This window comes from Methylobacterium sp. ME121, assembly GCF_000974725.1.
Classification (GTDB): Bacteria; Pseudomonadota; Alphaproteobacteria; order Rhizobiales; family Beijerinckiaceae; genus Methylobacterium; species Methylobacterium radiotolerans.
Genome location: NZ_BBUX01000008.1, coordinates 1 through 55,334 on the forward strand (window position 1 = coordinate 1; position 55,334 = coordinate 55,334).

Here is a 55,334-nt window from a genome sequence, read left to right on the forward strand (position 1 = left end):
GATCATCGGGTGGATCTGGATCGAAGGTCGGGACATGGCGACGTCTCCCGAGAAGGCTCGGCGGGGTTGGCGTGGCCGAGCCCGCCCCGCGCGGGTGCGATGGACTCTCGGGCGCCGATTTCAGGATCTGCCCTTACCGTCGGGCCGGGACCGGAACAACCTGCGCGCATTATCCGCGCGTCGACGGGCTGGCTCCGTGCAGCGGGATGGTTATCTCTGGCCTGACATGAACGGACCCGCCCCCACCCCTCAGGCCGTCGACCCGGCGCCGTCCCCGCGCCGGATTCCCTCGGTCGAGCGCCTCGTCGGCGGCGCGCCGCCCGCCGATCTCGAGACCTACGGGCGGACGGCCTTCACGGACGCGATCCGGGCGGTGGTGGCCGGGCTCCGGGCGGGGGGCGGTCCCGTCCCGGACGCGGCGGCGATCCGGGCGGCGGCGTCGGCGCGCCTCGCCGCCGAGCGGCGCCCGTCCCTGCGGCCGGTCCTCAACCTGACCGGGACGGTTCTGCACACCAATCTCGGCCGCGCCCTGCTGCCCCGCTCGGCCGCGGAGGCGGTGGCCGCCGTGATGGTGCAGGCGAGCAACCTCGAATTCGATCTCGAGACCGGCGCCCGCGGCGAGCGGGACGATCATGTCGAGGCCCTGATCTGCCGCCTGACCGGCGCCGAGGCCGCGGTCGTCGTCAACAACAACGCGGCCGCCGTCCTGCTGGTGCTGAACGCGCTCGCCATGCGCAGGGAGGTGGTGGTCTCCCGCGGCGAGCTCGTGGAGATCGGCGGCTCGTTCCGGGTGCCGGACGTGATGGTGCGGGCCGGTTGCCGCCTGCGCGAGGTCGGCACCACGAACCGTACCCACCTGCGCGACTACGCGGAGGCCCTCGGGCCCCGCACCGGCCTCGTGATGAAGGTGCACCCGAGCAACTACGCCATCGCGGGCTTCACCGCGGCGGCGGATCCCGTCGCCCTCCACGCCCTCTGCCGGGAGCGCGGCGTGCCGCTGGCGGACGATCTCGGAAGCGGCAGCCTCGTCGACCTCGCGGCCCACGGGCTGCCCCCCGAGCCCACGGTCCGCGCCGCCCTGGAGCGGGCCGACGTCGTCACCTTCAGCGGCGACAAATTGCTCGGCGCGGTCCAGTGCGGCATCGTGGCGGGGCGGAGGGACCTGATCGCCCGCGTGCGCAAGAACCCGCTGAAGCGGGCCCTGCGCGTCGACAAGATGACCTACGCGGCGCTCGAGGCCGTGCTGCGGCTCTACCTGCACCCCGAGCGGCTGCGCGCGGAGCTGCCGACCCTGCGGCTCCTGACCCGCGCGCGCGACGCGATCGCCGCGCAGGCCGAGCGCCTCGCCCCCGCGGTGGCGGAGCGGCTCGCCGGCCGCGCCACGGTCACGGTCGCCGACTGCATCAGCCAGATCGGATCCGGCGCCCTGCCGGTGGAGACCCTGCCCAGCGCCGCCCTGGTCCTGACGCCGGTCTCCGCGGGCGGCCGCGGCGCGGGCGGGCGGTGCCGGCGGCTCGCCGAGGATCTGCGCCGGCTCCCGGTGCCGGTGATCGGCCGGATCAGCGACGAGGCCGTCCGCCTGGATCTCCGGACGCTCGAGGACGAGCCGGGCTTCCTCGACGCACTGGCGGCGCTTCCGCCCGTCGTGGACGGGAGACGAACCCCATAGGGTTGTTAAGAGAACGGGCCCGACGCTCGGAGCTTGCGCGCCGGCATCCCGTGTTATGGTATGATGACGAACCCGCGGTCGCGGTCGAGTGTGGCGGTGCGTGGACCGCGATGGGCGAACGATATGGCGTACAGTGCCGATACGGCTGAGGCGCAGCCGGAGACGGATCCGCTGCTGCTCGATAACCAGCTCTGCTACGCGCTCTATGCTGCCGCGCATCGGATGACCAAGTCGTACCGGCCGCTGCTCGAGCGGCTCGGACTGACTTATCCGCAATATCTCGTTCTGCTGGTGCTGTGGGAGCAGGACGGCGTCACGGTCTCGGAGATCGGCCGGCGCCTGCGCCTCGATTCCGGCACCCTCACGCCGGTGCTGAAGCGCCTGGAGAGCGCGGGCTTCCTGCTCCGGACCCGGCGCCAGTCCGACGAGCGCGAGGTCGAGATCGCCCTGACGCCGGAGGGCGCCGCCCTGCGCGCCGACGCGGTCTCGGTCCGCGAGAGCGTGATGTGCCAGCTCGAACTCAGCGAGCCGGAGATCCGCGCCCTGCGCAAGGATCTGAGCCTCGTGATCGACCGGCTCAGCGTGAACGACTGAGGACAGCCCGGATAGCGGGGCGCCGCTCCGGAGCTGGCGGCCTCACCGTCGCAGGCGGTTGCCCAGGACGAAGCCGTAGAGTCCCATCAGGATGATGCCGACGCCGCCCTCGATGCCGACCAGAAGGTTGGTGACGCGGCCGGTGGGCTTCAGGCCGATCTCCGGCGGGTTCGCGGTCATCATGTTGAGCGCGCTGTAGCTCAGGAGATCGAGGGGGTTGTAGGTCGGCCCGGCGTCCGGTCCCTCCAGGATGTACAGGCCGCCGGTCAGGCCGAAGAGCCCGCCGAACAGCACGATCAGCAGCGCGAAGGCGCGCGCGATGCGCGACAGGCTCTCGCCGTAATCGCACAACCACTCGACGAAGCGGTCGGCGGTCCAGCGATAGCCGTGCCGCAGGACGCCGGACCAGTCCCGGTCGGACCACGCGGCGCGGGCCTGCTGCCCGGCGTGGAAACGGCCCATCCGGCGGCCGCGCTTGTACGCCCAGCTCGCCGCGTCGTGGCTGCCGATGCTCTTCCAGTTCTGCTCCAGGGCGAGGTAGCTCGCCTGGGCGGCCTCGTAGGCGCCGGCCACCTCCTCGCCGACCGCCCCGCCGAGCTGCTCCACGCTCATCCGCGTGCCGTTGAGCCACGCGCCGGCGAAGCGGGCGTGCCGCAGCCGGCAGGTGGCGAGGTTGAGCCGCACGAGGTCGGTGTCGGAGAGATCCGCCCCGGAGAGATCGGCGCCGTCGAGCTTCGCGCCGGTGAAATGGGCGCCCCGCAGCCGCGAGCCGGCGAGGCTCGCCTTGGTCAGGCTGGCCTCGGCGAAATCCGCGTGGGTCAGGTTGGCGTCTGCGAGCTTGGCCTCGTCGAGCCGCGCCCCGCGGAAGACCGTGTCGTCCGCATCCGCACCGGAGAAATCCGCGCCCCAGAGATCGGCGCCGGCGAAGTCGGTCCCGTCGAGCAGGGCGCCGGACAGGTCGGCGAAGCGCATCGCGGCCTCGCCGAACCGGGCATCCTCCAGCATCGCCCCGGCGAACTTCACCTGCCCGGCGACGATGCCGGTGAAGTCCGCGCCGGAGAGATCGGCCTCGGACAGGTCGGCCGCCTCCAGGATCGCCCCGGTGAAGCGGGTCGAGCGCCCGACCGCGCCGGTGAGGCTCGCCCCGCGCAGGTTCGCGCCGGAGAGGTCGGCCTCCTCCATGCGGGCGCGGGACAGGTCCGCGCCGACGAGCCCCAGGCCGCCGGATTCGGCGTCGGTGACGAGGCCGGCATCCGGCACGGCCGCGAGGGCGCCCGGCGCGGCGCTCAGCTGCGACAGGTCCGCGCCCGGCTCGCGCAGGGGCGCCGCGGCGGCGATCCGGCCGACGAGCGCGCGCAGCCGCGAGTCCGCCGGGGCGTCCGGTCGCGCGTCGGGGGGAGTCGCCTGGTCCATCGTCGTTCCTTGCCGGAAGGCGCGACCGGACGCCAGACGCTCCGCTCAGGGCGCGGCGGTCGCGGCCGTCACCCGCACGGTGATCGCCTTGGCGGCGGGGGTCTTGGACTGCTCGTCGTGGTGCCAGAGCGGCAGCAGGACGTTCAGCTCCGGGTAGTACCCGGCGCAGTTGCCCTCCGGGATGTCGTAGGCGATCACCCGCAGGCCGCCCACGCGCCGCGGCACATGGTCGTCCGCCTCGGTCGCCACGTCGACGCTGATCCCGTCCCTCAGCCCCAGCCGCGCGATGTCGCGCCGGTTCATGAACAGCACGTCCCGGGTGCCCTTCACCCCGCGGAAACGGTCGTCGTAGCCGTAGACCGTGGTGTTGAACTGGTCGTTCGACCGCAGCGTGATCAGGTCGAGCACGTCCGGGCCGCGCTCGGGCAGGTCCGGGTCGGCCTCGAGTCCCTCGGGCACCGCGAAATTCGCCTTCCCGGTCTCGGTCTCCCATTTGCGGTCGCGGGCGCCGAGCGGCTTCGTCAGGCCGCCGGGCTGGAACATCCGGCCGTTCAGGTCGTGGAACACGCTCGGGTAGGTCGCCTCGATCGCGTCGCGCACCCGCCCGTAATCGGCCACCCAGGCATCCCAGTCGATCCGGGGATTGGGCGGCAGCGTCGCCTTGGCGATCTCCGCCACGATCCAGGGCTCGGAGCGCAGGTGCGGCCCGACCGGTTCGGCCACGCCCCGGGAACCGTGGAAGCGCGCGGTGGAATCCTCCATCGACACCGCCTGCCGGCCGCTCGCCTGCTGGTCGATCTCGATCCGGCCGAGGCAGGGCAGGATGTAGGCGACGGCGCCGTTGACGAGGTGCGAGCGGTTGAGCTTGGTCGAGATCTGCACGGTGAGGCGCTGCCGCCGCCAGGCCGGCTCCATCCGGGCGGTGTCGGGCACGGCGCGCAGGAAGTTGCCGCCGAGCCCGACGAAGGCCTTCACGCGCCCGTCGAGGACGCCCTCGCAGGTCTCGACGGTGTTGAGGCCCTTCTCCCGCGGCGGCTCGAAGCCGTAGAGCTCCCGCAGCTTGTCCAGCGGCGCCAGCTCGGGCTTCTCGGTGATGCCGACGGTGCGCTGGCCCTGCACGTTCGAGTGGCCCCGCACCGGGCAGATCCCGGCGCCGGGCTTCCCGATATTGCCGCGCAGGAGCAGCAGGTTCACGAGCATCCGGACGGTCTCGGTGCCCTTGCGGTGCTGGGTCAGGCCCATCCCGTAGATGCCGATCACCGCCTTCGCGCGGGCGTAGACCCCGGCTGCGGCCTCCAGCGCGGTCCGGGTGAGGCCGGAGCGCCGCTCCAGCGCGGCCCAGTCCTGCCCGTCGCAGAAGGCGACGAAGGCCTCGAACCCGTGGGTGTGCTCGGCGATGAAGGCGTGGTCGAGCACCCGGGGCCGGCCGGCGGCCTCCGCGGCCCGGTCCAGGGCGAGCAGGGCCTTGCACAGGCCGGTGAGGGCCGCGAGGTCGCCGCCGGCCTTCACCTGGTGGTACTGCGTCGAGATCTTCGTGGACGAGCGGGTGAGCATCTCCACCGGCGATTGCGGGTCGGTGAAGCGCTCCAGCCCGCGCTCGCGCAGCGGGTTGAAGGTGATGATCTGCGCGCCCCGGCGCCGCGCCTCCTGGAGCGGGTGCAGCATCCGCGGCGCGTTCGACCCGACGTTCTGGCCGAAGAAGAAGATCAGGTCGGTGGTCTCGAAATCCTCCAGGAGCACCGTGCCGACCGGCGCGCCGATGGATTGCGGCAGTGCCACCGAGGTCGGCTCGTGGCACATGTTGGAGGAATCGGGCAGGTTGTTGTTGCCGTAGAGGCGGGCGAGCAGCGCCCACATGTAGCTCGTCTCCAGCGAGGCCCGGCCCGAGGCGTAGAACACCGCCGATCGCGGATCCTGCGCGCGCAGGTCCTTCAGCTCCCGGCCGATCTCCGCGAGGGCCTCCGCCCAGGCGACGGGCCGGTAGCGGTCCGTCGCCGGGTCGTAGCGCATCGGGTGGGTCAGGCGGCCCTGCTCCTCCAGGGCGTAGTCGCTCCAGCCGAGGAGCTCCGTCACGGTGTGCGCGGCGAAGAAATCCGGCGTCGCGCGGCGGCGCGTCTGCTCCCAGGCGGTCGCCTTGGCGCCGTTCTCGCAGTACTCGAAGGCGAGCGGCTTGGCGGGCTTCGCCCAGGCGCAGGACGTGCACATGTACCCGTCCGGCTTGTTCTGCTTCAGCAGCATCGCCGAGCCGGTGACCGGCACGCCCTCCCGGGTCAGGATCTCGACGAGGGAGCGGGCCGAGCCCCAGCCGCCCGCCGGCCCGTCATAGGGCTCGATCCGGACGTCGTCGGTCTTCTGCTCGGCCATAGCGCCCTCCACCCGGCGCAGCGATCACCGGACCGGGGGAACGCGCGAGCGGGCGAATGGGATCACGGGCGCGTCACCGCGCCCGGGGAAGGGTTTTCTCGCCGCCGTCGCGGCTCTAACGTCGACAAGCGGACTGTCCCGCCGGAGGAGGAAATCATGGCCAGCGTCGACGTCGAGATGGTGAAGTGCGCCTGCCAGGACTGCGTCTGCGTGATCCCGGTCGCCAAGGCCGTGTCGCGGGACGGCAAGGCCTATTGCTGCGACGACTGCGCGGACGGCCACAAGGATCACGCCGGCTGCGAGCACGCCGGCTGCGCCTGCCACGGCTAGGGCCGCTCCCGATCGCGGCTCGACGGTCTCGCGACGCATCTGCGGTCGAGACAGCCGCAACGCGCCCCCCTCTCCCGCCCGGGAGAGGGTTGGGGTGAGGGGCACGACGTTTCCGGATCGCACGCCGTCGCGGCTCGGTCAGGGTGCGCTGTGTTCGGACAGACCTGATCCCTCACCCTGTCCCTCTCCCGCACGGGAGAGGGGACCCGCGCCTGGCTCGGGACAGGCTCCGCGATCGTCGTCGTCCCGACCTCGGTGAGATCAGGCCTACCAGAGGGTCAGGCGCTCTCGTTTCGGGGCGCCGAAGGCGGGCCCGGAATCGCGACGCTCCGTCGGTGTGAGACCTGCCGACCCCGGCACTGCATCACCGGCTCCGCGGCGCGACCCCGGGATGGCGGGCGATGGGCGCGCGGTCAGGAGACCGCGGCGAGCTTGTCGGCCATCGTCTGGTCCTTGTCCCGGCGCGTCGAGAAGATCAGCGTGAAGAAGGTCCGCTGGACGCCGAGCTCGGCGAGCCTCGCCTCGCACCGCTCCGCCAGCGCGCAGATCTCCGACAGCTCGCCCTCGATGTTCGTGCCGTTGGGATGCATCGTGGCGGTGAGCCCGCTCGACTCGATGATCCCCTTGATTTCCCGCACGTAGGGCGAGACCGACGGGCCGACGCCCATCGGCACGATGCAGAGGTCGGCCGAAACTCTCATGGTGCCTGCCTGATCCGGGAGGGGCGGCCCCGACCGGCAGCGCGACCGGAAGCGGGGCGAGCGGGCAGCCTATCGCCGGCGGCGGCGACTTTCCAGGGTGGCGCCGGCGGTCACGCCTCGCCGGTCTCCAGCGCCGCGGCCCGCACCGAGGGCAGGCACGGATTGGCGTTGTCGCTGCGCCACGCGAGCCACAGCTCCGGTCCGGTCGCGGCCGGCAGGGCGATCGGCCGGAGCCGGATGTCGGCCATGCTGTTGCCCCGGGCGCTGCCCGGCACCAGCGCGACGCCGATGCCGGCGCCGACGAGGGCCAGCATCGCGTGGACCTGGTTCACCCGCTGCACGATCCGGGGCTGCACGCCCCCGGCCTCGAACAGACGGTCGAGCAGGTCGATGAAGTAGCGGCCGCCCCGGGGCGACCACGTCACGAAGGCCTCGCCGTCGAGGTCCCTCAGGGTCGGCGCGCGCGCCGCGGCGAGGCGGTGCCCGCGCGGGACCGCGAGGAGGAGCCGCTCGCGCGCCAGCGGCGCGGTGGCGATCGCGGATTTCGGATCCTGCAGGACCGGGGCCGGCCGCAGGATCGCGAGATCCGTGCGGTTCTCGCCCAGCGCCAGGATCTGCTCGTCCGAGACCATCTCCTCCAGCACGAGGTCGACCTCGGGCAGCGTCCGGCGGACATGGGCGACGACCTGCGGCAGCGTCCGGTAGGCCGAGGCGGCGGTGAAGCTGAGGCGCAGCACCCCGCTCTCGCCCCGAGCGGCGCGGCGCGTGATGCGGGCGGCGTTCTCGGCCGCCGCCAGCACCCGGTAGGCCTCGGCCAGGAAGGTGCGGCCCGCCGGGGTCAGGCGCACCGCCCGGGTGGTCCGCTCCAGCAGCGTCACGCCCAGCGTCTGCTCCAGCATCTGGATCTGCCGCGACAGGGGCGATTGGGTCAGGTTCAGCCGCGTCGCGGCCCGGCCGAAATGCATCTCCTCGGCGACGGCGACGAAGCTGCGGGCGTGGCCGAGATCGAACATTGATGCAGGATCCGGGATAATCCAGCCAAAATCAACGTTGGACGCATTTAACGCCGGCGCCTAACCCCGGACGCGACACCGAACGGTGCGTTCCAGGGAGAGGATCGATGGCGAGCATGACCCCGGCCGAGATGGCGCGCGTGCTGGGCTCCGGCCTGCTGTCGTTCCCGGTCACGCATTTCCGCGACGACCTCAGCTTCGACGAGACCGCCTACCGGGACAATCTCGGACGTCTCGCCGACTACAAGGTGTCGGGCCTGTTCGCCGCCGGCGGCACCGGCGAGTTCTTCTCGCTGACGCCCGCCGAGATCGACCGCGTCCTGCGCGCCGCCGTCGAGGAGACCCGCGGCCGGACCCCGGTCATCGCCCCCGCCGGCCAGGGCACCGCCCTGGCGGTCGAGATGGCCCGGGCCGCCGAGGCCGCCGGCGCGGACGGGATCCTGCTGCTGCCGCCCTACCTGGTCGGCTCCGAGCAGGCCGGTCTCGCCGCCCATATCGAGGCGGTCTGCCGCGCGACCGCCCTGGGGATCATCGTCTACAACCGCGCCAACGCCCAGCTCGACGAGCGGACGCTGGCCGGCCTGTGCGAGCGCTGCCCGAACCTCGTCGGCTTCAAGGACGGCGTCGGCGACGTCGAGCTGATGACCCGGGTCTACGCGGCGCTGGGCGACCGCCTGACCTATGTCGGCGGCCTGCCCACCGCCGAGACCTTCGCGCTGCCGTACCTGGAGATGGGCGTCACCACCTACTCTTCGGCGATCTTCAACTTCCTGCCGGAATGGGCGCTGTCCTTCTACGACAGCGTCCGCCGCCGGGACCGCGACGCGGTCTACCGGGAGCTGCGCGACTTCGTCCTCCCCTACATCGCGATCCGCAACCGCAAGCGCGGCTACGCGGTCTCCATCGTCAAGGCGGGCATGAGCGCCGTCGGCCGCCACGCCGGCCCGGTCCGGCCGCCGCTGACCGAGCTCGACGCGGCCGAGCGCGCCGAGCTGACGGCCCTGATCGGCGACCGCCGCTGAGCCCCCGCCTCGACACCCAAGACGGACCCGCCGAGCCAACGGCGGCCACGACCCGCTTCCCGGATCAACCGGGTGGCGACGAGCCAGGGAGAACGTCCATGAGTGCCAGTTCGACCGGCGCGCCGAGCACCCTGCTCGCCGCCGCCGACGCGGGTCGCCGCACCCGCGTCCGCCTGCTGATCGTGGCGATGCTGTTCGCCGCCACGACGATCAACTACGCCGACCGCGCGACCATCTCGATCGCCGGGCCCGACATGGCCAAGGAACTCGGCCTCTCGCCGGTCCAGATGGGCTACGTCTTCTCGGCCTTCGCGTGGTCCTACGTCCTCGCCCAGATCCCGGGCGGCTGGCTCCTCGACCGCTACAGCGTCAAGTGGGTCTACGCCGCCGCCGTCGCCCTCTGGTCGGCCTTCACGCTGGTCCAGGGCGCCGTGGGCTTCTTCACCGGCCTGACCGCCGTGGTGCTGCTCTTCGCCCTGCGGCTCGCCGTCGGCCTCACCGAGGCGCCGGTCTTCCCCGCCAACGCCCGGATCGTCGCCGCGTGGTTCCCGACCCGGGAGCGCGGCATGGCCTCGGCGTTCTTCAACTCGGCGCAGTACTTCGCGACGGTGCTGTTCACGCCGCTGATGGCGTGGATCGTCCACAATTTCGGCTGGCACCACGTCTTCACCAGCATGGGCCTGCTCGGCATCGCCTTCGCGGTGCTGTGGCTGCGCGTCGTCGACAGCCCGAAGCACCACCCGGCGATGAACCAGGCGGAGCGGGACTACATCGAGGCCGGCGGCGCGCTGCTCGACATGGACGGCCAGAGCCGGGGCAGGCAGGGCGATGCCGGCCGGACGCTGCGCCAGCTGCTCGCCAACCGGATGCTGCTCGGCATCTATGTCGGCCAGTACTGCATCACGGTGCTGACCTACTTCTTCCTGACGTGGTTCCCGGTCTACCTCGTCAAGGAGCGCGGCCTGTCGATCCTGCAGGCCGGCTTCGCGGCGGTGCTGCCGGCGCTGTGCGGCTTCATCGGCGGCATCCTCGGGGGCGTGATCTCCGACCTGCTCCTGCGCCGCGGCTTCTCGCTGACGGCGGCCCGCAAGATCCCGATCGTCGGCGGCATGCTGCTGTCGATGAGCATCATCGGCTGCAACTACGTCCAGGCGGACGCGGTCGTGGTCGGGCTGATGGCGCTGGCCTTCTTCGGCAAGGGCATCGGCGCGCTCGGCTGGGCGGTCGTCGCCGACACCTCGCCGCGGGAGAGCGGCGGCCTCTCGGGCGGCCTGTTCAACACCTTCGGCAACACCGCCGGCATCACCACGCCGATCGCGATCGGCTACATCGTCCAGAGCACGGGCTCGTTCAACGGCGCCCTGGTCTTCGTCGGCCTGAACGCCCTCGTCGCCTGCTTCTGCTACCTCGTGGTGGTCGGGGAGATCCGCCGCGTCGAGCTCAAGGCCCACTGACCCGCCCGCCGGGCCGGCCCCGTCCGGACCGGCCCCGCATCGATCCCGCCCCGCGCCCGGCGAAGACCGGCCGGGGGCCCCCGAGGAGGACGCCATGGATCACGCCACGGATCACGCCACGGATCACGCCACGTCGAACGAGAGCCGCCACGCCGCCCGCCACACGCCGACCGTGACCGCCATGCGTGTCGTGCCGGTGGCCGGCCACGACAGCATGCTCCTCAACCTCTCGGGCGCGCACGGGCCGTACTTCACCCGCAACCTCGTGATCCTGACCGACTCCACCGGCGCCACCGGCCTCGGCGAGGTCCCCGGCGGCGAGGGCATCCGCAGGACCCTGGAGGATGCCCGGGACCTCGTGATCGGGCGGCCGCTCGGCGCCTGGAACGCGGTGCTCAACGCCATGCGGGCGCGCTTCGCCGACCGCGACGCCGGCGGCCGCGGGCTCCAGACCTTCGACCTGCGCATCACCATCCACGCGGTGACGGCGGTCGAATCCGCTTTCCTCGACCTGCTCGGCCAGTTCCTTGACGTGCCGGTGGCGGCGCTCCTGGGCGAGGGCCAGCAGCGCGACGCGGTCGAGATGCTGGGCTACCTGTTCTACGTCGGCGACCGCACCCGCACGGATCTCGGCTACCGGGCGCCGAGCGCCCGCGACGGCTGGTTCCGCCTGCGCGACGAGGAGGCGCTGACCCCCGAGGCCGTGGCCCGGCTCGCCGGGGCCGCCTACGACCAGTACGGCTTCAACGACTTCAAGCTGAAGGGCGGCGTGCTGCGCGGCGAGGACGAGATCGCCGCCGTCACCGCGATCCACGAGCGGTTCCCCAAGGCCCGCGTGACGCTCGACCCGAACGGCGCGTGGTCCCTCGACGAGGCGATCCGCCTCTGCAAGGGCCAGGGCCACGTCCTGGCCTACGCGGAGGATCCCTGCGGCGCCGAGGGCGGGTTCTCGGGCCGCGAGATCATGGCCGAGTTCCGCCGCGCCACCGGCCTGCCCACCGCGACCAACATGATCGCCACCGACTGGCGGCAGATGAACCACGCGATCCAGCTCGGCGCCGTCGACATCCCGCTGGCGGACCCGCACTTCTGGACGCTCGCCGGCTCGGTCCGGGTGGCCCAGCTGTGCCGCGACCACGGCCTGACCTGGGGCTCGCACTCGAACAACCACTTCGACGTGTCGCTCGCGATGTTCACCCACGTGGCCGCGGCGGCGCCGGGCAACGTCACCGCGATCGACACCCACTGGATCTGGCAGGACGGCGAGCGCCTGACCAAGGAGCCTCTGGCGATCCGCGGCGGCCTCGTGCGGGTGCCGGAGCGGCCGGGCCTCGGCATCGAGCTCGACATGGCGGCGGTGGAGGCGGCCCACGCCCTCTACCGCGACCACGGCCTCGGCGCCCGCGACGACGCGGCCGCCATGCAGTTCCTGATCCCCGGCTGGACCTTCGACAACAAGAAGCCCTGCCTGGTCCGCTGAGGCCCGACCCGGGCCCGCGCCGTCAGACGCGCGAGCTCGGGCGGTAGAACGGCTCGTGCCGCGACGGGTCGATGTAGTCGGCGTAGAAGCGTTTCGCGTGGGGGAGCAGCGCCTTCGAGAGCTGGCGCCGCTCGACCTCGTCGTCCGAGAGCGCCCGCGACAGGTCGTCGTGGAGCGCCTTCAGGGCGGCGTCGCGGTCGACCCGCGTGAACCGCCCGTCCGCGTAGAGCACCTCGCCCTCGCACAGCACCGCGGTGACGCCGCCGGTCTTGGCCCGCTGGATCACCGCGTCGAGGAGCGGCGTCTCCGGGTCGAGATACGGGTAGGCGATCTGGTCCCAGTCGATCAGGACGAGGTCGGCGCCCTTGCCGACCTCGATCGTGCCGAGGCCGTCGCCGTAGGGGGTGGTGCGGGCGCCGCCGACGGTCGCCATCCGCAGCACCTGCGCCATGCTCGGCACGTCGGCCTCGTCCATGCCGGGCACCCGGTGGGCGCGCAGCACGAGGCGCATCTCCTGGAGCATGTCGCGGTCGTCGTTGATGCCGGCCTCGTCGAGGCCGATCGCCGTGTTGATGCCCTTCGCCTCGAACCGGTTGAGCGCCGCCACGCCGGAGCGCAGCCGGAAGTTCGACGAGCAATTGTGGCAGATGCAGGTGCCGGTCGCCGCCACCCGCTCGATGTCGGATTCGTTGAGCCAGACGCCGTGGCCGAGCGTCAGGCGCGGACCGAGCATCCCGAACCGGTCGAGGTACTCGAGGGCGGTACCGCCGCCGCGCTTCTCCGCGTAGGCCTTCTGGTAGGCGGTCTCGACGAGGTGCATGTGCATCGGCACGTCGTAGGATTCGGACAGTCCGGCGAGCCCTTCGAGGGCCGCGTCGGAGCACCAGTGCAGGTTGGCGGGCGCCAGCTGGATCCTGGCCCGCGAGGCCCCCTCCTGGCCGGCATGCAGGCTGCGGAAGAGCGAGAAATTGTCCTCCAGGGACATCTGAAAGCGCTCGAACCAGCGCTTCATCGGGTCCTGCAGCGGCGCCGGCAGGCTCGCCACGAAGTCCATGTCGGCCTGGTAGACGAGACGGTTCTGGTCGCGGACCGCGAAGCAGTACGAGACGCGCATGCCGATGTCGCGATAGGCGCGCAGCACCTCGTTGGAGCGCGCCTCGACCTCCTCCAGGCTGCCCGGCATCCAGCCGTGGATGTGCTGGACCGTGGTGATCCCGGAGCCGACCATCTCGAAGGCCGAGTAGAGGGTGTCGAGGTAGAGGTTCAGGTTGCGCGCCACCATGCGGGTGACGAACCACAGCTCCAGGGGCATGTCGGGTGAGCCGAGCTGCACCGGCGTCAGGCCGACATGGTGGTGGCCGTTGACGAAGCCCGGCAGCAGGATCTCGCGGCCGGAGCCGATCACCGGGGCGTCGGGGTAGCGGGCGTGCAGGTCCGCGTAGGTGCCGACCGCCGCGATGACCCCGTCCTTCTGAAGGACCGCGCCGTCGGCGATCTCCTCCCAGCGATCGTGGTCGAGGGTACGGGTGATCATCCGCCGGCTGCGGATCAGCGATGTGGCCATGGTCGTGTCCGTGTTGGGGGAGGGGGTCAGACGAGCGCTTCCTGCTCGGCGAAGGCCCGGTCGACCTCGTCGCGCAGCAGCTCGGTGAGGTGACGCCGCAGCGCCTCGGCCTCGGGCGAGAACGGGTCGCGCGGGCGGGCGAGGTCGTTGCGGACGATCGTCTTGATCCGGCCGGGGCGGGCGGTGAACACCACCACGCGGTCGGCGAGCGCCACCGCCTCGTCGATGTGGTGGGTCACGAACAGCACCGAGGCGCCGCTGTCGCGCCAGACGTCGAGCAGGAAGTCCTGCATCTTCTGGCGGGTCTGGACGTCGAGCGCCGCGAAGGGCTCGTCCATCAGCAGCACCTTCGGGCGCATGGCCAGCGCCCGCGCCACGGCCACCCGCTGGCGCATGCCGCCGGACAGCTCGTCCGGCCGCTTGTCGAAGGCCTCGGCCAGGCCGACGCGCTGGAGCGCCGCCCGGGCGACGCTCCGGCGCTCGGCCTCCGGCACGCCCTTCAGCGACAGGCCGAAGCTGACGTTCTGCCAGACGCTGAGCCAGGGCAGCAGCGAGGTCTCTTGGAAGATCAGGCTGCGCTCCGGCGACGGGCCGGTGACCGGTTCGCCGAAGGCCAGGAGCTCGCCCCCGGAGGCGGGTTCGAGCCCGGCGATCAGGTAGAGCAGCGTGCTCTTCCCGCAGCCCGAGGGTCCGAGGAACACCACGAACTCGCCGGGCCGCACGGTGAGGTCGATGTCGCGCAGGGCCTCGTGGGCGCGGGCGGTGCCGGCCGCCCAGACCTTGGCGACGCCGCGGCAGGAGACGGCGTCCTGGGATGCGGGATCAGAGGCCAAGGGAGGACCCCGCGTCGCGCGGCAGCCAGTACAGCAGCCGCCGCTGGACGAGCCGGAACAGCAGGTCGAAGGCGAAGCCGAGCAGGCCGATCAGCGTGATGGTGAAGAAGACGAGCGACGGGTTGAAGGTGTTGCGCGCCAGCATGATCACCTGGCCGAGCCCGTAGCCGACGCCCGTCGCCTCGGCGACGAGCACCACCATCCAGGCGCCGAACAGGTTGAGGCGCAGCACCGCGAGCAGGCCCGGCAGGATCGCCGGCACGATCACCCGGGCGTAGATCTGGCGCTTCGTCGCCCCCATGGTCCGGGCGACGTTGATGTAGTTCCGGTTGACCCCGTCGATCTGCTGGATGGTCGAGAGCACCATCGTGAAGAACAGGGCGATGAACACCATGAAGATCGCCGGGGCGTTGCCGATCCCGAACATGAAGATCGCCACCGGCAGCCACGCGATCGGCGAGACCGGCGCCAGGAGCGTGATGGTCGGCAGGGTCAGACGCTCGAACAGCTTGAAGTAGCGGATCCCGACGCCGACCAGGATCGACAGGGAGGCCGCCAGGGCGAGGCCCGCCAGCACGCGGCCGGTAGAGGCGAGCACCGTGATCAGCACCGCCATGGCGGGGCTCGGGCCGGTATTCATCCCGGTGCCGATCTGCCAGCGCTGCGCGGTGTTGAAGAAGCGCGCCTGCTCGGCGAGGTTGCCGAGGAAGATGTGCGGCGGCGGCAGGAGCTTGGCGTCGGCGATGCCGAGCGCCCAGAGCAGCTCCCAGAGACCGGCGAAGCAGCCGACCGAGACCAGCATCCAGCCGGTCCGCTGCAGGAGCGGGACGAGCCCGTCGGGCAGCGCGAGGCGCTGACCGAACGGGAGGCGCGGCCGGACGTGCGGGACGGCGGCGCGGGCGAGATCGACGGCCATCCGCTCAGGCCGACTTCAGCTTGAGCTTGCCGTAGAGGTCCGGGTTCTCGGCGATGACCTGCTCCAGCAGGGTCCAGTCGATCGCGTCGCGGCCGGGCTTCTTCTTGATGTAGCCCATCTCGGCCACGGAATCGGTCCGGTCGAGGATGAACTGCGTCTGGTTGCGGGCGTCCACCACCGAGGGCTGCCGGCCCATGGCGAGCTGGGCGTTGCTCATCGAGGTCTTGTAGTAGGAGCCGACGAGCTTGTTCAGGGCGGCCTGGGGGTCGCCCTCGGCCATGGCCTGGGCCTTCATCATGCCCTTGATCAGGGCCTTCACGGCGGCCGGGTTCTTGGCGATCAGCTCGTTGCGCACGGCCAGCACGCAGTCGGTGTAGCCCTTGCCGTAGATGTCGGTGCCGTCGGAGAGCTTCACCGCGCCCTTCACGTCGGTGAGCAGCGCGGTGCCGTAGGGCTCGATCGTCGAGATGATGTCCAGCGCCCCGGCGCGGAACGCCTCCACGGCCTCCGGGGTCGAGCCCATGTAGCGGACCGTGATGTCCTTGAAGGCGACGCCGTTCTTCTTCAGCCAGTCGTAGGGCAGGACCTCCAGCGTATCGAGCTGGAAGGTGCCGAGCGTCTTGCCCTTGAGCTTCTCGGGGCTGTCGAGGCCCGGCTGGGCCACGAGCACGCAGCCCTCGATGCCGCCGCCCGCCACGATCTTCACCGGGGCGCCGGCGTCGTAGAGCGCCATGAAGCTCGTGTAGGGCATCACGCCGGCATCGACCTGGCCCATCCCGAGGAAGGTGACCTGATCCGAGAAGGTCGGCGTGTTGACGAAGTCGATGGTGAGCCCGTCATCCTTGGCGAGCTGCATCGCCTCGGCCAGGAAGAAGTTCAGGTTGCAGAAGCCTGTGCCGTGGGTCGCCCGGATGCCGGTGGCCGCCGCGGCCGGGCTCGTCAGTCCCGGGCCCACCGCCAGGGTCAGCGCGGCGGCGGTCCCGCCGAGGAAGCGCCTGCGGCTGGGCTTGAACCGCGTGAAATCCGGGACGCGATAATCGCCGTGACGGTCGCACATATCGACTCTCCTCAGAGGGCGGATCGCGCGATCCGCCGGACGGCGCGTGCCGGTGCTGAATCGGAGGGATCGGAGCTCGGGACAGGCTCAAGGCAGTCGCGGAGATCCGGTCGCCCGGCACCTCACCACATCGACGGCACGCCAACCTCTAGCCGCCGCCGGGGCGACGCTGCGCTGGTGAATACGAACCAAGAAGCGTGCCAGATGCGGGGATCGGCGCCGTCGAAGAGCCGCACCGCCGTCCTCGCGAGCGGCGCGAAGCGATCCAGCAGCGCCACGCCTCCGGACGTCGCGCTGCCGTGGCTCACTTCGTTGCGCTCGTGATGACGGACACCGTCGGCGCGCCGGGTCTCGACCGGTCCGCCGCCCGCGAAAGCGGCTGAGTGCCGCCGGCGTATTCAGCCGGGCTCCTCGGACAGTGCCGGACCGGCCTCAGCCGCGCGCGGAGCGCTCGGCCCATTCCCGGCGCAGGACGGCGTACTGAATCGTGTTCTCGAAGATCGGGTTGCCCCGGTCGTCGTCCACGAAGGAGATGAACTCGCGGAACAGACCCTCGGAGCGCATCCCCAGCGCCTCGCACAGGCGGCGCGAGGCGGCGTTGTCCTCCTCGACATAGGCGTAGAGCCGCCGTGCCCGCCGCTCGGAGAACAGGTGTCCGAACAGGGCGGTCGCGGCCTCGCGGGCGTAGCCCGCGCCGCCGTACGCGGCGTTGAAGTTCCAGCCGACCGAGAAGGTGTCGGGCGGTTCCGGGAGGCAGAACAGGTCGCCGATCAGCCGGTCGGACGCGGCCAGGCACACGGCCACGTGCTCGTCGTCGCGGCCGCGCCGCTCGGCCTCCGCCTGCGCGTCCGCCGGCGTGTCGAGGCGGCCGCTCAGGAAGCAGCGCGCCCGCGGCCGGTGCAGGTAGGCGAACAGGTCGGCGGCGTCGTCCGGCCTGAAGCGCCGCAGGATCAGGCGGTCGGTCCGGATGGCGATCATGGGGCTCCCGGTCGGCGCCGCGCTACGCGGCCACGAGGTTGAAGGTGCGGTCGGCCGGCGCGAGGCTCACCCGCCGCCCCCAGTCGAAGGCGACGAAATCCTGCTCGATCCCGTCCGAGAACACCACGCCGCCCTCGTTCATCCGCGACACCACGGTGAGGGGCGACCCGGCGAACTTGCCGCCGCGCAGGTCGGTGCCGGTGGCGACGCTCGGGAACGGCTCGCGCACCCAGTAGCCGAACGCCGCCTCCTCGATGCCGACCTCCACGGTGAGGTGCGTGGCCTCGCTGATCGAGCGCGCCCAGCCGGTCAGGCCGGTGCCCGAGGCCACGATCAGGCCGCTCGACGAGTGGTCCTCCGCCCGCGCCCCGTCGTCGATCCGGTAGCGCGCCGATTGGTGGCTGCGGTGGCCGACGAAGATCTCGTTCAGGGCGAGCAGCCGCTCGCCGCCGTCGAAGGTCGCCTGCACCATGGTGCGCCGCTGGAGGGGCGCGGCGCCGGCGGCGCTGGCGGGCAGGAGCGCGCGCAGGGCCTCGACCCGCGCCCGGGCCAGCACGCCGTCGTAGAGGTCGGGGGCCGGGTTGACGCCGACCACCGGCTGCCCGTCGAGGTACTTGGCGACGTTGGCCACGAGCCCGTCCTGCCCCACCGCCACGACCACGTCCTCGGGGGCGAACAGGAAGCGGTCGAGGTCGGGGCGCCGCACCAGGGCCTGCCGCCAGTCCAGGGGCACGCAGGCCCGGGCCTCGGCGAGCACGGCCTGGAACTGGGCGTGGCGCGCCTCGACCTCGGCGAGCGTCTGGTCCCGGCTCTCCAGGAAGAACCGGACCTGGCCGCGGGTCGCGTGCCGGGCGATGAGCAGCTCGTAATCCGTGTCGCGGATCACGAAGACCGCGCGGGGGGTGATGGCCGGCACGGCGGGCTTCCTCAGCGCGGCGCGAGCCGCGCGGGAAGCGCGCCCCGGAACTCGCCGAGGACCGCCGCCAGCAGGTCGGGCGTGACGTTGACGTGCTCGATGGTCTCCAGCTTGCCGGCGAGCTCCCGGGCCGCCAGCCCGAGCAGCACGGCGGGCGGCATGTCGCGGTAGACGGCGGCGCGGCGCTGCTCCGCCTCGGCCCGGGCGCCCTCGACGAGCCGGATCCGCTCGGCCTCCGCGGCCGCCTCCAGGCCCCGCGCCTCCGCGACGCCGGCGGCGCGGTCGCGGGCGTTCTCGGCTTCCTGCGCGATCAGCACGGTCTCGCGCCGGGCCAGCTCGGTCTTGGTCGCGAGCTCGTTCTCCGCGATGGCGCGCTCCTTCTCGACCGCGAGGGCGCGCCGGGCGAAGGTCGCCTCGTCGGCCTTCTGCTGCAGGGCCTCGAAGGTCGGCGTCTGCAGGGCGCGCTCCAGCTCGCTGGTCGGCGCGAGGTTGGTGAGCCGCACCGACACCGCCGCGACGCCGATCTCGGCCAGCGCCGGGGCGGCGACCAGCACCCGCTCCAGCACGGCGCGCAGCGGCTCCGGCCCGGCGTCGAGGAGGGCGCCGATCGGGCTCGCGCCGAGATACTGCAGCACCGCCTGGCCGGCGATGCCGCCGAGGCGGGCCTCGATCCGCTCGATCGGCTCGCCCTGCAGGCGCCCGGTGCGGAGGTCGATCGAGAAGTCGACCCGGCTCGCCAGCAGCTCCGGATCGACGACGTGCCAGCCGATCGTCCCCTGGACCACGACGGTCTGGAAGTCCCGGCTCCGGCCGCGGACGAACAAGGTCATCTCGCGATCGTCGACCGGCACCTCGCTGATGCTGGCGGTCTCGGGCCGGAACCAGAAGACCAGACCCCGCCCGCTCTGCCGGACCCGGCCGTTGCGGAAGCGGATGATGTGGCTGCTCGCCTCGCTGCGGAGCTGGGCGATCACACCGATGTTGCGGACCGTGGCCATGATGGTCTCCTCGAAGCGCTCTCCGCCGGAGTGGGTACCGGTTCGGCTCGAGAGAGCGCGTTGAAACAAAGCCTCAGAACTGACCCGAGCTGTCGAAGCGGAAGAGTTCGGCGGGGCGGAACGCCGTCCCGACCTCGCGGGCGCCCGTCGGCGCGATCCAGCCCCGGTCGCGCATGCGGCGGCGGAAGGCGGATTTGTTGAGGGGCGCGCCGCGGATCGCCGCGTGCACGTCCTGGAGCTGGCGGAGGGTGAAGTGCTCCGGGAGCAGCGCGAAGCCGACATCCGTGTAGTCGAGCTTGCCGCGCAGCCGCTTCACGGCGAGCGCCAGGATGTCGGCGTGGTCGAAGGCGAGGGCGAGGGGGCCGCCTGTCTCCGACTCGGCCGAGACCGGGCCACCGGCCTCGCCCGCCCAGGGCACGACCAGTGCCGCCGCCGTCAGCGCGGCGCCGCCCGCCAGGGCCTCGGTGAAGGCGGCCTCCGGCAGCAGCGCTAAATAGGCGACCGAGACGATGCGCATCCGCGGATCCCGGTCCACCGCGCCGAAGCTGTAGAGCTGCTCGAGCCGCGCCCGCCTGATCCCGGCCTTCTCGCGCAGGACGCGCCCCGCGGCGGCGTCGAGGGTCTCGGCGATGTCCACGAACCCGCCCGGCAGCGCCCAGAGGCCGGCCTGAGGCTGCCGGCTCCGCCGCAGGAGGAGGGCGGCGAGCCGCCCCGCCCGGATCCCCAGCAGGACGAGGTCGACCGCCAGGGCGGGCCGCTCGTAGGCCTCGGGGTCGTAGCCTGCCAGGAACTCGGATTCGGTCATCGGCCAATTTCTACTCAAGTTGAGCATAACTAAGACGCGGATTGCGCATATGTCAAGCCGGGAGCGGATCCGTCAGGACGCGTCGCGCGGCGCACAGCTCCGCACCGGCGCCGGACAGATCCGCCCGGGCGCGGCCGGCGGGTACGGCCCGAGCCGGGAAAAGGGCGAAGCTTCTCGTGGCGGTGGGGCGGCGGGCGCGGGAGCTTCAGCGACGAGCCGGCCCCGATCCGCCGGCGCAGGAGGTTTCCCCGATGCCGTTCCTCGCTCCACGATCCGCGCTCGAGCCCCCCCGCAACGCCGCGCTGTCACCCCTCTTCCTCGCGCTGCTGGCGCTCCTCGTCATGCTCGCCTCGGCCCACGCGGCGCCGGGGCCGGCACGGGGCGGCCTCACGCTGCGCGGGCCGTCCGGCACCGCGCCGGTCGAGGCCGTCCAGCTCGCGACCGACATCAGCGTCGACGTCAGCGGCCCGACCGCCCGGGCCACCGTCACCCAGGCCTTCCGCAACGTCACGGCGGAGTGGGTCGAGGGCACCTACCTGTACCCCCTGCCGGAGGACGCGGCCGTCGACGGGATGAAGCTCGTCGTCGGCTCCCGCGTGATCATCGCCGACATCCGCGAGCGGGCGGCGGCCAAGCGCGCCTACGAGGCCGCGAAGGCGGCCGGGCAAGCGGCGGCGCTCACCGCGCAGGAGCGGCCCAACGTGTTCACCAACGCGGTCGCCAATATCGGCCCCGGCGAGACGGTGCTGGTCCAGATCACCTATCAGCAGACGATCCCCGTCTCCGGCGAGACGCGGACGCTGCGCCTGCCCCTGGTCGTCGCGCCCCGCTACAATCCCGCCCCCACCTCGGTGGACGCGGTCTCCCTCGACGGCCCGGCCGCGGCGGCCCGCGACCCGGTTCCGGATCGCGCCCGGATCAGCCCGCCGGTGCTCGACCCGGCCCTGTCCCCGCCGACCAACCCGGTCGCCGTCACCGTGCGGCTCCGGGCGGGCTTCGCCGTCGGCGCCGTTCAGAGCGCGACCCACGCGATCCGCGTGATCGAGACCGGCCCGGAGGCGCGGACCGTCACGCTCGCCGAGGGCGTCGTGCCGGCCGACCGCGATCTCGAGCTGACCTGGGCGCCGGTCCCGAGCCGGATGCCCGGCCTCGGCCTGTTCCGCGAGACCGTGGCCGGCCGGACCTATCTGCTGGCCGCCGTGAGCCCGCCGGCGATCGAGGCCGACGCGGCCGCCCGGCCGGCGCGCGACGTCACCTTCGTCATCGACAATTCCGGCTCGATGTCGGGCGCCTCGATGCGGCAGGCCAAGGCCGGGCTGCTGGCCGGCCTCGGCCGCCTGAGCCCGCGGGACCGCTTCAACGTCATCCGCTTCGACGACACCTGGGACGCGCTGCATCCCGAGCCGGTCCCGGCGACGCGGGCGGCCCTGGCCGAGGCTGAAGCCTTCGTCGCCGCCCTGGAGGCGCGCGGCGGCACCGAGATGCTGGCGCCGCTCAAGGCGGCGCTCGCCGACCCGCACCCGGAGGACGGGCGCGTCCGCCAGGTCGTGTTCCTCACCGACGGCGCCGTCGGCGACGAGGAACGGATCTTCGCGGCGATCCACGCGGATCTCGGGCGCACGCGCCTGTTCATGGTCGGCATCGGCTCGGCGCCGAACGGCCACCTGATGCGCCACGCCGCCGAGATCGGCCGCGGCAGCTTCACCGAGATCCGCGACCTCGCGCAGGTCGGCGAGCGGACCCGGGCACTGTACGAGAAGCTGGAATCCCCCGCCGTCACCGACCTGACCGCGACCTTCTCGGTCCCGGGCGTCGCGGTCACGCCGGGCGCGCTGCCCGACCTGTACCGCGGCGAGCCGCTGGTCTTCGCCGCGCGGCTGCCGGGATCGGCCGAGGAAGCGGCCCGCGGGACCGTGACCGTTTCGGGCCGGGTGGGCGGCCGGACCTGGACCCGGACGCTGCCGCTCTCCGGAGCGGGCGAGGGCGCCGGCATCTCCAAGGTCTGGGCGCGCTCCCGGATCGGCGAGACCGAGACGGCGCGCATCACCGGGCGGCTCGGCGCGGACGCGGCCGACGCCACCATCCTGGCGCTGGCCCTGGAGCACGGCCTGACGACGCGGCTGACCAGCCTCGTGGCCATCGACGCGACCCCGCGCCGCGCGCCGGGCACGGCTCTCGTCGCCGCCGACCTGCCGCTGAACCTGCCGGCGGGCTGGGACTTCGCCAAGGTGTTCGGCACGGACCGGCCCGGCGCCGCGCCCGCCGACGACGGGGCGGCCCGGATCGTGCCGATCCGCGCCGACGGCGGGGCGGTCGACCTGCCGCAGACCGGGGCCGGGATCGTGGCGCAGCTCGGCCTGGGCCTGCTCCTCGTTCTGTTGGGCCTCCTGCTGCGCACCGGCCCGACGATCGGCGGCCGGCGGACCGGGAACGCGCGATGAGCCGCCGTCCGGGGACCAGAGCGGGGAGAACCCTCGCGGCCCTCCTCACCCTCGCGGGAATCGGGCTGGCGGCACAGGCCGCCTGGATCCCCGCCAAGGCCGCCCTGGCGCAGGTCCTGCTGGAGCGCGCCTTCGCCCGCACCCTGGCCGAGGGTAGGCCCGCCCGGCCCTGGCCCTGGGCGGACACCGAGCCGGTCGCCCGGCTCACCGTCGCGGGCCGCGGCTTCGTGGTGCTGAGGGGCGGGAGCGGGCAGGCCCTGGCCTTCGGCCCCGGCCATCTGGACGGTACCCCGGAGGCCGGCGCGCCCGGCACCGCGGTCATCGCCGCCCACCGCGACACGCAGTTCGCGGTGCTGGGGCAGCTCAGGCCCGGCGATCCGGTCACGGTGACGGGCCGCGACGGCCGGACCCTGCGCTTCCGAGTCACCGGCACGCGGGTGGCGCGCTGGGACGCCTCGGGCATCGACCCGCAGGCCCCCGGCCGGCACCTCGACCTCGTCACCTGCTGGCCCCTGGAGGCGCTGCGGGCCGGCCCGCTGCGGCTGATCGTCGAGAGCGAGCTGGCCTCGGAGGCGGGGCGCTCCTGACTCGTGGGCGTGGACGGCCAGCCCGGCCGCGCTTGCGCAAATGTGCGGTTTCGTGCGGATCTGTGCGGGCCAAGCCCGTGCGAGCCGTGCCTGTGAGCGAGATCGAACTGTCCGAGGCGCAGAGCCGCGCCATTGCCCAGACCGTGCGCGAGGCGCTGGCTCGCCGGCGCATCTCCCGGCAGACGCTGGCCGAGGAGGCCCGGATCAGCATCTCGACCCTGGAGAAGGCGCTCGCCGGCCGCCGGCCCTTCACCCTGGCGACGACGATCCGGCTGGAGGAGGCCCTGGGCCAGTCCCTCCGCCAGGAAACGGGGCGCCCGACCCCGGAGGCGGCCCGCCACGCGCCCGACGAGCTCGGCTCCTACTCGCGGGAGAGCGTGGCCTGGATCGAGGGGCGCTACCTCACCCTGCGGCCCTCGTTCGGGACGGCGGGCGCGATCTTCGCCTACCGCACCGAGATCGCCTGGGACGCGGACGCCGCCCGCCTCGTGTTCCGCGAGGCCGAGCGGCTCGACGCGCCCTTCGCGCAATCCGGCAGCGTCGCCGTGCCGAGCCAGTCGGGCATGATCTACCTGGTGACCAACTGGCACGGGCAGCACCGCCTCGCGGTGCTGTGCCGCCCGAACATCCAGGGCGAGATGTACGGGGTCCTGACCACCCTCCACGCGGGGCGCGGCACGCAGCTGACCCCGGCCGCTTCACCCCTGGCGCTGCTGCCCGAGCAGGCTGGCGCGCACGGGTACGGGCGGATCGGGCCGGACGAGCCGGGCTACGCGCCGTACCGGGCCTATCTCGCCCGGGTGCGCGACGACGGCTACGCGACCTTCTTCACGGGCGTCGCCTGACAGGGTCTGACGGGTGAGCCCGAAGGCGCGGAGCGCGGCGGGCTTGGAGCGGGTACCGGGAATCGAACCCGGGTATTCAGCTTGGAAGGCTGCTGCTCTACCATTGAGCTACACCCGCGCGGGCGGATCGTTAGCACGCCGGGTCGGCCGTGAGAAGGTGGGGCGGGATCGCCGCCGCGCGTGCGACGTCCCGAATCCGCGGCGTCGCCGGCCGGCTCACAGGCACGGGTTCATGACAGGCTCGCGCGGGATCGAGAGCAGGTCGTCGACCTGGGCGCGCAGGCCCGCGGCGCCGCCGGTCCGCAGGGCCTCGAACAGGGCCTCCGCGTCGCGGCCGCAGACCGCGCCGGGCCGCTGCTCCGGTTCCGTCGTCCCGTCGCGCGGCGGGACGGCCCTGTCCGGGGCGTTGTCGGCGATGAACCGATCGATGCGCGCGAGCGCGGCGCGCAGTTCCTGCTGGAAGTCCGGGTCGGCGCCGGCGTGGCACGCCTGTCCGACGGCGCGCATCGCCTGCAGGATGCCGCGCATGCACAGCACCGCACCCTTGCCGGTCCGGTCGACCTTCGTGACGGTGTCGCCGCGCCGGATGGTCTGGATCCCGTTCACGAGCGCCTCCGCCGGTCCCGGTCCGGCCTGCCCGGGAGCCTCCGAGGACACCGCCAGGAACGCGCAGGCCGCGGCGGCGCAGCCGACGATCAGGGATCGCGGTCGGGACGGCGTGCGTGTCGTCAGGCGCGTGGATCCGGCGCCGTCTCCACCGCGCGGCCGCGGGAACACCCGCGCGCGATCAGCCCAGGCCCAGGGCGGCGCGGGCCTCCGCGGGCGTGGCGACGCGGCGACCGTGGCGCGCCACCGCCTCGGCGGCGAGGCCGACGAGCTCGGCGTTGCCGGCCGCCAGACGGTCCTTCGTCACCCGGATGTTGTCCTCCAGGCCGGTGCGGACCGCGTCCGCCCCGCGGGCGAGCGCCCAGTCCATCACGATCGCCTGGTTGCGGCCGATCCCGGCCGCCGTCCAGGTCGCCTCCGGCAGGATCCGGCGGGTCTCGGCGAGCAGGATGTCGAGGAGGTGCTCCTCGGCCGGCATCGCGTTCTGGACGCCCATCACGAACTGCACGTGCGGGCGCGCGTCGATCAGGCCCGCCTGCACGAGGCGCTTGGCCCCGTGCAGGTGCGAGAGGTCGAAGATCTCGATCTCGGGCCGGACGCCGTACTGCTTCATCTGGCCGGCGAGGTCGGTCACAAGACTCGCCGAATTCTCGTAGACGATCGTCGGAAAGTTGACCGAGCCGGTGGACAGGGAGGCCATGTCGGGCCGGTGCCTGAGCGAGAGGCCGCGGGCGGCCGGGTCGCGCCCGCGCCCGCCGGTCGAGAACTGCACGATCATCCCCGGGCAGTGCCGGCGCAGCCCCTCCTGCACGGCGGCGAACTTGTCCGGGTCGGAGGAGGGCGACTCGTCGTCGTTGCGCACGTGGATGTGGCAGAGCGTGGCGCCCGCCTCGAACGCCTGATGGGTCGACTCGATCTGCTCGGCCACGGTGACCGGAACGGCCGGGTTGTCCTTCTTGCGCGGCACCGAGCCGGTGATCGCCACCGCGATCACCACGGGCGCGTCGCTCCGGGATCCTGCCATTCGCCTGTCCTCCCTGCCTCATCCGGGTTCCGCGACCCGGATAGCGCCGCGGAACCCGGATCTGAACCGCCCGGCGCGGGCGGCAGGTCCGTGTGCGGGACATCTCCGGCCGGATGACAGCCACGACCCGTGTCGTGCCGGACCCGTGCCGCGCCGGACTTGAGTCTTGCCGGCGGTTGTCGCACCTCTCGGCCCGCGAGGCACACGATGAACGACACCGTCCTGGTCCTGAACGGGCCGAACCTGAACCTGCTCGGCAAGCGCCAGCCGGAGATCTACGGCCGCGAGACCCTGGCCGACGTCGAGGCCCTGTGCCGCGAGACCGCCGCGGGCTTCGGCCTCGCGGTCGATTTCCGGCAGAGCAACGCCGAGCACGCGCTGATCGACGCGATCCACGAATTTCGGGTCGGCTCGGCCGGTATCGTCATCAACGCGGGCGCCTATACGCACACCTCGGTGGCGCTCCTCGACGCGCTGAACACCTGCGAGGTGCCGGTGATCGAGTGCCACATCTCGAATGTCCACCGGCGCGAGGCCTTCCGCCACCACTCCTACATCTCCCTCGCGGCCACGTCCGTGCTGGCGGGGTTCGGCACGCACGGCTACGCCCTGGCGATCCGCCACCTCGCGCATCTGCGGGCCGGCAGACCTGCTTGAGGCGCGGATAGCGCCGCGATCAGGGTTGACGCTGGCGGAGACAGGGGGGAGGAGGGCGGTCAGGCCCTTATTCAACGCGTTCTCCCCGGCCGGACCGGTCTACCGGACCGGCGGAGGACGTCTCGAGCGGAGCGCGCACGCCGCATGACCAGTCCCTTCCTGCCCCTCGACCGGACAGTGATCGCCCGCGAGGCGGCCAAGATGTTCCTCGAGATCGGGGCCGTCCTCTTCTACAAGGACGAGCCGTTCAAGTTCACCTCCGGCTGGGCGAGCCCGGTCTACACCGACAGCCGGAAGATCATCTCGTTCCCGCGCCTGCGCTCGACGCTGATGGATTTCGCCACCGCCACGATCGTGCGCGAGATCGGCTACGAGAAGCTGACCCACATCGCGGGCGGCGAGACCGCCGGCATCCCCTTCGCGGCCTGGATCGCCGACCGGATGATGCTGCCGATGCAGTACATCCGGAAGAAGCCCAAGGGCTTCGGCCGCAACGCCCAGATCGAGGGCGAGATCGTCGAGGGCGCCCGGACCCTGCTGGTCGAGGACCTCGCCACCGACGGGCGCAGCAAGGTCAATTTCTGCAAGGCCCTGCGCGATTCCGGCGCCCAGGTCGATCACTGCTTCGTGCTGTTCTACTACGACATCTTCCCCGACAGCGCCGCGCTGATGGAGGAGATCGGCATCAAGCTCCACTACCTCACCACGTGGTGGGACGTGCTGGCGGTGGCCAAGGAGATGGGCACCTTCGACCCGAAGACCCTGGCGGAGGTCGAGCGCTTCCTCAACGCCCCGGCGGAGTGGTCGGCGGCACACGGCGGCATCTCCGCCTTCGGCCAGGCCTGAGGAGAGGATCGCGATGGGCGTCGCCGAGCTGTTCCCCGCCGAGCGCCAGGAGGCGAAGCCGGTCGACCGGATCACGATCCGCCGGCCGGACGACTGGCACATCCACCTGCGCGACGGCGCCATGCTGAAGGCGGTGCTGCCCTACACGGCGGCGCAGTTCGCCCGGGGCATCATCATGCCGAACCTCGTGCCGCCGGTGACCACGGTCGCGGCCGCGCAGGCCTATCGCGAGCGCATCCTGGCGGCCCTACCCGAGGGCCAGGACTTCACGCCGCTGATGACCTGCTACCTGCGGGACGACACCGACCCGGACGAGATCGAGCGCGGCTTCAGGGAGAAGGTCTGGGTCGCCGCCAAGCTCTACCCGGCGGGCGCGACCACGAACTCGCACGCGGGCGTCACCGACCTCAACGGGATCGCGCCCGTGCTGGAGCGGATGGAACGGATCGGCATGCCGCTCCTGATCCACGGCGAGGCGACCGACCCGGAGATCGACATCTTCGACCGCGAGGCCGCCTTCATGGAGGGCAGCCTGATCCCGCTCCTCGGCCGCCATCAGGGGCTGAAGGTCACCGTGGAGCACGCCACCACCGCGGAGATCCTCGACGTGGTCCGCGAGCACCGGAGCCGGTGCGCGGCGACGATCACGCCGCACCACCTCGTGATCAACCGGACGCACATCTTCCAGGGTGGCCTGCGCCCGCACCTGTACTGCCTGCCGGTGGCCAAGCGCGAGCGGCACCGGCTCGCCCTGCGCCGGGCCGCGACCTCCGGCGAGGCCTGCTTCTATCTCGGCACCGACACGGCCCCGCATGTCCGCGGCGCCAAGGAGGCGTCCTGCGGCTGTGCCGGCGTGTTCTGCGGCCCGAGCGCGCTCCAGACCTACGTGCAGGTCTTCGACGAGGAGGGGGCGCTGGACAAGTTCGAGGCTTTCGCGTCGCTCAACGGCGCCCGCTTCCACGGTCTGGAGCCGAATGCCGGGACCGTCACCCTGGAGCGCCGGGAGAGCCGCATCGCCGAGGCCGTCGCGGTCGACGACACGGCGGTGGTGGTGTTCCGCGGCGAGGAGACGCTGCCCTGGTCGGTGGCGTGACCGCCTAGGCTGGGACCGCGCACCGTCATCGCGGGCGCGGCGAGGCGACCCCGGGCAGCGCGAGATCGGTGACCGTCGGGCGACATGGGGTTGCTTCGCCGCGCTCACCCAGACGGATACCGGCCAGCCATCTAATCGGCCGAAGCCATCTTTGCCCGGATCCAACCTCCGGTTACCGATCGTCCGTCGATCCGGAGGAGGGTAAGATGCAGGACGCGCGACAGGACGGCATCACCGCCATGGGCGCCGTGGACCTCGCCGCCGCCATCCGCGGCCGGGTCGTCTCCTGCGTCGAGGTGATGCGCGCCTATCTGGAGCGGATCCATCGGATCAACCCGCAGGTGAACGCCCTCGTGGGCCTGGCCGACGACGCCGCGCTCCTGCGGGAGGCCGAGGCCGCCGACGCCGTCCTGGCGCGCGGTGAGCCCGTCGGCCCGCTGCACGGCTTCCCGCTGGCGGTGAAGGATCTCGACCCGGTCCGCGGCCTGCGGTTCACGCAGGGCTCGCCGATCTTCGCCGACCGGGTCGCCGAGACGGACTCGATCATGGTCACCCGCCTGCGCGCCGCCGGGGCGATCTTCATCGGCAAGACCAACATCCCCGAGTTCGGCCTCGGCTCGCACAGCTTCAACCCGGTCTACGGCGCCACCGGCAACGCCTACGACCCGGCGATGACCGGGGGCGGGTCGAGCGGCGGCGCCGCCGTGGCGGTGGCGCTGCGGATGCAGCCGGTGGCCGACGGCAGCGACCATGCCGGCTCCCTGCGGAATCCGCCCGCCTTCAACAACTGCTACGGCCTGCGCCCGAGCTGGGGCCGGATCCCGGCCGAGGCCAAGGACGTGTTCAGCCCGAATCTCGGCGTGCTCGGGGCGATCGGGCGCACGCCGGGCGATATCGGCCTGATGCTCTCGGTGCTGGCGGGCTACGATCCGCGCTGCCCGAACGCCGTCCGGCAGGACCCGTCCGCCTTCGCGCGCCCGCTCGCCCGCGACTTCCGCGGGACGCGGATCGCGTGGCTCGGCGATTGCGGCGGCGAGATCCCGTTCGATCCCGGCGTGCTCGACGTCGGGCGCGCCGCCCTGGCGACCTTCGCGGAGATCGGCTGCACCGTCGAGGAGGCGATGCCGCGCTACGACATGGAGCGGCTCTGGCAGGACTGGCTGGTGCTGCGGGCCCTCACCGTCGCGGCGAACCTCCGCCCGCTCTACGACGAGCCCCGCCACCGGGCCCTGCTCAAGCCGGAGGCGGTCTGGGAGGTCGAGCGGGGACTGGCGCTCGGCGCCGACCGGATCATCGCGGCGCTGGAGGGGCGCACCCGCTGGTACGAGACCCTGCGCCGCTTCATGGAGGCCTACGACTACGTGGTCATGCCCAGCGCCCAGGTCTTCCCGTTCGACAAGAGCCTGCGCTGGCCCGAGACCGTGGGCGGCCACGCGATGGACACCTACCACCGCTGGATGCAGATCACGATTCCCGCGACGATGTCGGGCCTGCCGGCGCTGGCCGTGCCGGCCGGGTTCGGGGAGGCCGGGCTGCCCGCGGGCATCCAGATCGTCGGTCCCAACCACGGCGAGCTCGCCTGCCTGCAGCTCGGTGCCGCCTACGACGCGGCGAGCAACTGGGTCCGCCGCTACCCGCCGCCGCTGAACTGAGGGAGCGGCTCGTCGACCAAGCCGGCGCAAACAAGCGCCGGACGCGTTGACCCGCCCCGCGCTCTCCGCTAAGAGGCCCGACACTTCGCGTGCCGACCATGAGCCAGTTCCGGATCATGGGGCCGCCGCGGGGCAGGTTCGGATATCCGATGACCACGGTCCTTATTGTAGCGGTAGCGTCACCGACGGGGCGGCCCTGAGAGAGGGCCGCGATCCGGGCGGTGGCGCATGCAGGGTCCCTCGGGGCCCTTTTTTGTTGCCCGCGTCCGGGCGGGACAGGACTGGGACGGACGGAGATCCGAGGCGAGAGGCACCTTCGGGCGAGGCGGAGACCGCCCCGCGTGACGGGGGTGCCGGGAGAGAGGACGGGGCAGGGCGGCGATCACGGGATCGCGGTGGCTCCGGAGAGCGCGAGGAGACGAGCATGGGCGGCGAGGTCATGACCGGGGCCGAGATGGTCATCCGGGCCTTCCAGGATCAGGGTGTCGACACGCTGTTCGGGTACCCGGGCGGCGCCGTACTTCCGATCTACGACGCGCTCTTCCACCAGAACGCCGTCAAGCACATCCTCGTCCGCCACGAGCAGGGCGCCGTCCACGCCGCGGAGGGCTATGCCCGCTCCTCCGGCAAGGTCGGCTGCGTCCTCGTGACGTCGGGCCCCGGCGCGACCAACATCGTCACCGGACTCACCGACGCGATGCTGGACTCGATCCCGCTGGTCTGCATCACCGGGCAGGTCCCGACGCACCTGATCGGCACCGACGCGTTCCAGGAATGCGACACGGTCGGCATCACGCGCCACTGCACGAAGCACAATTACCTCGTCAAATCGATCGACGACCTGCCGCGCATCCTGCACGAGGCGTTCTACGTCGCGGCGAACGGCCGTCCCGGTCCGGTCGTGGTCGACCTGCCCAAGGACATCCAGTTCGCCTCCGGCCTCTACGAGCGCCCCGAGATCGCGAGCCACAAGACCTACCGCCCGGCCGTCAAGGGCGACGCCGACCGGATCCGCGCGGCCGTCGAGCTGATGGCGACCGCGCGCCGGCCGGTCTTCTACACCGGCGGCGGCGTCATCAACTCGGGTCCTGAGGCCTCGCGCCTGCTGCGCGAGCTCGTCCGCGAGACCGGCTTCCCGATCACCTCGACCCTGATGGGGCTCGGCGCCTATCCGGGCACGGACGAGAAGTTCCTGGGCATGCTCGGCATGCACGGGACCTACGAGGCCAACCTCGCGATGCACGAGTGCGACGTGATGATCTGCGTCGGCGCCCGCTTCGACGACCGGATCACCGGCCGGCTCGACGCGTTCTCGCCGTTCTCGAAGAAGATCCACATCGACGTCGACGCCTCCTCGATCAACAAGGTCGTCAAGGTCGATGTCGGGATCGTCGGCGACTGCGCGTCGGTGCTCGCCGACATGCTGGAGGCGTGGCGCGCCCTGCCGTCGCGGCCCGACACGTCGAACCTCGATCCGTGGTTCCAGAAGATCAACGCCTGGAAGGCGCGGGACTGCCTCGCCTACTGGCCGTCGGGCACGATCATCAAGCCGCAATACGCCGTGCAGCGCCTCTACGAGGCCTGCAAGGACCGCGAGACCTACATCACCACCGAGGTCGGCCAGCACCAGATGTGGGCAGCCCAGTACTTCAAGTACGACGAGCCGAACCGCTGGATGACCTCCGGGGGCCTCGGCACGATGGGCTACGGCCTGCCGGCGGCGATCGGCACGCAGCTCGCGCACCCGAACGGGCTCGTCATCGACATCGCCGGCGAGGCCTCGATCCTGATGAACATGCAGGAGATGTCGACGGCGGTGCAGTACCGCCTGCCGATCAAGGTGTTCATCCTGAACAACGAGTACATGGGCATGGTCCGCCAGTGGCAGGAGCTGCTGCACGGCTCGCGCTACTCGCAGAGCTACTCGGAGAGCCTGCCGGACTTCGTGAAGCTCGCGGAGGCCTACGGCGCCAAGGGCATGCGCTGCGAGAAGCCGGGCGACCTCGACGGCGCCATCGCGGAGATGCTCGCCCACGACGGCCCGGTCATCTTCGACTGCATCGTCGACAAGACCGAGAACTGCTTCCCGATGATCCCGTCGGGCAAGGCGCACAACGAGATGCTCCTGTCCGATTACCTCGGCGAGACCGGCGTCGAACTCGGCGACGTGATCTCCGAGGAAGGCAAGATGCTGGTGTGAGGGAGGGCGGCCCGGCTCCGTGCCGGGCCGCGATCCGCCGCTGCGGCGGCGTTGGGTCGAACGACGAGGACTTGCCCCGCGATGAACGCGATGAACACCCACTATCCCGAGCCCGTCCGCGTCGAGCCGGTGAACCGGCACACGCTCGCGGTGATCGTCGACAACGAGCCCGGCGTGCTCGCCCGCATCTCCGGCATGTTCTCCGGTCGCGGCTACAACATCGAGAGCCTGACGGTCTCCGAGACCGAGGAGGCGCGCCACATCTCCCGCATCACCATCGTGACCGCGGGCACGAACGCCGTGATCGAGCAGATCAAGGCGCAGCTCGACCGGCTGGTGCCGGTGCACCGGGTGGTGGACCTGACGCTCCAGGGCAACGCCATCGAGCGCGAGATCTGCCTGGTGAAGGTGAAGGGCGAGGGCGAGCACCGCAGCGAGGCGCTTCGGCTCGCCGCCGCCTTCGGCGCCAAGACGCTCGACGCCACGCTCAACTCCTTCGTGTTCGAATTGACCGGCGCCACCGAGGAGATCGACCGGTTCGTGCGCCTGATGAGCGTGATCGGGCTGGTGGAGATCTGCCGGACCGGGATCTCCGCGATGGGGCGCGGGGCGGAGCCGCTCTAAGCTTCCGACGCGCGGCTCATCGGTGCCGGGGGGAGCCGATCGAGGCCGTCGCGTCGCGCCTGAGTTCGTCGATCAAGGACCACCCATGACCGCCCGTACGCTCTACTACGCCCCCGGCGCCTGCTCGCTCGCCGCCCACATCATCCTGGAGGAATCCGGGCTCCCCTACGAGGGCATCAAGCTCGACCTCGCGGCGGGCGACCAGCGCCGGCCGGAATACCTCGCGATCAACGATCGCGGCCGCGTGCCGGCGCTGACCGAGGACGGCTGGGTGCTCACCGAGTGCGCGGCCATCCTGCGCCACGTCGCCCGTCAGGTGCCGGAGAAGGCGCTGTGGCCCACGGATCTCCGCGAGCAGGCCGCCACCGACGAGTGGCTCGGCTGGCTCGCCTGCAACCACCATGTCACTTATGCCCATGTCCGCCGGCCCGAGCGCTACACCGAGGACGAGAGCGCCTTCGCGGGCATCAAGGCTAAGGCCGCCAATACCTACGCGGATCTCGCCACCATGACCGAGGTGCGCCTCTCGCACGGCGGCTGGGCTGTGGGTGACCGGTTCAGCGTCGTCGACGCCTACCTGATGGTCTTCTGGTTCTGGGCCAACGGGCCCGTGCTCCGGTTCGACATGGCCGGCCGCTTCCCGGCCTGGACCGCCCATGCCCGCCGCGTCGCCGAGCGGCCGGCCGTGCAAGCCGTCTTCGCCCGCGAGGGACTGCCGCTCCCGCGCTGACTCGGTTCGGCCGCGGCACCCCCTTGCCGCGGCCGTCGAATCGGCCTAGAGCGCGTACCGTACGGTACGGTACGCCATTCGAGATGATGCAGGCCAGCGCCACAGCAGAGCAGGAAGCCCCGTCGGCCCGCCAGCAGGCGGTGCTGGACGCCGTGCTCGGCCTCATGGTCGAGGACGGCGAGCAGCTCACCATGGACGCCGTCGCGCGCCGGGCGAGCTGCTCGAAGGAGACGCTCTACAAGTGGTTCGGCGACCGCGACGGGTTGCTGACCGCGACGGTGCGCTGGCAGGCCTCCCGGGTCCATGCCGGGCACGACGCCGCGCAGGTGCTCGACGGCGCGACCCTGCGGGAGCGCCTGCAGGACTTCGCCGTGACGTGGCTGGAGGTCATCACCGGCCCGACCTCGGTGGCGCTGAACCGCATCGCCATCGCGCATGCGGGCTCGCGCAAGAGCAACCTCGGCGGCATCGTGCTCGCGAACGGCCGCTTCGCCATCGGCGAGCGGGTCAAGCCCGTGCTGGAGGCGGGGCGCGCCGCCGGCCTGCTGACCTTCGCCGACAGCGAGGCCGCCTTCCGCACCTTCTTCGGCCTCGTCGGCCGGGATATCCAGATCCGACTTCTGCTCGGCGAGACCCTCGACCTCGACGGGGCCGAGATCCGGCGCGATGCGGGCCGCGCCGTCGAGCAGTTCCTGGCCCTCTACGGCCGGGCCCAACCCGACCCGAAACACCAAGCTTAAGAGGAGACAGACATGCGGGTGTATTACGATCGCGACGCCGACCTGAACCTGATCAAGGGCAAGAAGGTCGCCATCGTCGGCTACGGCAGCCAGGGCCACGCCCACGCGCTCAACCTGCGCGATTCCGGCGTGAAGGACATCGTCATCGCGCTGCGCGAGGGCTCCGCCACCGCCAAGAAGGCCGAGCACGAGGGCTTCAAGGTCCTGTCGGTCGCCGAGGCCGCCAAGTGGGCCGACGTGGTGATGATGCTCACCCCCGACGAGCTGCAGGGCGACATCTACCGCGAGTCCCTCGAGGGCAACATGAAGCAGGGCGCCGCGCTGCTGTTCGCCCACGGCCTCAACGTCCACTTCAACCTGATCGAGCCGCGCAAGGATCTCGACGTCCTGATGGTCGCCCCGAAGGGCCCGGGCCACACCGTGCGCTCCGAGTACCTCCGCGGCGGCGGCGTGCCGACCCTGATCGCCATCGCGCAGGACGCCTCCGGCAACGCCCACGATCTCGGCCTGTCGTACGCCTCGGCGAACGGCGGCGGCCGCGCCGGCATCATCGAGACGACCTTCAAGGAAGAGTGCGAGACCGACCTGTTCGGCGAGCAGGCCGTGCTCTGCGGCGGCCTCGTCGAGCTGATCAAGGCCGGCTTCGAGACCCTGGTCGAGGCGGGCTACGCGCCCGAGATGGCCTATTTCGAGTGCCTCCACGAGGTGAAGCTGATCGTCGACCTCATCTACGAGGGCGGCATCGCCAACATGAACTACTCGATCTCCAACACGGCCGAGTACGGCGAGTACGTCACCGGCCCGCGCATCGTCACGCCCGAGACCAAGGCCGAGATGAAGCGCGTGCTGAACGACATCCAGTCGGGCACCTTCACGCGCAACTGGATGCTGGAGAACAAGGTCAACCAGACCTCGTTCAAGGCGACCCGCGCCAAGCTCGCCGCCCACCCGATCGAGGAGGTCGGCGCCAAGCTCCGCGGCATGATGCCGTGGATCTCCGAGAAGGCGCTCGTCGACAAGACCCGCAACTGAGCCCGAACCGTGCGGCCGGGCCTCGCTCGGCCGCGCCGCCAGGGGCCGGTCACGCGTGAGCGTGGTCGGCCCTTCGTCTTCCCGGTTGCCCTGTCCGAAGCTTCCCGGCCATAAGCCCCGCAGCGGTCCCGCCTGCACGAGGGCCGGCAAGCGGAGAGGACACCCATGGCATCGCTCTATTCCGACGCGCACCGGGCGCTCCAGGAGGAGTTCGGCACGACCAAGCTCGCCGTGCGCCTCGACGAGGACTGGGTTCACGACAGCGTCCAGCCGGACGAGGCCGCGTTCATCGGCTCCCGCGACATGTTCTTCCTGTCGACCGTCGATCCGGACGGGATGCCCACCGTCTCCTACAAGGGCGGCCCCACGGGCTTCGTGAAGGTGCTCGACGACAAGACGCTCGTCTTCCCCGGATTCGACGGCAACGGCATGTTCTACTCGATGGGCAATATCGAGGGGCAGGCCAAGGTCGGCCTGCTGTTCATCGACTTCGAGACGCCGCACCGCATCCGCGTGCAGGGGCACGCGTCGCTGCTGCGCGACGACGCCCTCATGGCCGAGTATACCGAGGCCAAGTACCTGGTGAGGGTCGCGGTCACCAAGATCTGGGTCAACTGCCCGCGCTACATCCACAAGTACAAGAAGCTCGAGCAGAACAAGTACGTGCCGCGGCCCGATCGCGAGACCCCGCTCGCCGCCTGGAAGCGGCTCGACCTCGCGGGCGACGTGATCAGCGACGCCGACAAGGCCCGCGTCGCCAAGGAGGGCAAGCTCGAGGTCTCCGAGTACGCGGCGCTGGTCGCCCGCGGCGAGGCCTGACCGTCCGTTCCGGCCGCCCCGCGGAGCAGGGCGGCCGGTGCTTGACGAGGCGGAATTCCAATTTTCATGCCGTGAGTTGATCGCAAGTATATTTAACCTACGCATCACAATGATGCGGCACTGTATTGGCCTCTACTTTCTTCGTTCTTCAAATTTTCTTGACGCCGTGAGGGTAGGTCGTTAGATTTCGTGCGAGATCTCTCGATCGTACCTTCTCACGGTTCGTACAGGCCATGTTCTCGCTCCCGCTGCGCGTCGCGGTAATCTGTAGTGTCCTGATCGCGGCCGTCTTCGCGGGCGGGACGACTTTCCTGGCTCGCCGGATCAACGCCTCCTTCGAGGAACAGACGGCCAGGATGCAGTCGGAGACGCTGTCGAGCGAGGCGCGTGAGGTTCGGTTTCGCCTCGCCGTGGCGGCCAGGACCGCCGAGAGTCTCGCGGCGGCCGCGTCGGCGCTGCGCGGCGGCGGGATCCAGGACCGCGCGGTCTACGACGCGATGCTGCGCGAGCTTCTGCGCGCCAACCCCGACCTGATCGCGACCTGGACCGGCTGGGAGCCGAACGCTCTGGACGGGCGCGACCGCGCGTTCGCCGGCACGGCGTCCTCGGACGCGAGCGGCCGCTTCATGCCCTACTGGAATCGCGGCAGCGGCACGATCAAGCGGGAGGTTCTCACCGGCTACGAGGCCGAGCCGGACGGCGCCTACTACCTTCGGCCGAAGAAGCTGAACCGCTTGGTGGCCATCGAACCCTACATCTACCCGGTGGCCGGGAAGGACGTCGTCATGATGTCGTTCGGCGCGCCGATCACCGTGGACGGCACGTACCGCGGCACCGCCGGCGTCGACATCGATCTCGGCTCCCTGAACGCCGCCCTCAACGCGGTGAAGCCGTTCGGGACCGGCTATCTCGCGGTGATCTCGGCGAGCGGGACGACCGTCGCGCATCCGACCGGCGCGGCGGCCGGGAAGCCGTTGCACGGCTTCGACGCGTCGGCGGCCGACGCGGCCGGGCAGGCGATCCGCGCGGGAGCCGTGGTGGTGACCGACGCGCCGGGCCCGGACGGGGCGCCGTGGCGGTACATGGCGCAGCATATCCAGGCGGGCGAGACGCCCGACCGGTGGGCCATCGTCGTGGCGGTGCCGGTGGCGACGCTCACGGCCGCCGCCGATCAGGCGCGCGCGACGCTGATCGGCATCTCGGTCCTCTGCGTGCTGATCGGATGCGCGGTCGTCTTCGGCGCGCTGCACCGCCTCGTCGGGAGGCCGATCCGCGCGCTCGGCCGGACCATCGGCGACATGGCGGCGGGCGATTACGGGGCGGACGTGCCCGAGGCGCGGCGCCGCGACGAGGTCGGGCTGGTCGGGCGGGCGGTGCTGCAGCTGCGCGACGGCCTGCGGGCGCAGGCGCAGGCCGACGCCCGGGCACGGGCGGACGCCCAGGCCGCCGCCGACCGGGATCGCAAGCGGGTGACCGCGGACCTGGCCAACGCCTTCGAGCAGGCGGTCGGCGGCATCGTCGAGACGGTGACGGACGCGGCCACCGAGCTGCAGGCCACGGCCAAGGGGCTGGCCGCCACGGCCTCGGAGACCGCGGGCCAGTCGACCACCGTCGCGGCGGGGGCCGAGGAGGCCGCCTCCAACGTCCGGGCCGCGGCCTCGGCGGCCGAAGAACTCGGCAGCTCCGTGCAGGAGATCGGGCGGCAGGTCCAGGGATCCGCGCAGCTCGCGCGGGCCGCGGCCGACGAGGCCGGGCGCACGGTGCGGCTGGTCGAGGACCTGAGCGCGGCGGTGATGAAGATCGGGGACGTGGTGGCGCTGATCAGCGGCATCGCGGGCCAGACCAACCTGCTCGCCCTCAACGCCACCATCGAGGCGGCCCGCGCCGGCGAGGCCGGCCGGGGCTTCGCGGTCGTGGCCGCCGAGGTGAAGGCGCTGGCCACCCAGACCGCGCGGGCCACCGACGAGATCGCGGGGCAGATCTCTCGCGTTCAGGCCTCGACCGCGCAGGCGGCCTCGGCGATCGGCAGCATCACGACGCGGGTCGACGAGATCAGCGCTATGGCCACGACGATCGCGGCCGCGGTCGAGCAGCAGGGCGCCGCGACCCAGGAGATCGTCCGCAACGTGACCCAGGCCGCCGCCGGCACGGGCGAGGTGACCACGAACATCGCCCGCGTGGCCGACGCTGCCGACATGACCGGCTCGGCCGCCGGTCAGGTGCTGGATTCGTCCGCGAACCTGTCGCGTCAGTCCGAGCATCTGCGGGCAGAGGTCAGCCGCTTCCTCGGTACGGTGCGCGCGGCCTGAGGGCGCCCGGACCGGCCTGCGCGCTAGCTGGCCTTCCGGGCGACGACGAACACCCGCGGGAAGGCGAGCAGGCGCCGGCCGTCGCTGCGCGGCGGGTAGGCCCCGTCGATCGCGCGCGTGTAGGCATCCAGGAAGCCGGCGCGGTGCTCGGGATCCAGCGGGTCGAGGAAGGGACGCAGGCCCGTGGCCCGGACCCAGTCCACGATGGCGGCGGCATCGGCCATCCGGTGATGATAGGCGGTGCGCCAGACATCGACCTCGGCGGCCGCCGGCGCCAGCAGATCGTAGTACGCCGCGGGCTCCAGCATCCGCCCGAGGCGGCCGGCCACGGCCGGGTCGCCGATCGCCGCCGCCCAGGGGCCGGACGCCGCCACCGCGCGCATCAGGCGGTGGGTGGGCTCGGCGAGGTTGTCGGGCATCTGCACGGCCAGCACGCCGCCCGGGGCGAGGAGGCCGAACAGCCGCGGCAGCAGGGTCGCGTGGTCCGGCAGCCATTGCAGCACGGCGTTGGCGTAGATCAGGTCCGGCGCCCGCTCGGGTGTCCAGGTCGCGGCGTCGGCCAGCGCGAAGGCGAGGCGGGGCAGCCGGGCGCGGGCGCTCTCCAGCATGGCCGGCGAGGTGTCGAGCCCGATCACCTCGGCGTCGGGGAAACGGGCCGCGATCAGCGCGGTGGAGTTGCCGGGCCCGCAGCCGAGATCGATGGCCAGACGCGGCGCTTCGAGGGGCACGCGGGCGAGGAGCTCGGCGGCGGGGCGCGTCCGCTCGTCCTCGAAGCGGGTGTAGAGGGCGGGGTTCCAGTCGGCCATCGCACCCTTCCGTGAAAAAATCCTCAGCAGCCGAGCCGGTCGGCGAGATCCGCCAAGTCCCGCGCCGCGTGGGTGACCGGCACCGTCGGCGCGGCCTCGCCGCCGGCCGGGCCGTGCTCGTGCGGGCGGGCGATGTGGGCGGTGGCGAGCCCGTGGCCCGCCGCCGCCGCGAGGTCGTTCGAGTGGGCCGCGACCATCATGGTCTCCCCCGGCGCGAAGCCGAAGGCCGCGACGGCGTCGCGGTAGAGCGCCGGCTTCGGCTTGTAGTCGCGGGAGTAGCCGGCGCCGAGCACCGCGTCGAAGACCAGGCCGTTGCGGCGGGCGAGGTCGGCCATCAGCCGGACAGGCCCGTTGGAGACCGGCGCCAGGAGGTGCTTCTCGCGCAGCCGCCGCAGCGCGTCCGGCACCTCGGGCCACGCGTCGAGCCGGTGCCAGGCCTGGACCAGCTCCCGCTGCACGGCCTCGGAGACGCCCGCGATGCCGAACTGCGCCAGCACGCCGGGCAGCGACTCGGCCTGGAGCGTGTCGAGGTCGACGTAGGGCCGGGCGCCGGAGCGCACCGTCTCCATCGAGGGATTGTACTGTGCCCGCCACGCGTCCGCGAAAGCGCCGGCATCGAGGTCCGGCGCGACGGGCGCGAGCAGCCGCGCCGCCTCGCGGGCGACGCCGGAGCGCCAGTCGACCAGCGTCCCGAAGACGTCGAAGACCAGCGCCCGGACGGTCACCGCACCGCCTGCAGGCTGGGGCCGCGCCGGACGAAGCCGACGATGTCCTTGACCGCGTCGAGGGTCTGCGCCGCGATGGTCTCGGCCCGGGCGCCGCCGTCGGCCAGCACGGCGTCGATGTGGCCAGGATCGGCGGTGAGGCGGCGCATCTCCCCGGCGATCGGCGCGAGGCTCGTCACCGCGAGGTCGGCGAGCGCCGGCTTGAAGGTCGAGAACTGCGCTCCCCCGAAATCGCGCAGCACGTCCTCCCGGGTGATGCCGGCCAGCGCCGCGTAGATCCCCACGAGGTTGTCGGCCTCGGGCCGCTCCTTCAGGCCCGCCACCTCGGAAGGCAGGGGCTCGGGATCGGTCTTGGCCCGGCGGATCTTCTGGGCGATGGCGTCCGCATCGTCCGTGAGGTTGATGCGGGCGTTGTCGGACGGGTCCGACTTCGACATCTTCTTGGTGCCGTCGCGCAGCGACATGACCCGGGCGGCCGGGCCGCCGATCAGCGGCTCCGTGATTGGGAAGAAGGCGTCGCCGTGGCCGTGCGCCGTGATCGACCCCGAGAAATCGGTGTTGAACTTCTGGGCGATGTCCCGGGTCAGCTCCAGGTGCTGCTTCTGGTCCTCGCCGACCGGCACGTGCGTCGCCCGGTAGGCCAGGATGTCGGCGGCCATCAGCACCGGGTAGTCGTAGAGGCCGATCGAGGCGTTCTCCCGGTCCTTTCCGGCCTTCTCCTTGAACTGGGTCATGCGGTTCAGCCAGCCGAGGCGGGCGACGCAGTTGAACACCCAGGCGAGCTCGGCGTGCTGCGGCACCTGGCTCTGGTTGAACACGATCGAGCGCTTGGGATCGATGCCGGCGGCGAGGAAGGCGGCCGTGACCTCGCGGATCTGGCCGCGCAGCGCTTCGGGATCCTGCCAGACGGTGATCGCGTGGAGGTCGACCACGCAGTACAGGCACTGCGCGTCGCGATCCTGCATCTCCACGAAGCGCTTCACGGCCCCGAGATAGTTGCCGAGGTGCAGGTTGCCGGTGGGCTGGACGCCCGAGAAGACCAATTCGGTGAACGCGGCCATCGGCGCCGATCCTGAGCAAGGGAAGACCGGGGCTCCGCGCCGTCCGGGCGCGGGGTTACTCGCACCCGTAGGCCGGAATGGTCAAGGACGCGCTCACGGCTCCCGCGTGGGCAGCCTCGCGCTGGGGCAGAGGTCGACCAGGACGCAGCGCCCGCAGGCCGGGCGGCGATGATGGCAGACCTTCTGGCCGTGCAGCATCAGGATCTCGTGATTGTCGTAGAGGTCCTGCGCGCTCCAGTCGGCGGGGAGCTGCGCCCGCAGGATCGGGTGCGACGGGCCGACATCGACCGTCTTGCCGATCAGCCCGAGGCGCTGCGCCACCCGGTGATGGTGGCTGTCGACCGGCAGGGCCGGCATTCGCAGGGTGGAGAAGGACAGGACCGCCGCGCTGGTCTTCGGCCCGACGCCCGGGATCGCCTGCAGCCACGCCCGCGCGGCCTCGACCTCCATGTCGGCCAAGAAGGCGAGGTCGAGGCCGCCGCACCGGTCGCGCAGCGCCCGGAGCACGTCGCGGATGCGCGGCGCCTTCAGCTCCGGCCAGGTCACGCCCGCGATGGCAGCCTCGATCTCCGGCACGTCCGCGTCGATCACCGCCTCCCAGTCGCGGAAGCGCGCCCGCAGGGCCTTGAAGGCCCGGCCGGATTCGGCGTTGCGCGTCCGGTGCGACAGGAGCGAGGAGACGAATTCGCTGACCGGATCCAGGCTGTGGAAGTACGGGATCGGGCAGCCGTAGACCGGGCACAACCGGGCATGGACGGCGAGCGCCTTCTCGGCGAGGGCCGGATCCGTGACGGCGGGGGCCGGCTTGCGGCGCGGGCGCGGGGCGGTCGCAGTTCTGAGGTCGGCGGCGGGCATGTCGGGCGAATCCGCGAGCCGATGCCCCTGTTCCTGCCGGTACGGGGCAGCGGCGATCTGTCCGCCTCGTCGGGTTCGCGCGCTTCCAGCGGAGAGCAGGGCCGGCGGCGGCGCGCGCCCTGCCCCCTCTCCCGTGCGGGAGAGGGTTGGGGTGAGGGACCGGGCGCTTCAGGGCGGAGAGCGCCGTCGACGCGCGTGCCCTGTCCGGAAGCCGCATGCCCCTCACCCTGTCCCTCTCCCGCTCGGGAGAGGGGACCCGCGCTCGGTTCCGAAGCGGTCGTGGCAATCGCGTGGGGACGCCGCCGGCCCGTGCGCGCCTACTTCACCAGCGCGTAGATGTTCACGTCGAGGTTGTCGTCGGTGCTGTCCTTGAGGTCGGTGGCGTACTCCTCCACGAACCGGTCCTGCACCACGATGTCCTTGGCGTCGAGGTAGGCGGTCAGCGTCTCGTAGGTGCTGTCGATCGACTCGTAGGACCCCTTGTGGGCGAAGCGCAACGCCTTGCCGGAGGGCGTCGTGCCGAAGCGCAGGCCGTCGGTCTCGGCGGGTGCCGGGCTCGGCGCGGCCGCCACCGGGATCATCGCCTCGAACTCGAAGCCGTCGTCGTCGGTGCGCGTGAAGACCGCGAGCGGCCGCCCGGCCGGCGCGACGCCGAGCTTGGCGAGGTCGGCCTCGATCCGCGCGAAGGCCTGCTTCAGGTTCGGCACGGCCTCCTCCCACTTGGTCTTGCCGGACAGGATCGCGACGGGCTTGGCCGGCAGGGTGACCTCGTCGACGTCGCCGGGCTCGCCGGCCTTGTCGATGAGCGTCGGCCGCGCCGACGTTCCCGGGCTCGTGCCCGGGGGCGTTCCCACCGCCGACTGGCCCGCGGGCGGGGGCGCCACCGATTGCTGGGGCGCCGGGGCCGCGCTCTTGTCCGGATCGGCGACCGGGTTCGGCGCCGTCGTGGTCGGCAGCGGGTTCGTCTGGGCCGGCGCGGGCGCCGTGGAGGGCGGCGGCGCGGGCTGCTGCTGCGCGGCGATCGGGCCGCCCGACGCGAGCACGAGGGCGGCCGAGAGGGCGACGAGCGGACGAAGGCGGATCACGGTGGGCGCTCCGGTCGAGGCCCGCGGATGATCGCGCGGGCTCCCGCGGCGTAACCTAATGGCGATCGGGACGACCCGCGAGGGCGCAGCGGACGAGAGCCGCGGGTGCGGCGCATCTGCCACGCCGCGGCACCCCTCGCGCCGGGCGGCGGCTTTTGCGATATAGCCCGCGCCTTCCTCCAACCGCGGGACCGCATGAGCGCACTCGCCCACAGACGCTTCCTGAAGATGCACGGCGCCGGCAACGCGATCGTGGTGCTGGATCTGCGCGGCTCCGCCGCGAAGGTGCGGCCCGAGGAGGCGCGGGCGATCGCGCAGGATCCCGGCTCGACCTTCGATCAGCTGATGGTCCTGCACGATCCCGTGAGCCCGGGCACGGACGCGTTCATGCGCATCTACAACACCGACGGCTCGGAATCGGGCGCCTGCGGCAACGGCACGCGCTGCGTCGCCTACGCGATGCTCGACGACCCGGCCATGGCCCGGCCGGCCGAGGGCGGCCGGCTCGTCCTGGAGACCCGGGCGGGCCTGCTCGGGGTGCGCCGCGTGTCGGAGCGGGCCTTCACGGTGGATATGGGCCGGCCGCGGCTCGCCTGGGACGAGATCCCCCTGTCCGAGCCGTTCCCCGACACCCGGCGGATCGAGCTGCAGATCGGCCCGATCGACGATCCGATCCTGCACTCGCCGGGCGCCGTGAACATGGGCAACCCGCACGCGGTGTTCTTCGTTGAGCAGGATCCGGACAGCTTCGACCTCGCCCGGATCGGCCCGATGCTGGAGAACCACCCGCTGTTCCCGGAGCGCGCCAACATCTCGGTGGCGCAGGTGACGGGCCGCGAGACGATCAAGCTCCGCGTCTGGGAGCGGGGGGCCGGGCTGACGCTCGCCTGCGGCACGGCCGCCTGCGCCACCGTGGTGGCCGCCTCGCGCCTGCGGATGATCGGCCGGCAGGCCAGCGTCGCGCTGCCGGGCGGCGAGCTGTTCGTCGAGTGGCGGGCCGACGACCACGTCCTGATGACCGGCCCGGTCGCGCTCGTCGCCGAGGGGACCCTGGCGCCGGAGCTGTTCGACAGCGCGGCCTGATGGCGGTCGAGACCCTCACCTTCGGCTGCCGCCTCAACACCGTCGAGTCCGAGGCCCTGCGGGTCCACGCGGCGGCGGACGGGCGCGACCGGGTGGTGGTGAACACCTGCGCGGTGACCGCCGAGGCCGGGCGGCAGGCCCGCAAGGCGATCCGGCGCATCGCCCGGGAGCGGCCCGGCGCCGAGATCGTCGTCACCGGCTGCGGCGCCGAGGTCGAGACGGAGGCCTACGCGGCCATGCCGGAGGTCGCGCGCCTCGTCGGCAACGCCGAGAAGCTGCGGCCGGAGGGCTGGTCGGCGGCCGCGACCGGGCCGGGCGCCGTCATGGCGGCGCGGGTGGCCGAGCCGACGCGGATCGAGGCCGTGGCCGGGCACACCCGCGCCTTCGTGCCCGTGCAGAACGGCTGCGACCACCGCTGCACCTTCTGCGTGATCCCGTTCGGGCGGGGCTTCTCCCGCTCGGTGCCGGAGGCGGACGTGATCGCGCAGGTCCGGACCCTCGTGGCCCGGGGCGGGCGCGAGGTGGTGCTGACCGGCGTCGATCTCACCGCCTACGGCCGGGACCTCCCCGGCACGGCCCCGTCCCTCGGCGGCCTCGCGCGCGCGATCCTCCGGGCGGTGCCCGACCTCGCGCGCCTGCGCCTGTCCTCCATCGATTCCGTCGAGGCCGACGACGCGCTGCTCGCGGCGATCGCCGAGGAGGAGCGGCTCATGCCGCACCTGCACCTGTCGCTGCAGGCCGGCGACGACCTGATCCTCAAGCGCATGAGGCGCCGGCACCTGCGCGTCGACGCGATCCGCTTCTGCGAGACCGTGCGGCGGCTGCGGCCCGACACGGTGTTCGGCGCCGACCTGATCGCCGGCTTCCCGACCGAGACCGAGGCGCAGTTCGACCGCTCCCTCGACCTCGTGGCGGCGTGCGGCCTGACGCACCTGCACGTCTTCCCGTACTCGCCGCGCCCCGGGACACCGGCCGCGCGCATGCCGCCGGTTGCCCCCGAGGCGATCCGCGCGCGGGCGGCGCGGCTGCGGGCGGCCGGCGCCGACGCGCTGCGCCGGCATCTCGACGCCCAGGTCGGCCGCCGCCTCACCGTGCTGGCGGAGCGCGGCGGCGTCGGGCGGAGCGCGGATTTCACCGCGGTTCGGCTTCCGGGCGTCCCCGAAGCGGGGACGTTCCACGACGTCGCCGTCGCCGGGCACGACGGCGCGCGGCTCATCGGCGCCTAGCGCCCGCGGCTCACGCCGGCATCGCCGCCACGGCCTCGGCGATGTGCGGGGGCGGCGGCGCCGTGACGGCGATGGCGTCGCGCTTCGGGTAGAGCGGGATCGACAGCGCCCGGGCGTGGAGGTGCAGCGCGCTCCCGCGGGGCGCCCCGCCGTAGACCGCGTCGCCCAGGATCGGCCAGCCGGAGGCGGCGCAGTGGACCCGGAGCTGGTGGGTCCGGCCGGTGACCGGCTTCAATTCCAGCCAGGTCCGCCCCCCGGCGCGGCCGAGCACCCGCCAGTGCGTCAGCGACGGGTCGCCCGCCGGGTCGGCCTTCATCCACCACGAGCGCGGATCGTCCGAGCGGCGGGCCAGCGGCAGGTCGATGCTGCCTTCCTCCCCGGCGGGCCCGCCCGCCACGATCGCCCAGTAGGTCTTCTCGACGGCGCTGCCGGAGAACAGCTTCCCCAGCCGCGCCAGCGCCTTGGCGTGGCGGCCCAGCGCGAGGCAGCCGGAGGTGTCGCGGTCGAGCCGGTGCGCGGCCTCGGGGCGGCGGGGCAGGCCGAACCGGAGCGCGTCGAGGTGGTCGGTGAGCGTCTCGCCGCCCCGCGGGCCCGGATGGACCGGCAAACCCGCCGGCTTGTCGATGACGAGGAGCAGGGCATCGCGGTAGAGGAGGCGCGCGCCTATGTCGAAGGCGTTGGACATCCGGATCGGCTAGAGGGTCGGTGTCGGCGGGGCAAGGTGGGGCGAGGACGCGATTTCATGGCGAGCGAGGAGAAGCCCGGCTGGTTCGGACGCCTGTTCGGGCGCAAAGGCCAGCCCGCGCCCGAGGACAGGGGCGAGGACCGGCCCGAGGACAAGCCCGAGGCCGACCTGCCGGCCGGGGCGGCCTCGCCCTCCGAGGGGGAGCCGGACTTCGCCACCGCCGCCGAGGATGTCGCGCACCTCCCGCTGCCGCCCGAGGAGTCCGGGGAGCCGGTCCCGGACGCGGTCGAGGGCGCGGACCTGCTGCCCGTGGAGGGCGACGCGGAGCGCCCGCCGGCCGGCACCGCCGGCGACGACCCCGCGCACGGCGCCGACCCGGTCGACACCGGCGACGTGAACCGGGCGCCGGTGGTCGAGCCGGCCGCCGCGATGCAGCCCGGGATTCAACCCGACGTCCAGCCCGACATCCAGCCTGTCGACAGCGCCGCGGCCCTCGCCCACGACGCCGGCGCCGGGCCGGAGCGCGAGCCGGAGGCCAAGGGCTGGTGGAGCCGCCTCACCTCGGGGATGAAGCGGACCTCGTCGGCCCTCTCCGACCGCGTCACCGGCCTGTTCACCAAGCGCAAGCTCGACGCCACGACCCTGGAGGACCTGGAGGACGCGCTGATCCAGGCCGATTTCGGCCTGGAGACCGCGATGCGGGTCTCGGAGGCCGTCGGCAAGGGCCGCTACGAGAAGGGCATCTCGCCCGACGAGGTCCGGGCGATCCTGGCCGCGGAGGTGGAGCGGGCGCTGGAGCCGGTGGCGGTGCCGCTGACGATCGACGCCGCCCGGAAGCCCTTCGTGATCCTGACGGTCGGCGTGAACGGCGCCGGCAAGACCACGACGCTCGGCAAGCTCGCCTCGAAGCTGCGGGCGGAGGGGCGCACCGTGATGCTCGCGGCCGGCGACACCTTCCGCGCGGCGGCAATCGACCAGCTCAAGGTCTGGGGGGCGCGCACCGGCACGCCGGTGGTGAGCGGCGCGCAGGGCGCGGACGCGGCGGGCCTCGCCTTCGACGCCCTGAAGCAGGCGGGCGCCGCCGGCACCGACGTGCTGCTGATCGACACCGCCGGCCGGCTCCAGAACAAGGCCGGCCTGATGGCGGAGCTGGAGAAGATCGTCCGCGTGCTGCGCAAGCAGGATCCGGATGCGCCGCACGCGACGCTCCTCGTCCTCGACGCCACGGTCGGCCAGAACGCGCTCAGCCAGGTGGAGCTGTTCTCGCAGGCGGCGCCGGTCTCGGGGCTGGTGATGACCAAGCTCGACGGCACCGCCCGGGGCGGCATCCTGGTGGCGCTGGCGGCGAAGTTCGGCCTGCCGGTGCACTTCATCGGCGTCGGCGAGGGCGTGGAGGACCTGGAGCCCTTCGCGGCCCGCGACTTCGCCCGGGCGATCGCCGGACTGGAGAAGGACTAGCACGCGGGCGGCCGCCGCTCCTGGGTGCGCGATGTCATGGACATCGCGCGCTCCGCGTTCCACACACCCCGGCGAATCCCGTCCGACGCCCCCGGCCGACCGTGGGCGCCGCAGCCGAGCCAACCGAGCGTATGCAGATCGAATCCGTCCCCCCGCACCGCCACCTGCCGCCGCTCGTGAAGCTGGCGCTGGAACTCGGGCCGCTGGTGCTGTTCTTCCTCGGCAACGCCTATTCCGAGAAGTTCGGCGTCGCTCCGGACCAGAAGCTGTTCGTGGCCACGGGCGTGTTCATCGCGGCGACCGTGGTGGCACTGGCGATCCACTACGTGATGGTGCGGCGCCTGCCGATCATGCCACTCGTGTCCGGCGTGGTGGTGGTGGTGTTCGGCGGCCTGACCCTGGCGCTGCAGGACAAGACCTTCATCATGGTCAAGCCGACCATCGTGAACGCCCTGTTCGGCACCGTGCTGCTCGGCGGCCTCGTCTTCGGGCGCTCGCTGCTGTCGGTGGTGCTCGACTCGATGTTCAGCCTCACCGAGGAGGGCTGGCGCAAGCTCACCTTCCGCTGGGGCGTGTTCTTCTTCGTGTTGGCCGCGCTCAACGAGCTCGTCTGGCGGACCCAGACCGAGGATTTCTGGGTCAACTTCAAGGTGTTCGGCATCATGCCGATCACCGTGCTGTTCGCCCTCGCGCAGACGCCGCTGCTCACCCGCTACGAGCGCAAGAAGGCGCAGCCGGAGGCCTGACGCCTACTGCGCGGCCGCCACCTTCCCGGCGGCGCGGATCCGCGCGAGCACGCTCGCGAAGTTCTCCGGCGTGAGGATGCCGACCAGCTTGTCGCGGATCACGCCGTCGGGCCCGATGATGAAGGTCTCGGGCACGCCGTAGACGCCGAAATCGATCGCCGCGCGGCCGCCGGCATCGGCGCCCACCGCGCTGAACGGAACGCCGTGCCGGGTCAGGAAGCGCTGGCCGGCCTCGGGCGTCGGCTCCTTGTAGTCGATGCCGACGAGCCGGATGCCGGGTTCCTTCGCCAGCCGCATCAGCATCGGGTGCTCCACCTGGCAGGGCGCGCACCACGAGGCGAAGACGTTGAGCACCGTGATCTGGCCCTTGAGGTCCGCGCTCGACAGCCCGGGTACGGGCGCGCCGTTGGCGGTCAGTCCCGGCACGGCGGGCAGGTCGAAGCGCGGCACCGGCTTGCCGATCATCGCGGAGGGCAGGGCGGCCGGGTCGGCGCCGGAGCGCAAGCGCAGGAACAGCACGGCGGCGAGCGCCGCGAAGACGAGCGCCGGCAGGATCAGCAGCAGCGAGCGGCGGACCGGTGGCGTCCGGCCGGCGGTGTCGTCGAGGGGGGCGGTCATCGCCGGTCCTCGCCGAACCCCTTGAGGGCGCGGCGCTGCGCGCGGCGGTCGCGCAGGGCGTTGCCCACCAGGGCGACCATCACCAAGGCCGTGAAGGCGTAGGCGGCCAGGATGAAGCCGCCGTGAGACCCGAGATCCATCGCGGTCCTCCTAGACCGGCTGCCCGACCGGCATCGCGGCCGGTGTCGGGGTGAGGCGCGGCTGGGCGCGGTCGAGGCGCTCGGCCTCGCGGATCGTCAGCGTCCGCACCCGGCGGCGCATGATCTCGGTGCGCATCGCGTAGAGGTGCAGCGTCATGCCGCCGAGGGTCGCGGCGCCGATCATGACCAGCAGCGGGTGGAGCATCGAGGGGTCGATGGTCGAGCCGCCCATGCGCAGGATCGAGGCCGGCTGGTGCAGGGTCGACCACCAGTTCACCGAGAACTTGATGATCGGCAGGTTCACGGCGCCGACGAGCGTCAGGATCGCCACGGCGCGCGCCGCGCGGTTCGGATCCTCCAGGGTCCGCCATAGGGCGATGATGCCGCAGTAGATCAGCAGCAGGATCAGCATGGAGGTCAGGCGCGCGTCCCAGACCCAGTAGGTGCCCCACATGGGCTTGCCCCACAGCGAGCCGGTCACGAGGCAGATCAGCGTGAAGGCGGCCCCGATCGGCGCGGCCGCCCGCTGAGCGACGTCGGCGAGCGGGTGGCGCCACACCAGGGTGCCGATCGCCGACACGCTCATCGCGCCGTAGAAGAACACGCCGAGCCACGCCGCCGGCACGTGGATGTACATGATCCGCACGGTCTCGCCCTGCTGGTAGTCGGGCGGCACCACGAAGAAGGTCTGGTACAGGCCCAGCGTCAGGACGCCGAGGGACAGGACCGTCAGCCACGGCACCAGCGCCCCCGACCACCGCATGAAGTGGCTGGGGTTCGACAGGCGGGTCCAGAGGGAAGGCGTCATCGCGGCAGCTGTCTCGGACATCGTGGAAGCGGTCTAGCCTAGGGTGCGGTGCAGCAACAATGCGGGTCGGCGGCGCAGGCGGCGGGGTCACCGGAATGGCATCGTGCGCCGGGCCGCAACCCGTCGGGCCTTCGGATCCGAGAAGCTGCTGTACGACTGCGCCGACGACCAGCCGTCTTCCTGAGACATCCGCGACGCGCCCGCTCTCCCGCAGGGGTTGGGACCCGCGCCACGCCCGCACATGTCCGACGATGACGCACGTCCGCGGCCGCAGCTTTTCGCGTCCGAGCCTTGCGCATCGCGGGCGGATTGCGCATATAGATGTGAACAAAAAGAGAACGAAAGAGCGTCCCCGATAAAAGCTGTGGACGACGCGACCTCACCCTGACGGACCGAGCGCCCCATGCGAACCGCCGACAAGCAGATCGCCGACATCCTCGTCCGCTACGGCGAGCCCTTCGGGGGCAACGTCTGGCGCGTCCAGGGGACCGCCGTCATCTACCACAAGACCCTGGAGCGCATCGCCGCCCAGGCCGGCATCGTGTTCGAGCCGCCGACCGTCATCCGGGCCGAGCGCGACGAGGCCGTGATCCTGGTGACCGGCCGGCTGCCCGGCGCGAAGCCCGGGACCGAGCGGATCGAGTGGTCCATGGGCGAGGCGCTGGTCAACGTGAACTACCGCGTCTCGGGCAAGCAGGCGGCCTACGTCTACGCCATGGCCGAGAAGCGCGGGAAGGACCGCGTCATCCTCAAGCTCATCGAGCTGCACGGCCTCGTCTACTCGGAGGAGGAGGCCGACGAGTTCCGCGCCCACCAGGTCCCGGTCCGGGCCGTCGACGAGGATTTCGAGGAGGCACCCGCCTTCGACGAGGTCACCGAGGCCGAGGGCGACCTCAAGCGCCGCATCGAAGCGGCCGAGACGATCAACGCGGTCACCGACCTGATGCTGGACGGCGCCACGCAGGCCGTCCTGGCGACGATGCCGCCCGGCACCCGCGACGAGGTGCGCGACTACGCCAAGGCCCGCCTCGTGGCGCTCGGCTGGCCGAAGCGCGCCGGACGCCGCAGCGCCGCCTGATCCTGCTTCCACCCCCACCGAAGGAGACCGCCATGCATCGCGCGACGAGCCGCCGCACCATGAAGGCCCGCCGGGAGTCCTGCCACGGCTGGAGCATCGAGACGCTGTCCTACAGCCCGACGCGGATCGTCCGCCTCGGCGCCGAGAAGGTCGCGATCCTGTTCCCGCCGGTCGAGCCCGGTGCGGCCTGGCAGCTCTACCCGCATCCCGACACGTTCCCGGGTCTCAACTTCGAGGGTCTGCCCGAGCCGCTGCGCCCGGAATTCCTCGCCTTCCCGGATCTTCCGGAAGTCGAGCGGTTCCTCGGCATCCGCGACGCCGAGCCCGTCGCCCTCGCGGCGTGAGGCGCGCTCTCAGGGCGTCGGCCAGGGCGCGCCGCGATGGAGCGCCTCGGCCTCGTCCGTGAACCTGCCGTCGGGGTCGTGCAGCACGAGGGGCGGCAGCAGGGTCGGGGCGGCTCGGCTCCCGCGGGTCGCCGCGATCAGGACGCGGATCGCCGGCGCGTCGCCGCGGGGATGGACGGGGCGGATCGCCAGCCCGCCGTAGCGGCCCCTGAGGGCGTCGAGGCAGGCCGGGAGGGCGTCCGCCCGGTGGATGAGCCCGAGACGCCCGCCCGCCCGCAGGACCGCCGTGCAGGCGCGGATCCAGCTGTCGAGATCGCCGCCCGCGAAGGTGTGGGCGGCGGCGCGGCCCGGGTGCGGCGAGGCGCGGTGAGCGCCGGCCGCGAAGAACGGCGGGTTGGTGAGCACGACGTCGAAACTGTCCGGCAGCAGACCGGCGGCGCGGCGTTCCGCCGCGGACGCGAGCACGTCGGCGACTAGGACCCGCGCGTCGATGCCGTTGAGGGTCGCGTTGGCGCGGGCCTGCCCGGCGAGCGCCGGGTCGCGCTCGACCAGGGTCGGCCGGAGGCCGGGCGCCAGGGCCGCGCAGGCGAGGCCGACGGCGCCGGTCCCGGCGCCGACATCGCAGAGCCGGTCCCCGGCCCGCGGCGCGAGCAGCCGGGCGAGCAGCACCGCGTCGGTCCCGGCGCGGTGCGCCCCCCGCGGCGGCTGGTGCAGGCGCAGGAGCCCGCCGAGGAAGGGATCGGCGCCGCTGTCGGCCTCGGCCGTCACGGTTGGCGCAACTCGTGGGCGATGCCGGCATCCGTCAGCAGGCGGCGGGCCTGGGCCTCGTGGTCGCGCGGCACCAGGAGGCGCTGGCCGAAGACGCCGATCGACCCCTCCATCAGGCTCATGTGGCTGTCGGCCACGAGGACCGGGATCTCGGCCGCCTCGAGGATCGACCGGGCGAACCCGATCAGCACGACGTCGTTGGCGCGGATCAGCTCGATCATCGCGGCTCGGCTCCGGAACGGGCGGGGATCGGCGGTTTCGTCGCGTGAGATCCGCGCTGGCGACACCCCATATCCGGCCGGCGACGATGTTGCGGCGCCGCGGGGCGCGTGCGAAGGGATCGCCCGCCCCCTGAGGGGCGACCGGTCTGGAGGTCACGGATCTTGGGTATGGCCCTCTCCATCGAGAATCCGAAGCCCGAGGCGGAGGCGGGGCTCAACGACCTCGTCGCGCTGGTGGCCGACGGCATGGCGCGGGTCAACACCACGATCCTGTCGCGGACGGGATCGGACGTGGCGATGATCCCCGAGGTCGCCAACCACCTGATCGCCTCCGGCGGCAAGCGCCTGCGGCCGATCCTGACGCTGGCCTGCGCCCGGCTCTGCGGCTACGCGGGCGCCACCGACGGCGACGTCAAGCTCGCCGCCAGCGTCGAGTTCATGCACACCGCCACGCTCCTCCACGACGACGTGGTCGACGAGAGCGACATGCGCCGCGGCCGCGTCGCCGCCCGGATCAAGTGGGGTAACGAGGCCTCCGTGCTGGTCGGCGACTTCCTGCTCGGCCAAGCCTTCCGGATGATGGTCGAGGTCGGCTCGCTGCGGGCGCTCGACATCCTCTCGGCCGCCGCCACGGTGATCGCCGAGGGCGAGGTGATGCAGCTCACCAACGCCAAGAACCTGGAGACCGACGAGGCCGCCTATCTGGCGGTGATCCGCGGCAAGACCGCCGAGCTGTTCGCCGCCGCCTGCGAGGTCGGGCCGGTGCTCGCCGGGCGACCCGAGGCCGAGCAGGCGGCGGCCCGATCCTACGGGATGAATCTCGGCATCGCCTTCCAGCTGATCGACGACGTGCTCGATTACGGCGGCACCTCGGCCGAGCTCGGCAAGAACGTCGGCGACGATTTCCGCGAGGGCAAGATCACCCTGCCGATCGTGCTGGCCTATCGCCGGGCCAGCGAGGGCGAGCGCGGCTTCTGGCGGCGCACCCTGCAGCAGGGCGAGATCGGCGAGACCGACCTGGAGACCGCCCTCGACCTCCTGCAGCGCCACGGCGCCCTGGAGGAGACCGTGGCCCGCGCCCACCATTACGGCGCCGAGGCCCGGGCCGCCCTCGACATCTTCCCGGACGGGCCCGTCAAGGCGGCGCTGATCGGGGCCGTTGAGTTCTGCGTGGCGCGGGCGCGCTGAGTCGGGAACTCGGGGCTCCCGCGTCGACAGCCACCGATCCGCGCCGGCCCGACGACCCGCGTCGGCCTCAACGCGTCACGGGCCCGAGGGCTTCGGCGAGGGCGGGGGCGAGGTCGCGCAGCTCCGCGAGATGCGCGTCCGTCAGGGTGCGCAGCAGGGCCTCGGCGCGCGGCGTGAGGGACAGCTCGCTCCGCCGCCTGTCCTCGACGGCCCGCGTCTTGGTCAGCAGGCCGGCCTCCACCATGCGGGACACCAGCTCGGCCGCGCTGTGCGGAGCGATCAGCAGCTGCTCGGCCAGCAGGCCGACCGTCGCCGGCGCGCGCCCGGCATGGCCCGCCAGCGTCAGCAGGGCCTGATGCTGCTGCGGCGGCAGGCCCGCCCGGGCCGCCGCCGCCTCGCTGAACGCCAGGAAGCGGCGGAGACGGAAGCGGAAATCCGCGAGCGCCGCGTACTGCTCCCGCGACAGCGCCTCCGGTCCCGGGGCATCGGCCTCCATGATCGCCTCCGTGGTGTGTCCCTCGAGCCGCCGACGGTGCCCCGTATCGACGGGCTGGTCCCGGCTCGCAATGGCCGCGCCGTTGCAAGATATATCGGATTACGACATAAAAGCCGCCGCGAAGGCAGGAGGCCCCGATGATCGGCGGGACTGGGAGCGGCAGCGGGGAGGGCAGCCCGTTGCGCCGGGCGCTGGGGGATTTCAGCGCGGACCGGCGGGTCCTGACGCTGGCCGGCATGGCGATCGTCACCGGGACCGCCGCCAGCGGCACCGCCTGGATCCTGCTCACGCTGATCGGCCTCGTCACCAATCTCGTGTGGTACGGCCGGCTCGACACCGCCCTGACCTCCCTGGCCGGCGCGGCGCCGGGGCCCTCGATGGTGGCGATCCCGGTGATCGGGGCGCTGATCGTCGGCGCCATGGCGCGCTACGGCTCGGAGAAGATCCGCGGCCACGGGATCCCGGAGGCGATGGAGGCGATCCTGGTCGGCGGCAGCCGGATGTCGCCCAGGGTCGCCGTGCTCAAGCCGCTCTCCTCGGCGGTCGCGATCGGCACCGGCGGACCGTTCGGCGCCGAGGGACCGATCATCGTGACGGGCGGCGCGGTCGGCTCGCTCTTCGCCCAGTTCTTCCATCTCAGCGCCGCCGAGCGGAAGACGCTGCTGGTGGCGGGCGCGGCGGCGGGCATGACCGCCATCTTCGGGACGCCCGTGGCGGCCGTGCTGCTCGCCGTCGAGGTTCTGCTGTTCGAGTGGCGGCCGCGGAGCCTCGTTCCGGTGACCGTCGGGGCTGTCACCGCGGCCTGCTGGCGGCCGGCCCTGTTCGGCGCCGGCCCGCTCTTTCCCTTCGCCGACAATCCGGTCCTGCCCTGGTGGGGGCTGCCCGCCTGCGCGCTGCTCGGCGTCGCCTGCGGCCTCATCTCGGGGGGGCTGACCCGGGCCCTCTACGCTCTGGAGGACGGCTTCGGGCGGCTTCCCCTGCACTGGATGTGGTGGCCCGCCATCGGCGCCGTCGTGGTCGGGCTGGGCGGCCTCGTGGATCCCCGGGCGCTCGGCGTCGGCTACGACGTCATCCACGACCTGCTCTCCGGCCACATGCTGGCGAGCGCCGTCGTGCTGATCCTCGTGGTCAAGGCGGCGATCTGGCTCGCCGCCCTGTCGTCGGGCACGTCCGGAGGCGTGCTCGCGCCGCTGCTGATCCTCGGCGGCGCCGTCGGCTGGCTGATCGGCCTCCTCCTGCCCGGCGCCCACGGTTTCTGGGCGCTCATCGGCATGGCGGCGATGCTCGGCGGCACCCTGCCGGCGCCGCTGACCGGCGTCGTCTTCGCCGTCGAGGTGACCGGCGACGTCGCCGCCCTGGCGCCGCTGCTCGCCGCCACCGTGGCGGCCTACGCGGTGACCGTGCTCCTCCTCAAGCGCTCGATCCTGACCGAGAAGATCGCCCGGCGCGGGCAGCACGTGACCCGGGAATACGGGATCGATCCCTACGATCTCGCCCGGGTCGAGGCGGTGATGACCCGCACGGTCGAGACCCTGGACGCGGACCTGCCCCTGGCCGAGGCCCTCGCGGCGATCGAGACCGGCGCCCACCACGCCTACCCGGTGGTCGACGGCGCGGGCCGGCCCGTCGGC

55 protein-coding genes and 1 tRNA gene (1 of these 56 running past the window's edge) are annotated in these 55,334 nt (G+C 72.4%); 28 read left to right on the forward strand and 28 right to left on the reverse strand.

Annotated elements, in window-relative coordinates; translation table 11 throughout:
* Positions 1-226 precede the first annotated feature (226 nt).
* Both selA and ME121_RS08040 read left to right on the forward strand, forming a co-directional pair.
* The gene (selA, locus tag ME121_RS08035) at positions 227-1,669 is read left to right on the forward strand and encodes an L-seryl-tRNA(Sec) selenium transferase (protein ID WP_012322044.1); all 1,443 of its coding nucleotides are present in this window, start codon (positions 227-229) and stop codon (positions 1,667-1,669) included.
* Between the two features lie 123 nt (positions 1,670-1,792).
* The gene (locus tag ME121_RS08040; RefSeq protein WP_012322045.1) at positions 1,793-2,263 is read left to right on the forward strand and encodes a MarR family winged helix-turn-helix transcriptional regulator; all 471 of its coding nucleotides are present in this window, start codon (positions 1,793-1,795) and stop codon (positions 2,261-2,263) included.
* A 42-nt stretch (positions 2,264-2,305) separates the two neighbouring features.
* Here ME121_RS08040 and ME121_RS08045 read toward each other — a convergent pair whose 3' ends face one another.
* Together ME121_RS08045 and ME121_RS08050 are read right to left on the reverse strand one after the other, a co-directional pair.
* Positions 2,306-3,676 carry a pentapeptide repeat-containing protein gene (locus ME121_RS08045; RefSeq protein WP_059408640.1) on the reverse strand — a complete coding sequence of 457 codons (1,371 nt, stop codon included), beginning with the start codon at positions 3,674-3,676 and terminating at the stop codon, positions 2,306-2,308.
* Positions 3,677-3,721: 45 nt separating this feature from the next.
* Positions 3,722-6,040 (reverse strand): FdhF/YdeP family oxidoreductase, encoded by a 2,319-nt coding sequence (locus ME121_RS08050; RefSeq protein WP_059408641.1) that lies wholly within the window; start codon positions 6,038-6,040, stop codon positions 3,722-3,724.
* A gap of 156 nt (positions 6,041-6,196) precedes the next feature.
* Here ME121_RS08050 and ME121_RS08055 point away from each other — a divergent pair, with 156 nt between their 5' ends.
* Positions 6,197-6,370, forward strand: a complete 174-nt coding sequence (locus tag ME121_RS08055) for a metallothionein (protein ID WP_012322048.1) — start codon at positions 6,197-6,199, stop codon at positions 6,368-6,370.
* 413 nt (positions 6,371-6,783) lie between these two features.
* Here the strand turns inward: ME121_RS08055 and ME121_RS08060 are convergent, their stop codons facing one another.
* Positions 6,784-7,071 carry an MTH1187 family thiamine-binding protein gene (locus tag ME121_RS08060; RefSeq protein ID WP_053621226.1) on the reverse strand — a complete coding sequence of 96 codons (288 nt, stop codon included), beginning with the start codon at positions 7,069-7,071 and terminating at the stop codon, positions 6,784-6,786.
* Positions 7,072-7,181: 110 nt separating this feature from the next.
* Entirely contained in the window at positions 7,182-8,084 is a 903-nt protein-coding gene (locus ME121_RS08065; protein ID WP_012322050.1) for a LysR family transcriptional regulator, read from the reverse strand.
* A 107-nt stretch (positions 8,085-8,191) separates the two neighbouring features.
* Here ME121_RS08065 and kdgD point away from each other — a divergent pair, with 107 nt between their 5' ends.
* The 3 genes from kdgD to gudD all read left to right on the forward strand — a co-directional run bounded on the left by kdgD (position 8,192) and on the right by gudD (position 12,040).
* A complete protein-coding gene (kdgD, locus tag ME121_RS08070; protein ID WP_059408642.1) occupies positions 8,192-9,106 on the forward strand; it encodes a 5-dehydro-4-deoxyglucarate dehydratase in 915 nt (304 codons plus the stop codon).
* 98 nt (positions 9,107-9,204) lie between these two features.
* Positions 9,205-10,560 carry an MFS transporter gene (locus ME121_RS08075; RefSeq protein WP_029358256.1) on the forward strand — a complete coding sequence of 452 codons (1,356 nt, stop codon included), beginning with the start codon at positions 9,205-9,207 and terminating at the stop codon, positions 10,558-10,560.
* A gap of 94 nt (positions 10,561-10,654) precedes the next feature.
* The gene (gene gudD, locus ME121_RS08080) at positions 10,655-12,040 is read left to right on the forward strand and encodes a glucarate dehydratase (protein ID WP_029358254.1); all 1,386 of its coding nucleotides are present in this window, start codon (positions 10,655-10,657) and stop codon (positions 12,038-12,040) included.
* A gap of 22 nt (positions 12,041-12,062) precedes the next feature.
* On the opposite strand, the gene ME121_RS08085 is transcribed toward gudD, so the two are convergent.
* The 9 genes from ME121_RS08085 to ME121_RS08125 form a co-directional block, all read right to left on the reverse strand.
* Complete coding sequence (locus ME121_RS08085; RefSeq protein ID WP_059408643.1) at positions 12,063-13,604, reverse strand: amidohydrolase family protein; 1,542 nt, start codon at positions 13,602-13,604, stop codon at positions 12,063-12,065.
* Positions 13,605-13,630: 26 nt separating this feature from the next.
* Positions 13,631-14,437, reverse strand: coding sequence for an ABC transporter ATP-binding protein (locus tag ME121_RS08090; protein ID WP_012322055.1), 807 nt, complete (start codon positions 14,435-14,437; stop codon positions 13,631-13,633).
* The gene (locus ME121_RS08095; RefSeq protein ID WP_012322056.1) at positions 14,427-15,353 is read right to left on the reverse strand and encodes an ABC transporter permease; all 927 of its coding nucleotides are present in this window, start codon (positions 15,351-15,353) and stop codon (positions 14,427-14,429) included. Before ME121_RS08095 ends, ME121_RS08090 begins: the two co-directional genes overlap by 11 nt.
* A gap of 4 nt (positions 15,354-15,357) precedes the next feature.
* Positions 15,358-16,410 carry an ABC transporter substrate-binding protein gene (locus tag ME121_RS08100; RefSeq protein ID WP_012322057.1) on the reverse strand — a complete coding sequence of 351 codons (1,053 nt, stop codon included), beginning with the start codon at positions 16,408-16,410 and terminating at the stop codon, positions 15,358-15,360.
* A 122-nt stretch (positions 16,411-16,532) separates the two neighbouring features.
* Positions 16,533-16,718 carry a hypothetical protein gene (locus ME121_RS08105; RefSeq protein WP_024828159.1) on the reverse strand — a complete coding sequence of 62 codons (186 nt, stop codon included), beginning with the start codon at positions 16,716-16,718 and terminating at the stop codon, positions 16,533-16,535.
* A 124-nt stretch (positions 16,719-16,842) separates the two neighbouring features.
* Positions 16,843-17,388, reverse strand: coding sequence for a GNAT family N-acetyltransferase (locus ME121_RS08110; protein ID WP_059408644.1), 546 nt, complete (start codon positions 17,386-17,388; stop codon positions 16,843-16,845).
* Between the two features lie 22 nt (positions 17,389-17,410).
* Positions 17,411-18,304 carry an NAD(+)/NADH kinase gene (locus tag ME121_RS08115; RefSeq protein WP_012322059.1) on the reverse strand — a complete coding sequence of 298 codons (894 nt, stop codon included), beginning with the start codon at positions 18,302-18,304 and terminating at the stop codon, positions 17,411-17,413.
* 11 nt (positions 18,305-18,315) lie between these two features.
* Positions 18,316-19,302: an SPFH domain-containing protein gene (locus tag ME121_RS08120; RefSeq protein ID WP_012322060.1), complete on the reverse strand. Its 987-nt coding sequence runs from the start codon at positions 19,300-19,302 to the stop codon at positions 18,316-18,318.
* A 73-nt stretch (positions 19,303-19,375) separates the two neighbouring features.
* Positions 19,376-20,107, reverse strand: a complete 732-nt coding sequence (locus ME121_RS08125; RefSeq protein ID WP_059408645.1) for an NUDIX hydrolase — start codon at positions 20,105-20,107, stop codon at positions 19,376-19,378.
* 251 nt (positions 20,108-20,358) lie between these two features.
* Between ME121_RS08125 and ME121_RS08130 the strand changes: the two genes are divergently transcribed.
* The 3 genes from ME121_RS08130 to ME121_RS08140 all read left to right on the forward strand — a co-directional run bounded on the left by ME121_RS08130 (position 20,359) and on the right by ME121_RS08140 (position 23,980).
* Positions 20,359-22,548 (forward strand): marine proteobacterial sortase target protein, encoded by a 2,190-nt coding sequence (locus ME121_RS08130; RefSeq protein WP_059408646.1) that lies wholly within the window; start codon positions 20,359-20,361, stop codon positions 22,546-22,548.
* Entirely contained in the window at positions 22,545-23,135 is a 591-nt protein-coding gene (locus ME121_RS08135) for a class GN sortase (RefSeq protein ID WP_059408647.1), read from the forward strand. Before ME121_RS08130 ends, ME121_RS08135 begins: the two co-directional genes overlap by 4 nt.
* 92 nt (positions 23,136-23,227) lie before the next feature.
* Positions 23,228-23,980: a helix-turn-helix domain-containing protein gene (locus tag ME121_RS08140; RefSeq protein WP_043075014.1), complete on the forward strand. Its 753-nt coding sequence runs from the start codon at positions 23,228-23,230 to the stop codon at positions 23,978-23,980.
* Positions 23,981-24,024: 44 nt separating this feature from the next.
* Here ME121_RS08140 and ME121_RS08145 read toward each other — a convergent pair.
* The 3 genes from ME121_RS08145 to ME121_RS08155 all read right to left on the reverse strand — a co-directional run bounded on the left by ME121_RS08145 (position 24,025) and on the right by ME121_RS08155 (position 25,610).
* A tRNA-Gly gene (locus tag ME121_RS08145) sits at positions 24,025-24,098 on the reverse strand.
* Positions 24,099-24,196: 98 nt separating this feature from the next.
* The gene (locus ME121_RS08150; protein ID WP_234741090.1) at positions 24,197-24,586 is read right to left on the reverse strand and encodes a hypothetical protein; all 390 of its coding nucleotides are present in this window, start codon (positions 24,584-24,586) and stop codon (positions 24,197-24,199) included.
* A 181-nt stretch (positions 24,587-24,767) separates the two neighbouring features.
* Entirely contained in the window at positions 24,768-25,610 is an 843-nt protein-coding gene (locus ME121_RS08155) for a 3-oxoadipate:acetyl-CoA acetyltransferase (RefSeq protein ID WP_058608045.1), read from the reverse strand.
* Between the two features lie 207 nt (positions 25,611-25,817).
* On the opposite strand from ME121_RS08155, the gene aroQ reads away from it, so the two are divergent.
* From aroQ to ME121_RS08210, 11 genes are all read left to right on the forward strand, one after another.
* Positions 25,818-26,267 carry a type II 3-dehydroquinate dehydratase gene (gene aroQ / locus ME121_RS08160; protein ID WP_012322210.1) on the forward strand — a complete coding sequence of 150 codons (450 nt, stop codon included), beginning with the start codon at positions 25,818-25,820 and terminating at the stop codon, positions 26,265-26,267.
* A 144-nt stretch (positions 26,268-26,411) separates the two neighbouring features.
* Positions 26,412-27,113, forward strand: a complete 702-nt coding sequence (locus ME121_RS08165; protein ID WP_012322211.1) for an orotate phosphoribosyltransferase — start codon at positions 26,412-26,414, stop codon at positions 27,111-27,113.
* 13 nt (positions 27,114-27,126) lie between these two features.
* Positions 27,127-28,206 carry a dihydroorotase gene (gene pyrC / locus ME121_RS08170; protein WP_029361017.1) on the forward strand — a complete coding sequence of 360 codons (1,080 nt, stop codon included), beginning with the start codon at positions 27,127-27,129 and terminating at the stop codon, positions 28,204-28,206.
* Between the two features lie 206 nt (positions 28,207-28,412).
* Positions 28,413-29,858, forward strand: a complete 1,446-nt coding sequence (locus ME121_RS08175; protein WP_012322213.1) for an amidase — start codon at positions 28,413-28,415, stop codon at positions 29,856-29,858.
* Positions 29,859-30,282: 424 nt separating this feature from the next.
* Entirely contained in the window at positions 30,283-32,058 is a 1,776-nt protein-coding gene (locus ME121_RS08180; RefSeq protein ID WP_012322214.1) for an acetolactate synthase 3 large subunit, read from the forward strand.
* 81 nt (positions 32,059-32,139) lie between these two features.
* Positions 32,140-32,682, forward strand: a complete 543-nt coding sequence (gene ilvN / locus ME121_RS08185) for an acetolactate synthase small subunit (protein ID WP_012322215.1) — start codon at positions 32,140-32,142, stop codon at positions 32,680-32,682.
* 85 nt (positions 32,683-32,767) lie between these two features.
* Entirely contained in the window at positions 32,768-33,412 is a 645-nt protein-coding gene (locus ME121_RS08190; RefSeq protein WP_024828151.1) for a glutathione S-transferase family protein, read from the forward strand.
* Between the two features lie 83 nt (positions 33,413-33,495).
* Complete coding sequence (locus ME121_RS08195; protein ID WP_043342820.1) at positions 33,496-34,152, forward strand: TetR/AcrR family transcriptional regulator C-terminal domain-containing protein; 657 nt, start codon at positions 33,496-33,498, stop codon at positions 34,150-34,152.
* A 12-nt stretch (positions 34,153-34,164) separates the two neighbouring features.
* The gene (gene ilvC, locus ME121_RS08200; protein WP_012322218.1) at positions 34,165-35,184 is read left to right on the forward strand and encodes a ketol-acid reductoisomerase; all 1,020 of its coding nucleotides are present in this window, start codon (positions 34,165-34,167) and stop codon (positions 35,182-35,184) included.
* Between the two features lie 165 nt (positions 35,185-35,349).
* A complete protein-coding gene (locus ME121_RS08205; protein ID WP_012322219.1) occupies positions 35,350-36,003 on the forward strand; it encodes a pyridoxamine 5'-phosphate oxidase family protein in 654 nt (217 codons plus the stop codon).
* Between the two features lie 233 nt (positions 36,004-36,236).
* The gene (locus tag ME121_RS08210; RefSeq protein WP_059408649.1) at positions 36,237-38,312 is read left to right on the forward strand and encodes a methyl-accepting chemotaxis protein; all 2,076 of its coding nucleotides are present in this window, start codon (positions 36,237-36,239) and stop codon (positions 38,310-38,312) included.
* Positions 38,313-38,335: 23 nt separating this feature from the next.
* Here the strand turns inward: ME121_RS08210 and tam are convergent, their stop codons facing one another.
* The 5 genes from tam to ME121_RS08235 form a co-directional block, all read right to left on the reverse strand.
* A complete protein-coding gene (tam, locus tag ME121_RS08215; protein WP_012322221.1) occupies positions 38,336-39,118 on the reverse strand; it encodes a trans-aconitate 2-methyltransferase in 783 nt (260 codons plus the stop codon).
* Positions 39,119-39,141: 23 nt separating this feature from the next.
* Positions 39,142-39,843 (reverse strand): haloacid dehalogenase type II, encoded by a 702-nt coding sequence (locus ME121_RS08220; RefSeq protein ID WP_012322222.1) that lies wholly within the window; start codon positions 39,841-39,843, stop codon positions 39,142-39,144.
* Positions 39,840-40,904, reverse strand: coding sequence for a tryptophan--tRNA ligase (gene trpS, locus ME121_RS08225; protein WP_012322223.1), 1,065 nt, complete (start codon positions 40,902-40,904; stop codon positions 39,840-39,842). Before trpS ends, ME121_RS08220 begins: the two co-directional genes overlap by 4 nt.
* A 93-nt stretch (positions 40,905-40,997) precedes the next feature.
* Positions 40,998-41,759 carry an endonuclease III domain-containing protein gene (locus tag ME121_RS08230; protein ID WP_059408650.1) on the reverse strand — a complete coding sequence of 254 codons (762 nt, stop codon included), beginning with the start codon at positions 41,757-41,759 and terminating at the stop codon, positions 40,998-41,000.
* 317 nt (positions 41,760-42,076) lie between these two features.
* Positions 42,077-42,844: a GyrI-like domain-containing protein gene (locus ME121_RS08235; RefSeq protein ID WP_029361213.1), complete on the reverse strand. Its 768-nt coding sequence runs from the start codon at positions 42,842-42,844 to the stop codon at positions 42,077-42,079.
* Positions 42,845-43,039: 195 nt separating this feature from the next.
* Between ME121_RS08235 and dapF the strand changes: the two genes are divergently transcribed.
* Together dapF and mtaB are read left to right on the forward strand one after the other, a co-directional pair.
* On the forward strand, positions 43,040-43,927 hold the full coding sequence (gene dapF, locus ME121_RS08240) for a diaminopimelate epimerase (protein ID WP_024828145.1): 888 nt from the start codon (positions 43,040-43,042) through the stop codon (positions 43,925-43,927).
* Complete coding sequence (gene mtaB / locus ME121_RS08245; RefSeq protein WP_059408651.1) at positions 43,927-45,153, forward strand: tRNA (N(6)-L-threonylcarbamoyladenosine(37)-C(2))-methylthiotransferase MtaB; 1,227 nt, start codon at positions 43,927-43,929, stop codon at positions 45,151-45,153. Before dapF ends, mtaB begins: the two co-directional genes overlap by 1 nt.
* A gap of 10 nt (positions 45,154-45,163) precedes the next feature.
* Here the strand turns inward: mtaB and ME121_RS08250 are convergent, their stop codons facing one another.
* Positions 45,164-45,838 (reverse strand): RluA family pseudouridine synthase, encoded by a 675-nt coding sequence (locus ME121_RS08250; protein ID WP_012322228.1) that lies wholly within the window; start codon positions 45,836-45,838, stop codon positions 45,164-45,166.
* 57 nt (positions 45,839-45,895) lie between these two features.
* Between ME121_RS08250 and ftsY the strand changes: the two genes are divergently transcribed.
* Together ftsY and ME121_RS08260 are read left to right on the forward strand one after the other, a co-directional pair.
* Positions 45,896-47,296, forward strand: coding sequence for a signal recognition particle-docking protein FtsY (ftsY, locus tag ME121_RS08255; RefSeq protein WP_059408652.1), 1,401 nt, complete (start codon positions 45,896-45,898; stop codon positions 47,294-47,296).
* A 131-nt stretch (positions 47,297-47,427) separates the two neighbouring features.
* Positions 47,428-48,042 carry a septation protein A gene (locus ME121_RS08260; RefSeq protein ID WP_012322230.1) on the forward strand — a complete coding sequence of 205 codons (615 nt, stop codon included), beginning with the start codon at positions 47,428-47,430 and terminating at the stop codon, positions 48,040-48,042.
* Between the two features lie 3 nt (positions 48,043-48,045).
* Here ME121_RS08260 and ME121_RS08265 read toward each other — a convergent pair whose 3' ends face one another.
* The 3 genes from ME121_RS08265 to ME121_RS08270 are packed head-to-tail and all read right to left on the reverse strand — an operon-like array spanning position 48,046 to position 49,608.
* Positions 48,046-48,660 carry a DsbE family thiol:disulfide interchange protein gene (locus ME121_RS08265; protein ID WP_012322231.1) on the reverse strand — a complete coding sequence of 205 codons (615 nt, stop codon included), beginning with the start codon at positions 48,658-48,660 and terminating at the stop codon, positions 48,046-48,048.
* Positions 48,657-48,800, reverse strand: coding sequence for a heme exporter protein CcmD (gene ccmD / locus ME121_RS33450; protein WP_012322232.1), 144 nt, complete (start codon positions 48,798-48,800; stop codon positions 48,657-48,659). Before ccmD ends, ME121_RS08265 begins: the two co-directional genes overlap by 4 nt.
* A gap of 10 nt (positions 48,801-48,810) precedes the next feature.
* A complete protein-coding gene (locus ME121_RS08270) occupies positions 48,811-49,608 on the reverse strand; it encodes a heme ABC transporter permease (protein ID WP_012322233.1) in 798 nt (265 codons plus the stop codon).
* Positions 49,609-50,011: 403 nt separating this feature from the next.
* On the opposite strand from ME121_RS08270, the gene ME121_RS08275 reads away from it, so the two are divergent.
* Together ME121_RS08275 and ME121_RS08280 are read left to right on the forward strand one after the other, a co-directional pair.
* On the forward strand, positions 50,012-50,686 hold the full coding sequence (locus ME121_RS08275) for a hypothetical protein (protein ID WP_059408653.1): 675 nt from the start codon (positions 50,012-50,014) through the stop codon (positions 50,684-50,686).
* A gap of 32 nt (positions 50,687-50,718) precedes the next feature.
* Positions 50,719-51,030 carry a hypothetical protein gene (locus tag ME121_RS08280; RefSeq protein WP_012322235.1) on the forward strand — a complete coding sequence of 104 codons (312 nt, stop codon included), beginning with the start codon at positions 50,719-50,721 and terminating at the stop codon, positions 51,028-51,030.
* A 9-nt stretch (positions 51,031-51,039) separates the two neighbouring features.
* Here ME121_RS08280 and ME121_RS08285 read toward each other — a convergent pair whose 3' ends face one another.
* On the reverse strand, positions 51,040-51,798 hold the full coding sequence (locus ME121_RS08285; protein WP_059408654.1) for a tRNA1(Val) (adenine(37)-N6)-methyltransferase: 759 nt from the start codon (positions 51,796-51,798) through the stop codon (positions 51,040-51,042).
* A complete protein-coding gene (locus ME121_RS08290; protein WP_024828142.1) occupies positions 51,795-52,019 on the reverse strand; it encodes a putative signal transducing protein in 225 nt (74 codons plus the stop codon). Before ME121_RS08290 ends, ME121_RS08285 begins: the two co-directional genes overlap by 4 nt.
* 168 nt (positions 52,020-52,187) lie before the next feature.
* Here ME121_RS08290 and ME121_RS08295 point away from each other — a divergent pair, with 168 nt between their 5' ends.
* Positions 52,188-53,207 (forward strand): polyprenyl synthetase family protein, encoded by a 1,020-nt coding sequence (locus ME121_RS08295; RefSeq protein ID WP_043342815.1) that lies wholly within the window; start codon positions 52,188-52,190, stop codon positions 53,205-53,207.
* 67 nt (positions 53,208-53,274) lie between these two features.
* Here the strand turns inward: ME121_RS08295 and ME121_RS08300 are convergent, their stop codons facing one another.
* Entirely contained in the window at positions 53,275-53,703 is a 429-nt protein-coding gene (locus tag ME121_RS08300) for a MarR family winged helix-turn-helix transcriptional regulator (RefSeq protein ID WP_012322239.1), read from the reverse strand.
* Between the two features lie 137 nt (positions 53,704-53,840).
* Between ME121_RS08300 and ME121_RS08305 the strand changes: the two genes are divergently transcribed.
* Positions 53,841-55,334: the 5' portion of a chloride channel protein gene (locus ME121_RS08305; protein ID WP_059408655.1), read on the forward strand. Its footprint extends 324 nt past the window's final position; the window shows 1,494 of its 1,818 coding nt (coding positions 1-1,494); the start codon lies at positions 53,841-53,843; the stop codon falls past the right edge of the window.

Coding starts and splice junctions, on each gene's coding strand:
- selA (WP_012322044.1), top strand. CDS start 227: ATGAACGGACCCGCCCCCACCCCTCAGGCCGTCGACCCGGCGCCGTCC.
- ME121_RS08040 (WP_012322045.1), top strand. CDS start 1,793: ATGGCGTACAGTGCCGATACGGCTGAGGCGCAGCCGGAGACGGATCCG.
- ME121_RS08045 (WP_059408640.1), bottom strand. CDS start 3,676: ATGGACCAGGCGACTCCCCCCGACGCGCGACCGGACGCCCCGGCGGAC.
- ME121_RS08050 (WP_059408641.1), bottom strand. CDS start 6,040: ATGGCCGAGCAGAAGACCGACGACGTCCGGATCGAGCCCTATGACGGG.
- ME121_RS08055 (WP_012322048.1), top strand. CDS start 6,197: ATGGCCAGCGTCGACGTCGAGATGGTGAAGTGCGCCTGCCAGGACTGC.
- ME121_RS08060 (WP_053621226.1), bottom strand. CDS start 7,071: ATGAGAGTTTCGGCCGACCTCTGCATCGTGCCGATGGGCGTCGGCCCG.
- ME121_RS08065 (WP_012322050.1), bottom strand. CDS start 8,084: ATGTTCGATCTCGGCCACGCCCGCAGCTTCGTCGCCGTCGCCGAGGAG.
- kdgD (WP_059408642.1), top strand. CDS start 8,192: ATGGCGAGCATGACCCCGGCCGAGATGGCGCGCGTGCTGGGCTCCGGC.
- ME121_RS08075 (WP_029358256.1), top strand. CDS start 9,205: ATGAGTGCCAGTTCGACCGGCGCGCCGAGCACCCTGCTCGCCGCCGCC.
- gudD (WP_029358254.1), top strand. CDS start 10,655: ATGGATCACGCCACGGATCACGCCACGGATCACGCCACGTCGAACGAG.
- ME121_RS08085 (WP_059408643.1), bottom strand. CDS start 13,604: ATGGCCACATCGCTGATCCGCAGCCGGCGGATGATCACCCGTACCCTC.
- ME121_RS08095 (WP_012322056.1), bottom strand. CDS start 15,353: ATGGCCGTCGATCTCGCCCGCGCCGCCGTCCCGCACGTCCGGCCGCGC.
- ME121_RS08100 (WP_012322057.1), bottom strand. CDS start 16,410: ATGTGCGACCGTCACGGCGATTATCGCGTCCCGGATTTCACGCGGTTC.
- ME121_RS08110 (WP_059408644.1), bottom strand. CDS start 17,388: ATGATCGCCATCCGGACCGACCGCCTGATCCTGCGGCGCTTCAGGCCG.
- ME121_RS08120 (WP_012322060.1), bottom strand. CDS start 19,302: ATGGCCACGGTCCGCAACATCGGTGTGATCGCCCAGCTCCGCAGCGAG.
- ME121_RS08125 (WP_059408645.1), bottom strand. CDS start 20,107: ATGACCGAATCCGAGTTCCTGGCAGGCTACGACCCCGAGGCCTACGAG.
- ME121_RS08130 (WP_059408646.1), top strand. CDS start 20,359: ATGCCGTTCCTCGCTCCACGATCCGCGCTCGAGCCCCCCCGCAACGCC.
- ME121_RS08135 (WP_059408647.1), top strand. CDS start 22,545: ATGAGCCGCCGTCCGGGGACCAGAGCGGGGAGAACCCTCGCGGCCCTC.
- ME121_RS08155 (WP_058608045.1), bottom strand. CDS start 25,610: ATGGCAGGATCCCGGAGCGACGCGCCCGTGGTGATCGCGGTGGCGATC.
- aroQ (WP_012322210.1), top strand. CDS start 25,818: ATGAACGACACCGTCCTGGTCCTGAACGGGCCGAACCTGAACCTGCTC.
- ME121_RS08165 (WP_012322211.1), top strand. CDS start 26,412: ATGACCAGTCCCTTCCTGCCCCTCGACCGGACAGTGATCGCCCGCGAG.
- pyrC (WP_029361017.1), top strand. CDS start 27,127: ATGGGCGTCGCCGAGCTGTTCCCCGCCGAGCGCCAGGAGGCGAAGCCG.
- ME121_RS08175 (WP_012322213.1), top strand. CDS start 28,413: ATGCAGGACGCGCGACAGGACGGCATCACCGCCATGGGCGCCGTGGAC.
- ME121_RS08180 (WP_012322214.1), top strand. CDS start 30,283: ATGGGCGGCGAGGTCATGACCGGGGCCGAGATGGTCATCCGGGCCTTC.
- ilvN (WP_012322215.1), top strand. CDS start 32,140: ATGAACGCGATGAACACCCACTATCCCGAGCCCGTCCGCGTCGAGCCG.
- ME121_RS08190 (WP_024828151.1), top strand. CDS start 32,768: ATGACCGCCCGTACGCTCTACTACGCCCCCGGCGCCTGCTCGCTCGCC.
- ME121_RS08195 (WP_043342820.1), top strand. CDS start 33,496: ATGATGCAGGCCAGCGCCACAGCAGAGCAGGAAGCCCCGTCGGCCCGC.
- ilvC (WP_012322218.1), top strand. CDS start 34,165: ATGCGGGTGTATTACGATCGCGACGCCGACCTGAACCTGATCAAGGGC.
- ME121_RS08205 (WP_012322219.1), top strand. CDS start 35,350: ATGGCATCGCTCTATTCCGACGCGCACCGGGCGCTCCAGGAGGAGTTC.
- ME121_RS08210 (WP_059408649.1), top strand. CDS start 36,237: ATGTTCTCGCTCCCGCTGCGCGTCGCGGTAATCTGTAGTGTCCTGATC.
- tam (WP_012322221.1), bottom strand. CDS start 39,118: ATGGCCGACTGGAACCCCGCCCTCTACACCCGCTTCGAGGACGAGCGG.
- trpS (WP_012322223.1), bottom strand. CDS start 40,904: ATGGCCGCGTTCACCGAATTGGTCTTCTCGGGCGTCCAGCCCACCGGC.
- ME121_RS08230 (WP_059408650.1), bottom strand. CDS start 41,759: ATGCCCGCCGCCGACCTCAGAACTGCGACCGCCCCGCGCCCGCGCCGC.
- dapF (WP_024828145.1), top strand. CDS start 43,040: ATGAGCGCACTCGCCCACAGACGCTTCCTGAAGATGCACGGCGCCGGC.
- mtaB (WP_059408651.1), top strand. CDS start 43,927: ATGGCGGTCGAGACCCTCACCTTCGGCTGCCGCCTCAACACCGTCGAG.
- ME121_RS08250 (WP_012322228.1), bottom strand. CDS start 45,838: ATGTCCAACGCCTTCGACATAGGCGCGCGCCTCCTCTACCGCGATGCC.
- ftsY (WP_059408652.1), top strand. CDS start 45,896: ATGGCGAGCGAGGAGAAGCCCGGCTGGTTCGGACGCCTGTTCGGGCGC.
- ME121_RS08260 (WP_012322230.1), top strand. CDS start 47,428: ATGCAGATCGAATCCGTCCCCCCGCACCGCCACCTGCCGCCGCTCGTG.
- ME121_RS08265 (WP_012322231.1), bottom strand. CDS start 48,660: ATGACCGCCCCCCTCGACGACACCGCCGGCCGGACGCCACCGGTCCGC.
- ccmD (WP_012322232.1), bottom strand. CDS start 48,800: ATGGATCTCGGGTCTCACGGCGGCTTCATCCTGGCCGCCTACGCCTTC.
- ME121_RS08270 (WP_012322233.1), bottom strand. CDS start 49,608: ATGACGCCTTCCCTCTGGACCCGCCTGTCGAACCCCAGCCACTTCATG.
- ME121_RS08275 (WP_059408653.1), top strand. CDS start 50,012: ATGCGAACCGCCGACAAGCAGATCGCCGACATCCTCGTCCGCTACGGC.
- ME121_RS08280 (WP_012322235.1), top strand. CDS start 50,719: ATGCATCGCGCGACGAGCCGCCGCACCATGAAGGCCCGCCGGGAGTCC.
- ME121_RS08290 (WP_024828142.1), bottom strand. CDS start 52,019: ATGATCGAGCTGATCCGCGCCAACGACGTCGTGCTGATCGGGTTCGCC.
- ME121_RS08295 (WP_043342815.1), top strand. CDS start 52,188: ATGGCCCTCTCCATCGAGAATCCGAAGCCCGAGGCGGAGGCGGGGCTC.
- ME121_RS08300 (WP_012322239.1), bottom strand. CDS start 53,703: ATGGAGGCCGATGCCCCGGGACCGGAGGCGCTGTCGCGGGAGCAGTAC.